Origin of the sequence: Colwellia sp. Bg11-28, assembly GCF_002836245.1 — a bacterium.
GTDB lineage: Bacteria > Pseudomonadota > Gammaproteobacteria > Enterobacterales > Alteromonadaceae > Colwellia > Colwellia psychrerythraea_A.
Window position 1 is genome coordinate 922742 of sequence record NZ_PJBA01000006.1, and the last position, 57671, is coordinate 980412.

A 57671-nucleotide genomic window follows, 5' to 3' on the forward strand; every position below is an offset into this window, starting at 1 on the left:
TGGCTGTGGCTGGCCAAGCTTTACCAAACCAATAATGTCAAAAAACATACAAGAACTGAGCGATAACAGCCATGGAATGGTTCGAACCGAAGTCCGTTCAAGCCATGGTGATAGTCATTTAGGGCATGTATTTAAAGATGGACCAACAAGTAAAGGTGGGTTACGTTACTGTATTAATTCAGCATCACTTCGTTTTATCCATCGTGATGAGATGGTCAGCAACGGCTATGGTGATTACATTGACCAAGTAGAGGATTTATCAATATGACAATTGAACGTACAATTTTGGCTGGCGGTTGCTTCTGGGGAATGCAAGATCTTATACGTAAACTTCCTGGAGTCACGTCAACCCGAGTGGGTTATACCGGTGGTGACGTTATCAATGCTACTTATCGTAATCATGGTAATCACGCAGAAGGCATAGAGATATCATTCAATACTGATGTGGTCAGTTTTCGCAGTATCCTTGAATTGTTTTTTCAGATCCATGATCCAACAACAAAAAATCAACAAGGGAACGACCTAGGGGCTTCATATCGTTCAGCGATTTATTACTGTTCAGCTGAGCAAAATACTATAGCGATGCAAACAATCATCGATGTTGATGCATCAGGCTTATGGCCTGGGCCTGTAGTTACGGAGTTAGTTCCTGTAGGAGACTTTTGGGAAGCCGAAATAGAACATCAAGATTATCTACAAAATACACCGAATGGTTATACTTGTCATTTCCCCAGAAGTGATTGGGTCTTACCTTCAGTTAAGTAAGTCAGTAAAGTGAATCACTAAAGGATCCTTCAATTATGGATAACATTATGCATAGTGAGGAGTTCAGCAAGATTGGTTTCGGCGGTGGTTGTCATTGGTGTACCGAAGGCATTTTCGAATCACTTATCGGTATTAAAGCGGTGAATCAAGGATGGATCGCTTCTATCGGCTGTGATGCTGAACTCTCTGAAGCAGTTGAAGTCTATTTCGATGAATCTATTATTTCTTTGCAGACGTTGATCGAAATTCATTTACATACTCATGCATCTACAGCCAATCACTCGATGCGACAAAAATATCGATCAGCTATATATACTTATAACGATGCGCAAAACCAAGACGCTAAAAGAGTTTTAGACTCCCTACAATGTGATTTTGATAAAAAAATCATCACACAGGTACTGCCATTTGATGCGTTTAAAAAGAATAAGGATGAATTGACCAATTACTTATACAGCTCACCCGATAAACCTTTTTGTAAAACTTACATTCATCCAAAATTAAGGATTCTGTTAGCGCGTTTCAAGCATCAGGTTAATGAGAGGAAGCTAGCTTTATGTATACCGAATAATGACTAGTCAATCAATTGACCACAAAATTTTAAATCGTTTTTTTAGCACTAATATTTATTAGTGCTAATGTTTCCTTGGTGCGCATTGCTGACTCTAGAGCTTGCTTCACTAACGGCAGTTCCAAGACTTAAAGCGGACGTGGGGAGTCATTATATCTATGCTACAAGATCCTAACGTTTTTCATATTGATGTAGTTCAGTACTTGGAACAACGGGTAATTAGTGCTTCATAAATATAAGAAGTTGATCTTGCAATATAACTCTATATTCATATTTTACAAAAACTTATAATAGGTTTTAAAATGTCGGCCCCTAAATTAATACTACGTGGAGCAGACCAACCTGTGATGCTATTTGGTTGATTGTTATGATCAATAAATGGCATTTCTAATACTAGGGCTAAACAACCAAAGGTATTGGTTACATACTGACTCGCCATACTTTGTTTACCGCTACAAGTAGTGCCACAGCAGCGACTCTGCTTCTTATGAAAATTATCGTAATCTACCTCAATTTGAAACTCTTTAGTTGCGGCCATAAAGTTTGATTTAAATTCATTGGCTTGAGCTGAAATGGTGGATGATCCTTTCGCAGGCATGATGAAATTATAAGGTATCTCTTCGTCGCCATGAATATCTAATAATAAATCAACACCTGTCTGAGCCATTTTTTCTTGCACATAATAAACTTCAGGGCATAAGGTTTTCGAAGGGTTGTGCCATTGTCTATTTAAATTTAAACCATGACCATTCGTTCTATGATTACCTTTAATGCAGCCATCAGGGTTCATATTTGGCACTATGTAAAAAACGGCCTTTTCTAATAGCCTACGCGAATTATTATCTTGTGATAGTAAATGATTAACTAACCCTTCTGTAAACCATTGTGCCATTGTTTCGCCCGGGTGTTGTCTTGCAATGATCCAAATTGCCTTTTTGCCTAGTTCAGGTTCGCCAATGGTTAATAAATCAATTGCGTTATTATCACGAGTACTGGCAAGTATTGTATGTTGGCATTGTTCAACCTTCTGTATTTGTTTAATAAATTTTTGTTGCCTTGCATAGTTATAGGGAGTGAAATAGGCGTAACTAATTTCATCTTTGGTTGGTGTGTAATTGATCACCAACTCCTTATTAATAAACTTAGTAGGTACTCTAAACCAATTTATTTGATCATAAGATGCCATCGCTTGATAATTTTCCCAAGCTCGAGAAAAACTACTGTCTCCAGCATTAAGTATTCGAATAGTATGGCGTAAACCTGCATGGGTATGGCAACGAAAGTGAAACCATTGCATGGTGTTGTCGTTATTATCAGTTTTCAGTTCTAACTGAATATTATTAATATCTTTAGTATCGATGATTACAATACTACCGCTGTCAAAGTTATGTGAAATTTTCATCATTTAGTTCTTTATTTCTTTAGTGGCTAAATTGCTTCTATAGCAAAACCAGTGATACAAGCGGTGGCGAAAACCACAAAGATAAAAGCAAACATTAGTGGCCAGTGAAACATGCGTTTCATCATAATCATTTCAGGTAAACTTGCTCCAGCGCCTGCTATAGTGAGTGAAATGACCGACCCCATGCTCATGCCTTTAGCAATTAAAGCTGTAGCAATCGGTACCATGGTTGATGCACGAACATATAGAAATACGCCAACGATTGCCGCGAGTGGAATTATTATTATCACGCTAAAGCCCTTTAAGTTTTCAAAAGCATCTTGTGGTACGTAACCGTGTAATAAGGCACCAACGCCAACGCCGATCATCATATAAGGGGCGAAGGATATAAACTGTTTAGTAGTATCTACGAGTAATTTATTCCAATGTTGTGAAGACGGTTGCACAGTACTTGGACTCTGATTTTTTGAACTATTACATTCCACACTGTCTTGTTTGTCATTATTCGACTTTTCATCACAACTGGATGTGAATAAGTCAGCTTTAATAAAACGTTCGAAATGAAATTTCTCTAAGAAATAACCGCTGACAATGGCTAACACAATAACGAAAACACTATAAACCAAGGTAACTTTGACCCCAAATGTTAGCCCAAAAAGGCCGACAATAAATGGGTTCAATAAAGGTGATGTGAATAAAAAAGCCATTATTGGGCCAAATGCCGCTCTAGCTTTTATTAATCCGATTGTCATTGGTAATGTAGAACAACTACAAAATGGCGTTAATGCACCAAGGCTAACTGCCACACCGTACCCTCGGTTACCGCTGAGTAATTGCTTGATTTTTTCAGGTGGTAGTTTGTCGTTTATGACGCTGACAACAAAGCTAATGATAATAAATAAAAGGGCTAATTCTGCGAAGGTTGTAATAAAAAACTCAAGTGCACTTTTCATTTCTGTAGACATAATTCAAATCTCTGCATTTCTAGAATAGTCGAAATATAGAGATTTAAATTATCCTTGTCAATATATTTCTGGTAATATCGAAATATAAAAAACGATTGAAATTAAATATGACCATTGAAGTAATAGCTAAAGCATTGAAAGAATTAGGACATCCAACCAGATTAACTATTTTTAAAAGATTAGTTCAGTCAGGGCAGCAAGGCATTGCGGTTGGCAGCCTACTGCAAGAGCTTGATGTTCCTGGTTCTACGTTGTCGCATCATATATCGAGCTTAGTATCAGCTGATCTAATTATACAAAGACGTGAAGGTCGCACTTTGTTTTGCGTTGTTAACTATGAAAAGCTGCAAGCCGTTATTGCTTTTTTTCAAGATGATTGCTGTATTGATGAACAATAAGATCATTTTGAAAGTTAAAAGCAAAACTCAAGCTCTCGTTTTTAGACATTAATAATGACTGCTTTGTCGATAAGTGACTCCTAGCCATTAAACCTGTAAAGTCTGCTTTCGTATCGTTGTTAACATTGAGCCTGTGACTTCTTCAGCTAGCCATAAGCTGACCTTAGCTTTTGAGTTAAAAACGGCAGATCAGGGATCCTAAAGTTATCGTTTTTATATAAAAACTCACATCCATTCACAATTGAGATTGTGCCGAGAATTTTTGCACGGAATTAGATCTAAAATCCCCAAAGCGGACATTGAATCATGTAAGTTTTAAATAAATTTAGAATATTAACTCTAATTCGCTTTCGCCCCCCAATAGAGATAGAAACTAACCGTCACTATTCCCAATTACGCTGTTGTCGCGCAAGCGTTTTCGTTCTTTGTGCTAGTTTTTTCCTTAACAGGTTTCTGGGGAGCTATATTGGGACAATCGGTCAACAAGGAGGCCGTTGAGCAAGGTTTCAGACATTCAATTAATATGCGCACTTAGAAAGCCAAACCTATTAGCTGAGAATAACTATACCTTTAGTCCACTATCGAAACATAAGTTTCTATTGCTACTATTTCTAATGCTTATTGCTTAATTGTGCAATGTTAAATTATAAGCGCTGATGTAGTATACAAAACTAATAAAGTCAAAGGTACTTCTGTCTATTTCACTTCATATATACTGATCATTTAATTAGCTCACTTAGTTTAATCAATTATTTTGATTGGCTTAAACAAATTATTGCGCTTGATTGTTTTTGTTCTGACCCTACAATTGCGCTATATTTTAGTCCTATACGCATAAAAAATGAAAAAACCATCCGAAAGAGATATTAATATATTAGTTCTTATATTTGTCTTTATTAGCTTATTAATCTCCAGTTTGGCCTCAGCGAATAAAGGCACAGATGAAATTAAGAATAAATTCATCTTTAAGCAAACCTCTCTATCATTTCAATCTTTTAAAAGTACCGTAAGTAGTAAATAATAATGAATTGGTTAGAAGAAAACATCGATTTTTCATCGTTAACAGATCTGTTTATTAATAATAAGTTAGTAATCACATCTATATTTATTATTATTATTTTTATAGTTAAATTCTCCATTGTAAAAATAATAAAAAGAAAATCAAAAGAGGACAAAAGAACACAAATAAATATGGTCAACAATATATTTACTATATTGATGATTATCACCATATTTAATATTTGGGCAGAAGAGATTCAAAAGTTTGCCTTTTCTATTGCTGCTTTTATCGTAGCTATTGTTTTAGCTACTAGAGAATTTATCCAATGTTTTATTGGATTTATTTACCTATTATCAAGTCGACCATTTCGTATTGGCGATTGGGTGCAAGTAGGGAATTACTACGGAGAGGTCCATTCAACAGATTGGGCAAAACTAACACTTTTAGAAGTAGACAAAGATGATTATCAATATACGGGGAAAACACTGTATTTGCCTAACAGCCAGCTGATTACTTCTGTCATAAAAAATCTAAACTTTATGAAACGATACGCGATTCATCATTTTACTATTGTGCGCGACAGTAGCGTAAATCCCTTTGATTTTATTGATGAACTGCAAGACAAAGCGCATGAATATTGTGACGATTTTAAAGATGTAGCTATTCGTTATAATCAACTTATAGAAAGTCGTTTAGACGTTAGTATTGCAGGCCCTGAGCCACATATTCAAGTCGCGACATCCGAACTTGGTGATACACAAGTATTTTTTACTATCTTTTGTCCAACAGAAAAGGCAATGGATATCGAACAAAAACTGACATCTTATTTTATGAAATTATGGTTTGAACGTAAGACTATCGATTCAAATTAAACTAACGTATCAAATGTTAGATTTACTTCTGACAGAATAGCATTCTTTTTTTGTAAAAGTGCAGTGTCTGGGGCACTTTTACCTACGATAGGTATAGTAAAACATGAATTTCAATCGTGTAGTAATCAAAGTTGGTAGTGCGTTGGTGTCGCCAGATAATAATGGTTGTAGTGGCAAGTATATCCAAGCCATCGCACGCTTTGTGACTAAATGTCGTCAAGAAAATAAAGAGGTTATCTTGGTGTCTTCAGGTAGCGTGGCCGCAGGGCGTCATCTAATTCAACATGGCTCGCCAATTCCTTCTATTCCAACCAAACAAGCAATGGCATCTGTAGGACAAATGAAAATGATGGCTAATTGGCAGCGTTTTTTTGATGTACCCTGTAGTCAATTGTTAATCACTCATGGTGACTTAAAAGATCGCGAGCGTTATATTAATATAAAAAATACGCTGCGTATTTTATTAGCCAACGGTATTATCCCAGTTGTTAATGAAAACGACACGGTTGCCACTGAAGAGTTGAAAGTGGGAGATAACGATAATCTAGCGGCTTTAGTAGCCCTTATTAGTGAAGCGGACTGCTTGATTATCTTAAGTGACATTGACGGTGTTTATGATAAAGACCCGAAAATAAACGATGACGCTGAAATGCTATGCGAAATTTCTGAAATTACCGATGCAATATATGCAATGGCAGGTACAACCAATAATCCCATTGCCACAGGTGGGATGAAAACCAAAATTCAAGCCGCAGAGAAAGCCGTGGAAAACGGTATTGAAACCTATATATTGAACGGTACTAACAGCCAAGTATTTGACAAAATATTATTGGGAGAAAATCCTGGTACACATTTTTTAGCCAATAAAGAAGTGAGTAGGGCTAAGAAACACTGGTTAAAACACATATTAAAAAGTCATGGACAACTATTACTTGATAACGGAGCAGTTAACGCGGTGAAAAATAATGGTGCTTCACTGTTACCTTCTGGCATTATATCGATAAACGGTGATTTTGTAGCAGGTGAGTCACTTGATATTATTGATGCAAATACCAAGGTCATCATTGCTAAAGGTATTTGCCAATATAACCATCAAGATTTATTCAGAATAAAAGGCGAAAACTCTGAAAAAATACAAAGTATTTTAGGCTTTTGCCCAAGTAAAGTGATTGTACATCGAGATGACATGGTCATTTTATAAAACGATGATTTACGTCTAAAACGCCTAAATTAGTTTAGTTCATAAGGAGGTCGGTAGCCACTTTATTATTTTCTATGGCTATTAATGTGCTCCTTTCAACCTTCACCCAGTGTGCTTTAATGTCTGAAAGCGGCTCAGAAGACACGATAATGTTATGTTCATTTTGACTATAAAATAGAGAAGGGGGCCTAACATCTACGTTTGATGAATAACGAGTAAATAAGCTCACCTTCCTATTTGTTAAAGCAAAATTCATAAAAGCATTGGTCTCGGCTTTGACTTGTTTTCTATAACCATTGATTCTGGATATTGTTGTTTTCATTGCTTGCTTTAATATTTCGAACGACGCCTTTTCATCAAAATTTATTTCATCTAGAAATATTGCAAAAGCACATTCTGAATCGGTATTTCCTTTAATAAAGTCAAACGCCTTATTTGATAAATCATTTAAAATTAAGCGTCTAAACTGGCTAAATTGATCAAGCCTGCCGTTATGCATCCATAAATAAGGGCCATATTGAAAAGGATGGCAATTGCTTTGGGAAACCGGCATGCCAATTGAGGCATCTCTTACATGAGCAAAAAAATGATGCGTGGGAATTTTACTCGCTATTTGACTTAAATTACGATTACTCCATGCTGGCTCAACGCTTACGAAAGTTCCAGGGATTGGGTCGCCATGCTCAGGATACCAACCGACACCAAAGCCATCTCCATTGAGGGGATTAACGCGCATTTTTGCTTTTTTACTTTGTTGTACTAATGAATTACTCGCATCAAAAATTAAAGTATTCATAAAGATACGTTCACCCGAGTAAGCGATAAATCTACACATAATCATTAAACCGTATTGTTGATAAGCGTTATAGAACCATCAAGATGCACATCTCTTTGCGGGAAGGCAATAATGATATTATTCTCTTCGAATAACTCATCTAATCGAAAACGAATATCACTTCTCGTTACTCGTAACCCGCCTTCAACATGTGAGTTTATCCAATAAGTGACTTCAAAAAACAGCGAGTTATCGCCAAAATTTTCAAAGGTAACAAGGGGCTTAGGCTCTTTTAAAATTTCATTTTGTTCTTCCGCAGCTTGCATAATAAGTGCAGCCACTTTTTTTGCTGGTGAGCCATAAGCGACACCAACATTAACCGATGTTCTTACTAAACGGTCAATTAGCGTCCAATTAACTACGGTATTTTCTAATAACTTACTATTGGGTATGAGTAAGTGGACACCATCAACTCGTCTAATTCTAGTTGAGCGTGTGTTGATTTCTTCAACAATGCCTTTTGCGTCTTCAACTTCCAAAAAGTCTCCTATTCTAATAGGTCGTTCCCACATCAAAATCCAACCGCTGATAAAATTATTAATAATGTTTTGAGCACCAAAGCCAAAACCTATAGCTATAGCTATAGCCCCAGATAAAAATGCAAAAGCAGCTATGGGGATGTTTATTAAATCAAGGATTGTTATAGCTATAATTGCAATAGCTATAACATAGAGAACTCGTTGTAATAAATGGATGATGTTGGGGTCAGTTTTTTTAGTGGTTAAACGGTTAGTTATGAAGTTTACCGTCCATTTAGTGACAAAAATGCCCACAACTAAAAACAGCGGAATCATTAGAAAATCACCTAAGGTAATAGGTTGATCAGAAATTGTGATTATCTCTAATGAGAAAAGCGCGTTAAACCGTTCAAAATCCATAACTAATCCTCATTTCAACCTTTTATTTTGATCCCAAAAATACTTGTGATGGATCAACCAAGAACCTTTCTCCAATTGCTTCGCGGCCAAACAACATTAAATAACTCATGTCAGAGCGATCGGTTAGCGTGATTTCAATAGCCCATGATTCATTTCCTAACTTAATCGTTGTTTCAATAACGTATCTTTCCTCTGAAGTTCCATTAGATGATTTTACTTTACGAATATCATTTATTGGTGCAGTACAAGTTACGATACGGTCAACATTATGTGCATCAGGATGAATATCAAAGGTTACCTGATGTACTCCCTCGGCTACAGATTTTTTAATATTATCTACGTGTAATGAGGACGTTTTTGCGCCAGTATCAACTCGAACTTCTAAATTATCGATACCAAGTTCAGGTAAAGCTATAGACTCTAGTCGGCCAATAATTATTTTATTGTTCATATTTAATAATCTTCTTTAATTCAAGTTTGAGTTCAAGCACTAATTATCATCATTTTCAGGTAACAATTGCTCTTGCACTGTTTCTATATGCTCAGCAATTTCTTCATCATTCTCACTAAAATAAGCAATATGAAACATTGCTTCCCCTTCTTGCACTAGTGGTATATTTTGTTTGCCAATTAATATACCTGATCGTGAAGCTTGAACGTAACCAATTACCTCTCCGTAAGGACTGCCAATTTCAGCTAACACTTGACCCTTAGTTATTTGGTCACCTAAATTGACGAGATTATGCACTATACCGCTCGCATTGGCTCTTTGCCATTGGCTACCATTAGCAATAAAGGGTGCTGTTTTTTTCTTTTTCACTGTGCTAATTTTTCTAGTCATGCCTAAATGCTGCAAAACATTCAAGATACCTCTCATACCAGCACGAATTGAAAACTCATCAAATCGTAGCGCTTCGCCTGCTTCGTACAATAATACTTTGGTCTGACTTTTTACCGCTGACTCTCTCAGTGAGCCATCAACCAAGTTAGAATTTAATATAACTGGTACACCAAAAACTTCAGCTAATTCCTTGGTTTCACTATCAGACATATCAGCTCTTATTTGCGGTAAATTAGAGCGATGAATAGCGCCAGTATGTAAATCAATGCCGTAATCACAATGTTTCACTATTTCATTTAAGAAAATATAGGCAACTCGTCCCGCCAAAGAGCCTTTTGCGGAGCCAGGAAAGCAGCGATTAAGATCACGGCGATCAGGCATATAACGGCTTTGATTTACTACCCCATAAACATTAACCATTGGTACGGCTATCACCGTGCCTTTGGTGATTTTAAATTTATTTTCATGAATTAATCGTCGAATAATTTCGATACCATTTAATTCATCACCATGCACCGCTGCACTAATAAAAATGGTAGGACCCTGTTTTTTAGCGCGAATTATATGCACGGGTAACGAAACATTGGCATCGGTATATAATTTAGCAACAGGCAATTCAATTTTTCGTTGTTCGCCAGGCATTATATCAAAATCGCCTATACTTAATTTATCCATGATTACTCCTGTATTACCCTTTTCCACGTGTTTTATTACTATGTGGTTTTGCATTTTTTTCTAAAAATTCAAATACCATTCCTGCCACATCTTTGCCCGTCGCTGTTTCAATGCCTTCTAGCCCTGGTGAGGAATTAACTTCCATAACCATTGGCCCATTTTGAGAACGTAGTAAATCTACACCACATAAGTTCAAACCCATGATTTTTGCTGCTTTAACAGCTGTTTCACGTTCTTCTTTCGATAGTTTAACTACTTCAGCAGAGCCTCCACGGTGAAGATTAGAGCGGAATTCACCTTCCGCACCTTGTCTTTTCATTGCCGCAACCACTTTACCTCCGACCACTAAGCAACGAATGTCAGCTCCGCCTGCTTCTTTAACAAATTCTTGTACTAAAATATTCGCTTTGAGGCCCATAAAAGCTTCAATAATAGACTCAGCAGCTTTAGCTGTATCAGCTAAAACTACACCGATACCTTGAGTGCCTTCTAATAATTTAATAACAACGGGCGCACCACCAACATTTTTAATTAAATCTTTAATATTATCTGGCTTACTTGCAAAACCCGTTCGAGGTAAACCGATGCCTTTACGAGACAATAATTGTAAAGAACGTAATTTGTCACGTGAACGACTAATTGCTACAGACTCGTTAATATTAAATGTGCCCATCATTTCAAATTGTCTTGCTACAGCGGTACCATAAAAGGTAACTGATGCGCCAATACGAGGAATAATCGCGTCATAATGTGGTAATTCCTCTCCATGGTAACGGACAGCAGATCGCGTACTAGTTATATCCATATAACAATGCAATGTATCAATAATATCAACTTGATGCCCCATAGCTTCACCTGCTTCTTTTAAACGTCTAGTTGAATATAAGTTTTTGTTTCTTGATAAAATAGCTACTTTCATAATAAATGCCTTCGTGTGATCACTTTATCTGTTTAAAGTGATGTAATAATTTTTCTGAAGTGTATAGTCAGATTTCATAATAATAAAACGCTATATTTTAATGTTATCAATCAAAAAAATTGATTGATCAACTTAGGAAATGAAATGAAGATAGAATTATTAAAAACATTTTTAGAAGTTAGTAGAACGTTGCACTTTAGGATAGCTTCAGAGAATTTATTTATCACTCAATCAGCGGTAAGTGCTCGGATTAAGCTTTTGGAAGATGATTTGGGCGTGTTGTTATTTGACCGTAGCCAGAAACATTTGAAATTAACGCCAGAAGGCAACAGATTAATCAAACATGCTAATGAACTACTCTTTATGTGGCTTAAAACCAAACAAGATGTGGGAATTGCAGATAGCGATGCCCATCAACTTGTTATAGGTTCAATGATGTCAATTTGGGATATTGTTTTACAAGATTGGTTAAAAAAAATTCATCGTAATATTGATGATGTGAGCCTGCTTACCAATACTTATTCACCATTAGAGTTAAGAAAGAGTTTACTTAGCCGTGTTATTGATATCGCTTTTTTATTTGAACCACCCTACGTAGAAGATTTAATCTCAGAAAAAGTAGCGACTGTTCCCTTGCATCTAGTCACTACAGATATAAATCTGACAAATGAAATATCGTCATTAAATAACCATATTATGGTGGATTATGGTGAATCAGTTAATGCACAGCACAAAAGAGAGTTCCAAGATTCACCATCAGCAAAACACTTTATGAGCCAACCTAGAATAGCTTTGAATTTTTTATTAGATGCTGGTGGAAGTGCGTATTTGCCACGACAAATGACATTTGAATTTATTGAACAGAATAAATTATTTGTTGTTGAAAATGCGCCTGTTTATTCAAGAGAAATTTTCGCATCATATTTAGCAAAAAGTCAAAAAGTCGATATTATTGAACAAACCCTAAACTTATTTCCCTATGTAACTATTTAAAGAAAAAACTCAAATTACACAACCTACTTCCAATTAAATAAGCTGAATAATTTGAGTCTATTACAACATGGTTAACTTACTTAGCCTTTATCCTCCTCTTTGGGTAAAACAGTGATAAGTTTATAATCGCCTTCTTCTAATTCATCATTAATACAAGTTAATAAAAATGAGTTCATGGCAGATTTTTCAACGCCATCATCTTGTGCATAGCCCTTACACAGTCTTAAAAGGCTCATGACATATTCTTTATCCGCTTCCATTTTTTCAGGTTCAGACTCTTCACTGTATGCTAAGTTTGAAGATAACGTTATAAATGCCAAAGTTAAAACTACAATTAATTTTTTCATTTTTTATTCCTATATATAAAATTTATTAAATATCCCAATAGTTGCTAAATGAATCGAGCTGTCTAGCAAGTGATTTTTTTTCGTTAATTAAATCCAATTTTTGTCTGACCATATATCTATTTTTAGAGGCTTTTCTGAGCGCTTTTTTATTACCAGCAACTTCAAAACCCTTAATATTTGAATCACCAAGAAAGTTGTTGTTAACGTCTATTTTAGTATCAGCATATGTGTCAAAACTCATTTCATTACCTCATAAAAATTAATAATTAATTTTCACCAGATAATGTGCCTAATTTAATTAATTGGAAAGTGAAATATTTTGGTTTTTGTAATCAAAAATTTTTATCAAACATTCTTTTGATATATTATTTCGAATCAGGCTGGAGAGGGAAACTAGGTATAACTATAGATAGATTTCAAATGAAAACACCTATACTAAGGAGTTTTCAGAAAAGAAATCTTATTAAAGTAACTAATTAAAACCATTTTTTCTTTTTGAAAAGCCAAATTTGAAAAACAACAACGGCAATTAAAATAATAATAAAAAGACCAAAAGCGTTGCTGTTTTCAGCACCAGGAATGCCGCCAACATTTATACCTAATAACCCAGTAAGAAAACCCAAGGGAAGAAATAAAGCGGCAACAACTGACAAAACAAACATACGATTATTCATTTGTTCAGCTAAGGTATTATTTAACTCTTCTTGACAAACAATTGCTCGGTCTTTTATTGAATCTAAATCTTCAATAAAGCGTGTTATTTGATCAGTTGCCTCTCTTAATTGAATTTTTTCTTCCGATGTAAATAATGTAATTTTATCACTCAGTAATTGCGCCATAGCTTCTCTTTGTGGAGATAAGTAACGCCTTAAAGATATAATTTGTCGACGAGTAGCTGAGAGCTCATTTCTTAGGCTGTGCGTACTAGAGATTAATATTTTTTCTTCGATATCAGATATGTTCTCTTCAATTTCATAAACCGTATTGCTCATTCTTGAAATCAAGCGTTCAGTTAATACCGATATAAATTCTGATGAAGTTTTCGGACCGCATCCATTGTCAAAGTCGGATGCAATATCTTTAGTAGACAGTAATGTTCTTCGTCTCGTACTAATCACTTTATTTTTAGTAACCCAAAGACGAATTGATACCATATCTTCAGGGTCACTATTAGGTGATAAATTAACACCTCTTAACGATATTAGAACACCATCATTGAGTGGTGTAGCCCTTGGTCGAGTTTCTTCATCTAGCAAAGCGTTGGAAACAACCGTGGGTAGTTGACTATGTTTTTCAAACCAAAGCTTTGTTGACGGTAATGTATAATCAAAATGAAGCCAATGTGGTTTGCATACATCAATATTTTCTAGTGATGTGATTTTATTTACTTGATCATCTTGTGTAAAATAATAACCATAAATAAACTCTGTTTGCCTCATACACACCTCAACAATAATTCAATAATATTCATTTAAAATAAACTTCTAAAGCAATAATAACGTGCCGCATCCAAGAAAAGCGATAAAACCAAAGATATCAGTGACCGTTGTTAGTATCACAGCCCCCGATAATGCGGGGTCTATATTTAATCGATTTAATACCCAAGGCACCCAAACACCAGAAAGAGAAGCGACAAGTATGTTACCTAAAATGGCAATACAAATAGTAACGGACAACATAGGGCTTTCAAACCAGTATAGAGTAATAAACCCTATTACCGTTGCCCATAATATACCGTTGATTGCGCCTACCTTAAGTTCTTTATTCACAATGGATTGTCTGTTTGCATCAGTGATTTGCCCTAATGCTAATCCTCTAATAATTAAAGTTAATGTTTGACTACCTGATATGCCGCCCATTGAGGCAACCACTGGCATCAGTACGGCTAATGCGACAACTTGCTGCAACGTAGCTTCGAATAAACCAATAAACCATGAGGCTAAAAAAGCGGTTATCAAATTAATACCTAACCAAATTGCTCGGTTTTTACTACTCAACCAAACACTTGCAAATAAATCTTCTTCTTCACTTAAACCTGCTGCTTGAATTATTTGATTATCTGTTTGTTGTTCTTTAAATTTAAAAGCAGAATGTAAATCCAAACGGCCAGTTAAACAGCCTTCATCATCAATTATAGGTAATGCAGCTTTTCCTGAAAGTATCACTTCATCAGCGGCTTCTCCTATATTTTTACTTGCATTAATAGCTAATATTTCGTGACAAATAACTTCCGCTAGTGGTTTACCATCATCCAAGAGTAATAATTGATTTATTGGTATTCCACCTAAGAGTTTCGATTGATAATCTATAATATAAATAATGTCAGTTAACATTGGCTGTTCTTGTGCACAAAGCTTCTTTGCTGCTGATACTTTTAATTTTTGTGATACTTTGATTTCATCAAAACTTTGCCAACGGCCCACTTCATCATCAGCGTAATCTTGTGATTTTTTGAAATGCTCTTTTTGTTTTGCTGTCATTTGAGTTACAGCATATTCAATAAAGCGTTCACTTAGACCTTCAGTAAGTTCAAGTAAACTATTAGCATCTAAACGATCAAATAAAGGAAAGCATGCATCATCATCCAAGGCATTTAATATCATTTGTCTAGATTCATTTTTCATTTCTAGAAAAATAAGTTGTTGGGAGTCACTGCTAAATATTTTCCATAAACTTAATCGTTGATCAAGAGGAAAAGCTTCTAACAAGATGGCTATATGCTCTGGCAGGAGATCCCTTTCGATTTCTAGCGCGATATCCAGTAAATGCAACTCATCATCAAACAGCTCATCAGCTTTTTCAATGTATTCAGTTAATAAGTCTAAAGACATAATTTTTCCTAAGAGGCGGGATTGATAAAATTTTTGGATTAACCCAAGTAAAATTTTGCGTTTTATCTATACTCCCATTTAACTATAGAATCATTACATTCACTATTAATTAAATTATAAACGTTATGGAAATGCCAAAACTGCTACCTTATGCAATAAAAACGCAACAATTTTCATTTGTATCTAAGTTATGGCGATTACTTGTTAGAAAGCGCCAATGGCAATTAATTGAAGACTGGCACTATACGTTACCCAACCAAAGAGTCATTATTATTCCGAAGGGGTTTGTTTTTGATGGTAGTTCATATCCTGCGATTGTTTGGCTTTTTTATTCTCCTACAGGATTATTATTAATTCCCGTTATTTTGCATGATTTTTGTTTTCAATATAACTACTTGTGGGCATTGCAAGATGATAGAGTTTTTAAGTTTAAGCAAGGAAGCGGTTTCTTTAAATGGTCGGCATTAATACGAAATGTGGGGATAGAAAGAAATGAATTACTGCTGATTGATTATTTTACGTGGCTGATGTGCATAGTGTTTGGTTGGGTTAATTGGTTAACATTTCAGCGCAAAGAAAAAGTACCACTGCTGCCTTCTAAGTTTAAAACCAAATAAAATTAACAGCAAAAATGTCCTCCTATTATTGATACTAGCACGATAACAAGAGGATATTCGCGTCGCAACAATAAAAGTTATATTTATTAATTGCTTAACCAGACAATCACATTTTTCTATGTACAAATATATAACACTCTATGTGTTATTACAGTTTAAGCCGCTCTCCCTCCGTTTAAATTATGAAAGGGCTTGTATACTGTTAACCTCCTATATTTTTGCCATAGCAACTCTATTCTGGTTTGTCCCTCACTCTGTTCCTTGCACATTTGAGAAAATTGTTTTTCTACTTCGTTAGTTGGCGTACACACCTCTTGCTCTAACATATGTAATCGCCTTCCAATATCAGTCAGTATTTCAGCTTCCGCTATAGTAAAATCCCCTGTCTTTCCAAAACCGTGAGGGAAATGAGTATCGTCATAAAATTTATTTTCAAAAATAAAACCGTGAACTAAGGGCATAGTCTTCTCTATTGACAGTGGATATATTTTGCCGGATTATGCGATTAACTAAAGACGCTGTAAAACAAAAAATAATTATCGTATCGATAAGTGAGAAAATATCATGGACATTGAATTGATTAAAACTTTCTTGGAAGTTAAGGATTGTCGCCACTTCGGCAAAGCGGCTGAAAATCTATACCTAACTCAAGCTGCAATCAGTACTAGAATCAGACAATTAGAAAGATACTTTGGTGTGACATTATTTCAAAGATCAAGAAATAACATACAACTTACCTTAGCTGGAGAAAGGCTAGTCCCGCACGCAGAAAACATGCTCAACACGTTAAGAATGGCTAAGCAAGATGTCGCTTTAGCTTCTGAACAGGTTGCACAAATTTCTATTGCCGGGACTCCTAATACTTGGGATGTATATATCCACGATGCAATATCAAAGATATATATTGATCAACCGCACATCAGTTTGGTTGCTGAAATATTATCACGTGAGCAATTAACCCGACAATTACTTGAACGTACATTAGATGTCGCTATTTTATTCGACCCCCCGAAAGTGGAAGAATTGAAAATAGAATCATTACATATGTTCAAATTAATTCCTGTTACAACTTTTCAAAATCAAATAACGTCACCCGCAGAAGTTAAGCGCTATATCATGATTGATTGGGGAACGAGTTTTATCAACTGGCATGCAAAAGAAGTCACAGGTATATCGATACCTGCGATTAGAACAAGTACTGCCAGAATTGCGTTAGATCTCATGCTGCAATGTGGTGGTAGTGCATATTTACCAGACATGCTGGCTAAACCTTTCATAGAGCAAGGAAAGTTTTTCGAAATTAATAGTTTGCCAACTTTTGAACGAGAACTTTTTAGTGCGTTCCATAAAGAAAATGAAAATGAAGAGCGACTTATTGAAATTAGAAACTTACTTAGAAAGGAAGAGCCCGAAGCGCCAGCTATTATGATATCCAGATAATATATTCCCCTAATTTTATTGCCATGGCAGTAAAATTCACGCTAACCTTATTTTATAAGTAAAAAACTTTTATCGTTATCTTAAAAATTTTTTACTTTTCTTAATCACTAAAAACATAGATTATCCGCTTTTAATCTACTTACCTTTTTGGTGACATAACAATGACTCTTAATCCTGATTATGACTTACCTTCTTCCTCAGATGTAGACTTTGAAGATGATGACCCTAAAGGCGAACTTGATAATAATGTCGCTGATTTTGATTTAAACACTGCCCCTTCAGAGGGGAAAAGTTCAAAGCATCTCAATAAGCGAAATTTCCTAGCAAAGAAAAAAATTGAACAATTAGAAGAAGAACGACGACTTAGAAAACTCGACGAAGATTATTATGATGATTGGGATTAACTCAACGTCCTCTAATTACAACCAAAATTATATGTAAGGTTTCGTGATTTATTTTTAGGTAATATTTAATTATCACTTATCTACTTGTGACATGAATCTTATAATCAAAAGGCAAATTAAATGAATATTCTTTTTTTAATGTACTCATGGGATAAAATTGAGCCCGAAACAGATTCAACGTTACGGCTCATTCATGAATGCGTATCTAGAGGACATACTGTCGCTATTGCCACGCCGCATAACTTGACGATGAGGGATTCTGTTTCAAGCGCTTTTTGCCAAGTATTTAAAAAAGGCTCAACCACGCCTGCCAATGTAATGTCATTTTATAAAAAAGCAGAGTTTAAAAAATCGCAGTTACCCTTAGCTGGCTTTGATACTATTATTATGCGTGCTAACCCCCCACAAGATCCTATCACGTTGAACTTTCTGGATTCGGTTCGTGAAGATGTGTTTATCATGAATGACATTGATGGATTACGTATAGCGAATACTAAGCTTTATACCGCATCGTTTGATGATCCAACAAATCATTTTATCCCAGTTACCCATGTGTCCAAGACCCCTGAATACCTTGTTGACGTATTGCGTGAATCAGAGACTGGAAAGATGATAATGAAGCCCCTAGATGGATACGGAGGTCAAGGGGTTATTCTCGTTGAAAAACATGCTCAAAAAAGTTTTCATTCTTTATTAGAGTTTTATATTAATAGTGGCAAAGGCGGCAATTACGTTATTTTGCAAGAGTACGTTGAAGGCGCTGATGATGGTGATGTACGTATTTTAATGTTAAACGGTGAGCCAATTGGTGCAATGAAACGTGTTCCCGCTACAAATGAAGTGCGTTCAAATGTTCATGCTGGAGGAACGGTAGTAAAACACACGTTAACTAAGAATGAAAAAGCACTATGTAAGCATATCGGCCCGAAATTAGTCCGTGATGGTTTATATTTTGTCGGTATCGATGTTATTAACGAAAAATTGATTGAAGTTAATGTGCAAAGCCCAGGCGGCATTATGCGTATAAATAAATTGAATAACGTGAAACTACAAAAGAAAGTTATCGATTTTGTTGAAAGTGTTGTTAATGCAAAAGAAGCATTAGCCCAACGTAAAAATGAATTTAGAAAGGCGATAGATGATGCTCACGTTATCTGAAAAAGAGTGTATAGCACTGATAAAAAAAGGTGAATCCTTTCAAGCGGAAGTTGAATCTGGCGCTTTCACTATAAAAATTGACGAATATGCACCTATTATTTGTGCTGCGATTCATAACGGTCATAACCTTAGAGCTGATTTAGATAAAACGTTTTTACTATCAGACGCAGAGCGCTTTCATGAAGAAGCACCTTATACAGATGAGCTAATATCCTCATTTCCTATTCAGCTTATTGGCAATGATTCACGATTTGAATATGATTTAAATCGTGCAAAAACGCTATCTACCCATTTTAAAACAGCGGGAGATAAGCAAGTTTGGGCTAAGCCATTAAGTAAAACTCAACGTGCCAAAAGTCACAACAAACATCAGTCTTTTTATAATGTGTTAAAAGCGATTATTGAAGTTATTGAACATAAATTTGGTAATGCAATTGTTTTTGATACATACACCTACAACCATAAAGCGCTTGAGAGTATAAATCCTACGTTTAATATTGGCTCTGGACAAATAGATATTGAACGTTGGGGGAGTGTACTTGCTCAATTTGAAAAGCAATTAAATGGCATTACTTTACCTAACCTTGAAGTGCGCGCTGCAACAAATGAAGTTTTTCATGGCCGGGGATTTTTAATAACGCATATTAATGCGCATTTCGATAATACGTTGGTAATTCCTACTGAAGTCAAAAAAATATTCATGGATGAAGTTACTGGTGATGTTTATCCATTAGTGTTAGAAGAGCTCAAGGCGGGCTTTAAAAGTGCGATTAGCGAAACAGCGGCATTTTTTGTTCGTCGTTACGGTAAGAAGAAGAAAACAAAAAAACACGACCTCCTTACGTCAAAAATTAGCCCTGAAGTGCTTAGCATTGATAAAAAACTCTATTCATTATGTAAAACTGTAGAGACGTTAAACTTTATTAATCCTATCAATATAATTGCGCAGCGTAATAAATTTTTAAACAAAAATAGTTATATATCACCAAGTTTTAATTACAAACAACTTGATATTAACCCTTATAAATTTAGAGAGCAGTTGTACAAATTACCTGTTGATAGCATTGATGATGCGGATATTCAGCAGTTATATCGACATGTGATTGATAATTTAGCCAATAAAATAGATTTGCTGGCAACTATTGGTACTGATGACTTTGTATATAATTCGCTTAAGTATTACGGAGAACCTAATAGTACCGATATTGCTAATGCGCGGTTTATACTTCACTTAAATAGCAATCACAATAATCACATCAATAAAATGTTAAATGCTGATGAAGCTATACATTATTTTAAAGAACAAGCACAGAACTGGGGCCTTAATTGCCGCATTGAAAAGTCGTCAAAACTAGTAGCTAAAGCAATGGTTAATAATGAAAAAGCATTATTGCTGATTAATAAATCTGCTGTATTTACTGAAAAAGAAATACATGCCTATGCGTATCATGAGCTTGGCATACATATGTTAACGACCATTAATGCAAAACAGCACCCACTGAAGGTATTTAGTCTAGGCTTAACAGGAAATACTCATACTCAAGAAGGTATTGCACTTTATAGCGAGTACTGCTCAGGAAGTTTAACTATTCAGCGTTTACAAACAATCGCGTTACGCGTAATTGCTGTTCAGTATATGTTGCAACATGGTGATTTTGTCAAAACATATCATGCATTAATGAATGAGTTTGATCTTGAAAAGGACTTCGCATTTACATTAACTACACGTGTCTACAGAGGTGGTGGGTTTACTAAAGATTATCTTTATCTTAAGGGGTTTCGCGATATCATCAACTTAGTAAAAGTTGACTCAATTGATAACCTTTTAGTGGGTAAAACTGGGCTATTAGATTTAGAGATAACCAATGAAATTGTTGCTCGAGGCATGATTAGTAAACCTATTCCTTTATTTGATTTAACCTATAAACCTTCAGGTGACGCGGTATTAGATTTTATTATTGATTCAATCAAATAAATTTACATCTGTTTGTGCCTAGATGTAGACCTAAGCACTACTCTAAGTACACATAAACACTATCTCACTTTGTGCCCCGAAGCTCCATAGAATTTAATACCTAAAATCATATTAATCTAATGTCCGCTTTGGTATTTTCAAATCAAATTAGAATTTTTGACTTTATAGATTCCTGATGAAATTTAGAACAATTCTATTATCTAACGCAGGGATGATTTTCATCGGTTCAAATGTCGCTAGATAAGCCAAGGCTAAGGTCTTCTTTCGTATCTTTGTTAACATTGGCTAGTGAGAATTAGATACTTCTCTAGCTAGCCATGTCCTTTGCATGCCTAAATTGCAAAACTTCAAACATGCGGCACTTTTTTGAAGATCCATGTGATTACCCTGATAGTATGGAGTGTCCCGTTTGCAAAGGTGTAGCGTTTAATTTCGGAAGACACTTTAAACCACCTAAAAAGTCAGATAACGCTCAATGGAAAAAAATTGAATATCTTGTAGAACATGGGTTTGTTTTCCAAACTATTTACGAGCAAAGAGAAGACTCTGGCTACTATAAAGTAAGTTACCCAAAAACATTAGCTGAGGCTAAAGACTTTGTAGTAAAGTATAAACACAAGGCTGTGCAAACCGCCTTATAACAAGCTAATTAATAAGGACAAAAAACAGTTGGCTGTTTTCGTTCCTCAACATTTTAGCCAACAATTTTTGGCCCATTATTAGGGCGTTATCGATACAAATTCTAATCCGAATCAACGCTACAGGTTAAATGCTAATGTCTCGAATGTGGCAGCTACTGCCCTTAGCAATCATTCCAAGAACCTTTTGATTATTAAAATTCATCAAAGATCACCCCATGTCAAAAATGTGCGCTTAGCTGACACTACTAATTAATCTTTTTCCCTATATTTTCTAATGAATAAATCATGTGTGTTACTGAGAAGTCTCAGTAATACACATCGACCAGTACGATTTTCTCTTTAAGTATATGAAAATAAGGTAATTAACGTATTATTTTTATCAGGTTATTACTGAGACGTCTCAGTAATAACCTGATCTGCCTATAAAAAATACCTATAACAATGTAATAAGACTTTGAAATTAAAGAATATTGAGTTACTTTATTCAACAATCAAGTAGATGGGAGTTACTGAGACGTCTACATAATAAGCTGTTAGTGCAACTAGGATTTTACCTCATGGAAAGAGTTTCATCGAAAGAAAAAATGGCTATTACCGCTTGTCTCGTTGTAGTAATTCTGATGCTAAGCACTCGGGTTTACAGTTTTGCCTTTGAGCAAGCCTCTCTATCTGATTTACTTGGCACAATAGGGGCAAGCCTAATATTCTTGGGGTTAGCTTTGACCCCTAAATTATTTTTTACTCCAGTTAAACAAGTTTTTTCTAAATCTTATATCGTTCCTGCATTAATTAGCCAAAGGCTTCATCAAGTACTTGTGCTTTCTGGATGTTTCCTAAGTGTTGCATCACTGTTTTCGCGCATGTTGCACTAACAAGAACATTAAACGGAAAATTTACAGTTGGCTGTTTTTCGTTCCTCAAAATTTTAGCCAACTATAATTTTCCGCTTATGTAAGCGTTATCGATACAAAATCTAATCTAAGCGCATCAATTCAAGTTCATGCATAATGTCGGCTTTGTGGCAATAGTGACGGTTAGCTCTATCTCGCTGTGGGGCACTTAGCGCCATAGATTTTATGGCAAGTTTATGCTTTAGAGACATTAACCACTTGCCGATACATATCCTAATGCGTATTACCCTAAATTCTAAGTAACCCGCGATAGAAGTCCATATATTTACTGCTTTCTCACTCATCCAGTTTTACCTTTGTTTGTCAAAGTGTTATTGACACTGTCATTAACATGGCTGCACAGTAACACTCAATATTAATATGATATGATTTCGATTAGCTCTTTGAAAAGTGATTTTTGAAGGAATATTAACTATATTTATACAAGAATTAACCATAGTAAATAAGAGCTAGGAGGAAATATGAACTCATTTGACGTAGCAATAAAATTCTTCGAAGCATGTGAAGCTCCACTCGGATGGGAAGGGTGCAAGCAGTATGTACAAGAAGGTGCCTTATTCTCAGCTCAAAGCGAACCACTTGCCGAAATCAACTCTGTCCATGCGTACTGTGATTGGATGCACGGATTTGGTACGGTTATATCTCCTGAAGGTTCGTATGAACTACATTCATCAAGCTACAATGAAAGTTCAAATACAGCAATATTCTTCGCTACGTATCATGGTAAGCATACTGGTGAAGGTGGACCTGTGCCACCAACGAACAAAGAAACTCATACACATTATGTCTACATTATAAAAATGGGCGACGATTCGAAAGTCTTAGAAATGACTAAAGTTTGGAATGCTCCTTGGGCAATGAAAGAGCTTGGATGGATGTAGCGTGTTCATAGCAGATAACATACAGGTCACAAAGGAAACAGAGTGAACGGCCAGCTTTCTGCTACTACTATCAAAGACGTTAGGCTGTTTTTTGGCATAGTGACAGCTTCATTTATCAATTTATGCCTCTAAACTCAGTAGGAGAAAAATTATGAAGAATCAAAACGTGTTGATTATTATCATATCTATCTGTTTAAGTTCATCATTTTATGTTGGCGCAAATCAAGGTGGGGGAAAGCACTTGGTTCTCAATTTAGTTGGCTCTGGAGACATGTATGAGAGCTTAGTTCCTGACATTGATGGTGACAATCTTGATGATCCGGCAATCTGTTTCGATGTCGAATTGGTTAACCTGAAAAATCAACAAGTCATTGGAACAGCCACAGACTGTCTATCCAATATAACACCAATTGGTAGTGGCCTCGCTTTAGTTGGCACAAGTTATTTCTATATGCCAAATGGAACTCTAATTACTCGTGGCAGTACGACAGTACAACCTGTATTACATCCGACAGTGACACCTGACGGGCAAAACATTACTCACATTACAGGAGCATCTATCGGTGGAAATTCCATTATTGGTAGTACAGGCCGGTTCAAAAATGCGACTGGTACTGCGCGCTTGTCAGGTATGGTGGACATGACGAACTTTACTGGAACTGTCGGTGATCCAATCGTGTTCGACTGTCTATTTATCATTGATCTAGATTGAACAGCATATGCAAAACTGGTGACACAATATTAGGTTTACTTAATGCTTAACCAGAGATTCAACATAGACTGCCAAACTCTTTACTTTTCTGTATAGATCGTTTCGAGTTTGGCAACCCGTTAAACTTAGCGTTGTGTTAAGGAGCAAAATAGACACTGCATTATGACGCTATTGCGGGGTGAGTTTATCCGTCGCTTTTTACTGTATGTTTCACCCAATGGTTTTCACCGTGTTCGGCACTATGGCTTGATTGGTAAAGGGTATAATTCTTATCAAGAATAATTATCGAGGTAATTTAACAACAAAGATGCTTAAGCGGTTAATCTCCGTTGGTCCTCGTATTCATCAAAGGGAAAAATAAAGCTACTGCCTTCCCCTTTGTCGATGACTGGCTGTTTTTCTAATGCCTGTTTGATTACTCCAAGCTCATTTGAATCGACCAACATTAAATACTTACCGATTGCTAAATCTTCATTGAATCGGAAAATCTTATAATTAACATGGAGTAAACCAACGAGTGCACCAATAATACTACTTATCATCAATGAGCCAAATAAGGTGAGTGCTACCGCCGCTTGTTTGGTCAGTTCACTTACATCCCAAAAGGGCATATTAACGACCAGAATAGCGCAACCGGTTATCCCCATAGCTATCCCCAACAATGCGCCGTGCTCTAAACCACGCACTAGATCTGATTTTTCTATAATGCTTCCCTCATGCAAGTTATGTTGTTTAATACCTTTTCTATCATTACAGATCACATGAATATTATTTTCATTGATATGTAGTTGATCATGTAATATGGATGCCGCCTTATCTACATCCTCCAAAGACTCTGCTAGAAAGTACTCGCGTCTCATGTCATATCTCCTATTCCACTCAAAGAACTCGCTTAGACTACTTTTTTCTACCTGTAAACAGCGTGATTTTTAATTTACACAAATAAGCGTAGTACTCACTTATCGAGAAAACGAGTGATTTACATTCTTAATGTGGTTTTCTTTGTAACGCTATATAAACAAATACATAACTTGACACAAAATTCACTCTATAATTTGATATCCAGCTAGCTATATCTCGTTCTGGGGGCGAATGTGTGGTCCGCCTCAATATTGCAAGTATAATATCGATAACGTAGTTGGTTTGCGCTAATGTATTCGGTGTCTTTTTGGGTTACCAATATATTAGCGCCAGCTCCACGATGAGATCCGCGCTAGATTGTCCTCAAAAGCACCATAGCATACTTAAAAAGTTGCTGTTCCGCCCCACAGGTTTTCAATCCAGTGGTCTAACCGTTGTGTCATCTTTATCATCATTTGCAAATCAGGCTTGCACCGTGAACGAATAACTCACGTAAGCCTTTATTCCCTCGTTTGCTTATACCGAGTAATGTTAGCTTTCCTCCCGTTGAAAACTGACGAGACACTAAGTCAATCCAGGCGGCTAAGTGCTTTCCATTCTTGAAATCAGCAACATTACCAGACAATATGAACTATTCTTTGTTAAGGTCGAAGTTATTCGAAATTAATTCATAATTTCAAAATAGCTAAACAGTTTATTTAATACTACGCTTTAAGGTGAAATTGATATCAGATATCTTTTTTAAACGGAGCAATTTATCATGAAAAGAGTTGTACCCGCTAAAATCCATCGGAAAATAAATATCGCTATATCTCATATTCATGAAGATCATGATTTGTTGTTTACTTATATTGAAAAGTTAAGATATATAGCCCTACATCCTGAAAGTCATTTGCATGTCATCAATATCCTAGAAAGATTTATTAGCCAATTCTTAGAACATGTGATTAAGGAGGAGCAGTTATTACGTCAATATCTCCCTGTCCAGATAGTAGATCAACATATAGAGCAGCACCAAAGTGAGCTTGCGCTTTTAGATGAAAACTTAGCTCGATTGAAAAAAGAATTATCACTACATAATATTCAACATGTAGTAACACAATTAAACCGAGAATTTGAAAAGCATACTAATCAATACGATACTGCAATTTTAAAAAAATTACAGTTACTAAAAGATTAGAAACACCTTAGTTGGATTAGTCAGCATTAGATCTTACAAATTTAAAGTTAGGGTATAACCTAAACTAAAATTTTTTTGAATTATGTCAGAATTTATAGAACAGGCGGCTCCTCCAAGTTGCCGTTTATAAATTAAACGCCACCGTCTATAAAGAGCTTACAGGAGGCACTAACCACCAATCCTGATTATGACCCCCTGGACTGGCGAGTTAGCCGCCACAGCGGTCGTTCACATAATCGCTTTGGCATGACTTCAAAGTGCTAGAAGCAGCTAATCGCTAACGTTCTAATTAACCTGCACTGCCACTTCAGCTGTCCGTTTTTAATGATTGTTAGGCGTCCTAACCATTCTGAGATTATTTCCTGATGCTCCCATGCTCATCATTTTGATTTTAGATAACTCATCGTTTTCTTCTCACAATGCTAACCGTAATAATAGCTGAAAGAAAAAGTGCAAACGCTGATGGCTCGGGTATTGGATTAGGGTTAGGATCTGGAACCATGAATGCTCCCGACCCCACAACGTTAGCTGCAAAAGAGCCACCAAAGGTATCGTCAGGTAAGAAGGTGTCAATTCTATTAGCATCGTTTAACATGTCATCCAAATTACTGTATGTCACATAAGCAGATGAGATGCTGGTTTCTTCCTCTACGTTGAAAAGACTCCAAAATAGATTACCATCTGAACCCGACCCCACAACGTTAGCTGCAAAAGAACCACCAAAGGTATCGTCAGGTAAGAAGGTGTCAATTCTATTAGCATCGTTTAACATGTCATCCAAATTACTGTATGTCACATAAGCAGATGAGATGCTGGTTTCTTCCTCAACGTTGAAAAGGCTCCAAAATAGATTACCATCTGAACCCGACCCTACAACGTTAGCTGCAAAAGAACCACCAAAGGTATCGTCAGGTAAGAAGGTGTCAATTCTATTAGCATCGTTTAACATGTCATCCAAATTACTGTATGTCACATAAGCAGATGAGATGCTGGTTTCTTCCTCTACGTTGAAAAGACTCCAAAATAGATTACCATCTGAACCCGACCCCACAACGTTAGCTGCAAAAGAACCACCAAAGGTATCGTCAGGTAAGAAGGTGTCAATTCTATTAGCATCGTTTAACATGTCATCCAAATTACTGTATGTCACATAAGCAGATGAGATGCTGGTTTCTTCCTCAACGTTGAAAAGGCTCCAGTACATTACCCCTGCACTTGCATAATTAACCAAACTACTTGCAAACAAAATGACACCTACCATAGCAATTCTTAATATCTTGAATTTCATATAATGTCCCTTTTTTCTCACTTATTTTGAATTATGAACGTAACGTCTAATAACTACATTCCATAGTTGACGGTATACAGGATGCATCAATCAGACCGAAAGCATAAAGTGCCGATTAATTAATCGGTTGTGTTTTTATTATGAGTAAGTGATTATTTTTATGTAAAATAATATGACACTTTTATTGACGAATTTATTTGAAATAGATAACAAAAAACTATAATTTGTGATTCTTCTAATCTGGACTAGAAAGCTATGAGTACATTAAAAATCTGAATTGTCGGCTTTCGTATCAAAGTTGCCATTAGGTAGGATGATTTTGGTTACTAAAAAGCGACCGCTTCACGCCCTGAGTCTTTCAGTCAACTATTTTTAACAATAATAGTGGCGACTCTCTATCTCTGAGTGACTTCAGATATTTCGTTTCACTATAGTTCGTTCTCGACTTCCAGCAACGAAATAAAATCCGGATCCACTTAAACGCTAATGACCTTACCGCCGACTGATGAGAATTCCCCTTCCTTCTTTGTTGGGTGTAATACAAACCTGCCCAATAAGATGAATGAACGGTTTTAGCTGACCATTCTATAAATGATTGTCGAAGGAATGTTGAGCATTGCCAGCGCCAATGTACCCATGATTTTTGTCCGCTTCTGACGGTTACAGGAGCGACGCCAGCGTACATTTGTACTTCTGATGCAGTCGTAAACCGATCTCTATTTTCACCAAAGGCGACGAGTAACCGTGGTGCCATGCAAGGGCCTGCACTCGGTAAAGATTCAAAGAACTCTGCATCTGGTTGTTCATGAAATAACTTGTCTATCTCGATGTCGAACATGCCAATAGCTCTAACTGTTGTTATTATTTGATCTGAAATTGATATTGCTAGAAGCTGATGTGAATCAATTATAGCGGTATCTTCGGTGATGTATTGAGCATGATTAATGATCTCAATCCGCTTTTCAATTAGTGGCACTGAGCGCCCACCAGCAGCTAAAAAGAACTTTCTTATGGTATCCGCTCTTGCTCTTTTCAACTTTTGCAAACTAGGCCAGCGATGAATAAAATTGCAAAACATTTCCGAATCTCGATGGCTAAACATCTCTAATAATTGAGGAAAGTATTGTTTAAGGACGTATATCAATCGATTCCCAAAACGTCTTCTATCCTCAACTAATCGGCGTCGTTGCTCCACCAGGTACATGAGCTTCCGTATTGGTGTACTTTGTAAAGCAAGGGGTTTGATTTTTTTAGGGTAATTAATCATTAAATCCAAAGCTAACTCAGCATCTGTTGGATCATCTTTAGCTTTGCTCGGTGTAAATGCTTCACGATATTTAGCTAGCAGCAAGGGATTGATAGGGAAGATTGTGATGAAGTTGTATTTTTGCAAAGCATACACAATCGGTCCTTTTGTCAGCTCAATAGATATGGCCAGTTGCCCTCCAAATCGTTGATGTAAAGACTGTACCCAGTCATCTATTTTTTCTGGTGAGTGAGTTAAAACTCCAAATTCACGGGTCGATTGATTGACACCTTGAATACAAAAGTCGTGTTTTTTATCTGCCCAATCAATACCTATATGAGCAGTAAATTCAGTAGTGAACGTAGTCATATTACCTCCTAAACATTAAGGCGTTCAGTCAGTATGCTCAGCTCTTCGAAAGCAATATAGCCAGTAATGAATGGTACAAGCCCTGAGTATTCGTTATTGAGCTTAAGCGTACCTAAAACATCGAAAGCAAAGGAGTAAACATTTAATGTTATGTGGCAATTATTCGTATGAAATAGGCACTTACCTGAACAGATTAAGTATGGTCTTTATCAGGAGTTAAAGACTATATTGTGGCATTAGTTGACCGTTCCAACTGCTCGATTGGACTTAAATATCCATTTATCCTGACCTAAAGATACTAATGGAGCACCATTGGAACCCTTAATAAAAAATAAAGAGAAAAAGGGCCCCAAATCAAATTCCCACTTCATAGCTAATTCCGATAATTTCATATCTCGTTGCAAGTCTCTTTATAGAGATTAATTAGATACTAAAACTGATGTTTTATTACTGAGTTTATGTTCCCTTGGCGCACATTGAAGACATTAGCCTTCTTTTATAATTCAGATTAAATCGAGTATAACTTCTATGGTACTTTCGCCCCGAAGCGAAGTAGAAAAGTAAAATAACACAATGAAGGAATATAAATTAAGTCCAAACGCCTCTAATTAGTTGGCCAAATCAACTAGTGCTTTATCGCTTTTAACAACAACAGCTCCAGTTGCAAACATTGCGGTAGCCATAACCAAAGCGTCAACGCCATTATATAAGCAATATTAACATCATAAAAAAAGCCGATTAAACTCAGCACATAAATAACCATTCTGTTACCGTTCAGTAAATCAAAATGCTTTTTCATAATCATCACCTTGTTCTAACCTGTAAAAGTTAATTCCTATTACTATGTTGCAAGCATTTATTACGCCATTTCATATCATTAAATAAACAATTCATATTTACAGTAAGACTACAGCGAAACTAAATAAACGTCTCAACGAAGTGAAGTGATGTTTATATTATTTATCAATATGTCGCCATCTCTTTAAAAATAAAAGACTTACTTATAGTCGCTTTGCCGTTTAACTGATGGCTCAGATACTGCATCTTGCCGTTTTGAATCAGCGTACCCGTTGACGTGTTGTGGAGTAAAAAAACATAGATAGAAAAAATAATAATGAAAATACTTTATTTGCATGCATGGTGAGACACCTGTAACACATTTACTAACAGTAGCCCGTTAAATATATAGGCTTCGTGAGGAAGGCTATATGGGGCTGAGGCTGGCATAGAAAGTGCAATTGTCTATATGCACTTAAAAACTTAAGTGCTTAACATGTACATTTCGTATGCAATGGAGAACATAATAATGAATAAAACAAAAATTCTACTCGCTCTACTATTAACCTTTACATTTCAACTCGCTCAAGCTGGCAATGGTATGCCTGGCATGCGCGGAACACAACATTTAGGTTTTACGGTACCAAATGTTAAAGAAGCAACGGCTTTCTTTGCAGACGTTATAGGCTGTGAATCTTTTTATTCGATAGGCCCTTTTGGACCATTCGACAATAACTGGATGACTGATAATTTAAATGTAAACAAAAAAGCAGTTATTAACACTGCGCATCTAATGCGTTGTGGAAATGGTCCTGCGTTAGAAATTTTTGAATACACGTCACCAGATCAAAGAAAAACACTGCCTCGTAATAGTGATATTGGTGGTCATCACCTTGCTTTTTATGTTGATGATATGACCGCAGCTGTAAAATTCCTTGAAGCTAAAGGTATTGAAGTGCTAGGTAAACCTCATACATTTACCGATACAGGAATGGCTGGTTTGACATGGGTTTATTTCATGGCTCCTTGGGGCATGCAACTAGAAATTGTTAGCTATCCATTAGGTCAGGGATATGAGAAAGAAATGGGAAGCAGAATGTGGGATCCGCGCTACTAATACAAACATAGTAATAGCGCTACCCTTTGTTCGGTAATGCTATTAATCCAAAGGGATAAGCATAGCACTACCTCAAACTAGGTAGTGCTATTAATTAAAAGAGATAAAACCTGTGAAAAAAATACTTGCTCTCATACTAATAATTTACAGTTCGTCTGTGTTCTCTCATTTCTCACACTTTGAGCCAAGAATCATACATTTATACCAAGATAATCAAGACACAATCATTCTCATGAGAATGCCACTGCCACTTATTCTTTTAGATGAAAATTGGAAAGGAATTGATAGCAAGCAAAATATCCCTTATACAAATAAAGTTAACAACTCAGGTTATTTGATTGACCCAGAGAAGATCACAAAAAATTTAGATGACTTTAAAAAAAGTATTACACCGGGTTATACAATTAAAAAAAATGGTGTTGTACAAAATTATCACATTGAATCAATCAACATATTTAATAGTGATGATCGCAAACCATTTAGCAGTTTAAAAACCGCTGAAGAAAATTTTACTAGTGATGTAACAATAAGACCCAGCGCCACAAAACTATTCGATGCGGGCATTGATATTAAATTACGCATATCTAATACCTCAGTAATAAACGATGATATCTCGATAAGTAGCATACTTGGAGATAAGTTTAATGCAATTAATAAACTTGCAAACATTATCAATCTCCATAGAGACAATGCTAATGAATCTGTAACGACAACCTTAGGTATTCTTGATTATTCATCAACTCATCTGCCTAGCATGACACAACAATTAATTAACGGCTTTAGCGATGGATTTATTCATATTTTAATAGGGTTAGATCATGTTTTATTTGTGTTACTTCTTTTTTACAGTGCAGCTAGTTTTTTAAAGCTTTTATCACTTGCAACTGCCTTTACTTTTGGCCATTCATTCAGTTTATTCTTTGGTGACAACATAGCCATAGCATCGCCAATATTCATACCAGGTATAGAACTATTAATTGCACTCACCATTGCTTTCACAGCAATAGCATTATTGTTGAAAAAAGCGCAGCATCTAGGAACCACTCCCCTTTTAGTTATTGGTGTTATTCATGGTTTTGGTTTTTCATTTGTATTCAACGAACTTGAAAAGGAAGGCGCTCAAACAAGCATAACTAATCTACTATCTTTCAATTTTGGTATTGAAGCTGGGCAATTATTTATCTATGCACTGGCCTTCACGATGACAATACTTATTAAAAAACAGACAGTACTCGTTAAAAAATTACCTTACTATGTATCTGTATGTGCACTGGTAATATCAGCATATTGGGTCGTTACGCGTTCAATGCCCTTATTTGACTACATAGTAATCTGATTTATAGAAATAAGGCGAGTGGGATTCAATATTTATTTGAATTAATGGTCGTTCTATCCCATTCCTCTTTAAAGACGAAAGTAGTGATTACTCTCGGGGGATAAGTAAATATTTATTAACGATTACATACTATGGTGAACATTTAAACTAAACCTAATAGCTTAATGAGTAAACTTATACAATGTAAGAGGCCAATAGGCTTATGTTATTCTAAGAGGTTATTCCAGATTTAGCCCTCATATTTAATCTACTTTATTATCTACAACAACCATATCTCATACTCCCCCCTCTTAAGTTAATGACTTGATGATATAGATAACTATATTTCACTTAAAAAAACAGATTAAATCATGGTAAAGCAGGCTGAAAAAATAGCGTATTGGCTCGCCGACTACCACCTTTACCGCTGAATGTTTTTCTCACCCAATTTTTATAGTATAACTTTGAAAACATTATTTTTCGTGTATTCATTGGCTTGAGACACTCGTCTCAAGCTTAAAGTCAAATCAATGGAAATATCTAAAGAAATCACATAAGTCACTGTAAATGTTGTTAATTTAATGCTTGGCATATCTATTGCTCTAGTACTCATATCTTTAAACAGAGGGTGCAACAATGAAAGATAATAAAAGCTCTATCTCACGTCGTAAATTTTTAGGCAGCGTCGGCTGCGGTGTCGCTGGAACCGTCGTAGCAACGACTATGATTGGATGCGCAAAGGCTTCAGAAAGTGAAGCCAGCTCGATTAGCATGCCTGACTCAGGTCATATCAGCCAAACGATGTTAAAACTGGCGAAAGACATCTACCCCCACGAAATGCTTGAGAACAAATACTATCAAAAGATTGTAGATGATCTTGCTAAGCAAGAAAAAAAGTTGATCGGTGAAGGCATCGCAATGCTTGACCAATTAAGTATTGAGAAACTCGGACAACCTTTCCTGAACGTAGGTTATGAACCAGATCGCATCAGAGTTTTACGTTCTATCGAAGACAATCCATTTTTTATAAAAGTTAGAACAGCACTAATGTTCGGCATTTATGACAACAAAGATCTGTTTCATCTCTTTGGCTATCAAGGTTCGTCGTGGGAAAAGGGTGGATACATTGACCGAGGGTTAAACGAACTTGATTGGCTTAACGATTAACCTGATTAACTTAACCATTAATAAAAATGGTATCAAATAAACTTGGGGAAAAAATTATGACAAATATAGCAAAATTCGATCTAGACGATGATGATCTAGTAGTTATTATTGGTTCGGGCGCTGGTGGTGGCACTGTCGCTAATGAGCTCGCGCAAAAAGGTGTTCGCTCGGTAGTATTAGAAGCGGGTAAACGCTTCACACTTGAAGACTTAAAAAACAGTGAATGGGAAATGTTCATGAAGCTGTCGTGGTTGGATAAACGGATTTCAGCCGGTGGTTGGCATCATGCTAAAAACCATTCAGGCTTACCCGCTTGGATTGTTAAAGGTGTTGGCGGTTCATCAATTCATTGGGCTGGCGTATCGCTGCGTTTCAAGCCGCATGAATTTAAAATGAAATCTACCAATGGCGTCATAGAGGGAGCTAACGTTGCTGACTGGCCAATTTCATATGATGATATTGCACCTTATTACGAAAAAGCCGAAGATAAAATGGGAGTTACCGGCACTAAAGCAACGGGAACCCCAGATTTGCCTGAAAACAGCCACACAAAATTGCACAGAGTTGCAGCAGAACGTACAGGAATGACCTTTGCTAATGCGCCCATGGCGATAAACTCAGTAGCTAGAGACGGACGTCCGGCGTGTCAACAAATTGGTTTTTGTATGCAAGGATGTCGAATTGGTGCTAAGTGGTCAACGATGTATACAGAGATCCCAAAGGCTGAAGCGACGGGCTTATGTGAAATTAGACCCAATTCAATGGTGCTAAAAATAGAGCATGATGAAGATGGTCGAGCAAGTGGGGTACATTATGTCGATGAAAATGGTAATAAAAAACTCCAAAAAGCACGGATTGTTTGTGTTGCTGGGAATTCAATAGAATCACCTCGTCTTCTACTCAATTCAGCCTCTAAAAAATTCCCAGATGGCTTAGCAAATTCGTCAGGGCAGGTTGGTCGTAATTACATGGGACACGTAACTGGAGGCGTTTACGGTGTATTTCCAAAACCAGTCAATATGCATCGTGGTACGTCTGTCCCCAGTTTAATAACAAGTGAACAACGTAATGATCCAGATCGTGGTTTTGTTGCGGGTTATTCATTAGAAGTTTTATCTCTAGGCTTAGGTTTTTTATCGGCCTTTTTAAAACCCGGTACTAGTGGCTGGGGTAGAGAGGTATCTGAAGCATTAGAGAATTACCAAAATATGGCAGGTGTCTGGATTTGTGGTGAAGATCTACCCGTAGAGACTAATCGCATCACTTTACACCCTACTGAAAAAGATCAAAATGGACTACCCGTCCCCGTTATAACAAAAACAGATCATAACAATGATTTAGTGATGCGTAATCACGCCTACGCCCAAACGGCTAAGCTATACAAATCAGTCGGTGCAACTAAATTACATAACCTGCCTGCTTATCCAAATAGCCACAATATGGGCACAAACCGTATGAGTGAAAAAGCTAGTGACGGCGTGGTAAACAAATGGGGGCAGTCACATGATGTCCCTAATTTATTTATTTCAGACGGAAGTCAATTTGTAACAAGCGCTGCTGTTAATCCTACCCTAACTATTGTTGCTTTGGCTATTCGACAGGCCGAACATATCGCAAAGTTAGTCAAAACGAATGCACTGTAGTTAAAATTTTTCGTGGTGTTTTTGCACCGTAATTTATGTATTTTCCCATGCATTTAGGTTTAAAAGACAAGAACACCACATTTTTATTTTAGGAGAAAAAAATGTTACCCACAGAATCACAGCGTATCTGGATGTATCGCAATATGTTGATTAGCCGTTATATGGAAGAACGTATTGAAAGTATTTATATGGAGGGTAAGAAGCCTGTTTTTAATATGGCCAATGGTCCTATTCCCGGAGAGATGCACCTTTCAAATGGTCAAGAGCCATGTGCCGTTGGCGTATGCGCTCATTTAAAGGCTGAAGATGTCGTTACCGCAACCCATCGACCTCATCATATTGCAGTCGCCAAAGGAGTTGATCTTAATAAGATGATGGCCGAAATATTTGGTAAAAAAACAGGATTAAGTGGTGGGCGAGGTGGTCATATGCACTTATTTGATAACGATGTTAATTTCGCTTGTTCGGGCATTATCGCACAAGGTATGGGACCAGCAGTTGGCGCAGCTTTATCTCGAAAATTACAAAAAAAATCGGGCATCGCTATTTCTTATATTGGTGAAGGTGCGGCAAATCAGGGCGCTTTTCATGAAACGCTTAATTTAGCTTCAGTGTGGAAATTACCTGTTATTTTTATTATCGAAGACAATGATTGGGGCATATCAGTTGCGAAATCAACGTCGACGGCAGTTGAAAAAAATAGTATTCGTGCTGCCTCATATGACATGCCAGGTATTCATATTGAAGATAATTGCCCCGACAAAATATTCAGTGCCACTAAAGAAGCGATTGAGCGAGCACGACGTGGTGAAGGTCCAAGCTTAATTGAAATAAAAACATCCCGTTTGGCAGGACATTTCATGGGCGATGCTGAAGATTATCGTCCAAAGGGCGAGAAAGACAAACTCGTCAAAGAAGATCCTATTCCTACTTATCGTCAAAAGTTAATTGATGCAAAAGTTATCACGCTAGATGATGATTTAGTACTTGTTGAAGAAACACAACAAATAGTTGAACAAGCTATTACCTTCGCCCGTGACAGTGAATATCCACAACCAGAAGAAGCCATGCTGCATGTGTTCGCTTAATAATAATTATCTACAGGAGACTTAATATGTCTGCAACTAAAAAACTAACTATTGCGCGTGCTATGGCAGAATCGCTAGCTCAAGAAATGCGCGCGGATCCCAAAGTCTTCATCATGGGCGAAGATATTGCGCAACTTGGTGGAGTATTTGGAAATACTCGAGGCTTGTATGATGAATTTGGTGGGGAACGGGTTCGTGATACACCGATTTCAGAAACCGCCTTTATCGGTGCTGGAGTCGGCGCTGCAATGGATGGCATGCGCCCAGTAGTTGAATTAATGTTTGTTGATTTTTTTGGTGTTTGCTTTGATGCCATATACAACATGATGGCAAAAAACATCTATTTCTCAGGCGGTAATTCACACGTCCCAATGGTGATAATGGCTTCCACTGGTGCAGGTTATAGTGATGGTGGGCAACACTCCCAGTGTCTTTATGGTACTTTTGCCCATTTACCCGGTATGAAGGTTGTTGCACCCAGTAATGCTTATGATGCAAAAGGCTTAATGACAGCTGCGATTCGTGACAACAGTCCTGTTATTTATTTGTTCCACAAAGGATTACAAGGTATGGGTTGGCTAGGAAATGAGCCCGCGGCAATTAATCAGGTGCCTGAAGAGAACTATGAATTAGAAATTGGTAAAGCAAGAACGGTCGTTGAAGGCGCAGATATCAGCATTGTGAGTCTTGGGATCGGGGTGCATCATGCATTAAAAGCAGCACAAGAACTAGAGAAACAAAATATCAGTATTGAAGTTGTCGATCTTTGTTCATTGGTGCCGTTAGACCGAGAACATATTATCGCATCCGTTAAAAAGACGGGACGACTATTGGTTGTTGATGAGGATTATCATAGTTTTGGTGTTAGTGGAGAAATTATAGCTTCAGTGACTGAACATGATCATAAGATGCTTAAAACACCACCATGTCGTATCACTTTCCCAGACATTCCGATCCCGTTTAGTAGACCAATGGAACAATGGGCGCTGCCGTCCACCGAAAAAATAATTAATGTATGTTTAAACATGATGGAGAGTAAATAAATGACTCAGTCAATAATAGTGCCTATGGATTTATGGGAAGAAGATGAAGAAGCTGTTATTACCGCTTGGCTTGTAGATAACGACAGTGAAGTGTCTACAGGACAGTTAGTGGCAGAAGTGATGGTCGAGAAGATTCAGTACGAAATCAATTCAACCTGTGACGGTATAATATCCATTATCAGTGAAGAAGACGATGTCGTGAATAAAGGAAGCGTAATAGCAGAGGTATCTTAAATGGAACAATCTATCAATGATTCAACCTACACTGTGCCATTGCGTGGTGTTAGGGGAGCAATCGCAAAAAAAATGCAGCAAAGCTTACAGACTAGCGCGCAGCTTACTTTACATGCAGAAGCCAATATTTCGCCTTTACTGCATTTAAAACGACAATTATCGGAACAAGGAGAAAATGTATCAATACAAGATTTGTTGCATTATGTGGTGATTGAAACACTTATAAAACATATGGATCTGAACGCTAAAGTTGAAGATAACAACATTGTTTATTATCGTGATATCAATTTGTCTTTTGCGCTAAGTTTGGATCAAAATATCTTGGTGACACCAACTATTTTTTCAGCTCAAAATTTAACCGTAAGTGAATTACAACAAGCTCGACATAACGCCACTAAAAAAGCCAAACAAAATGAACTTAAACCAAATGATTATATGGGGGGAACGATTACAGTCACGAATTTAGGATTAACCAGAGTTAAACACTTTACGCCCATTTTAAACGCCCCTCAAATCGCAATCTTAGGCTTAGGTGCGACCAGCGAATGTGTAAAACCTAATGCTAAAGGTGAGTTTGAAGCGGTTAAAATGATGGGACTCTCTTTAACGATAGATCATCGAGCAATAGATGGTTCGCCGGCCGCTAATTTTTTATCGGATATCTGTACTCATATAGAGGAGATTATCCTTGCCTAATCCGATGGCGTTAATGTCGATATCTGCAACTCAAGCGCTAGAGTGGGAAAAACAGGCTTTAGCTAAAGTGCTTATCGATCAAACGCCTCGTTTTCTTATTTGGGAGCCAGTAGAAAATGTAATGGTGCTCCCAGCATCAAATAAGTGGCTAGCCACACCACAATTAACTACTCATATGGCAAAACTTGGTTGGCAAATAGAACAACGAAAAACCGGTGGTTCACCGGTTCCTCAAGCGCCAGGCGTGTTTAATCTAAGCATGGTCTACCCATGGCCTAATGAAGTAGAATTTTCAACGACGAAAAGCTATCAATTATTGATCGATATTTTGGAACTATGGTTATCCAATTATGGGGTCAGTGCTGAAACAGGTGAGGTCAAGGGCGCTTATTGTAATGGCGCTTTTAATTTATCTATAAATAATAAAAAATTTATTGGAACTGCGCAGAAAATGCGCAGAACGAGTGCTGTTAATAGTAATAGAAAAGTTGGTGTTTTAGCCCATGCCTTTATTCTAATCAACCCCAAAATTACCAACTTAGTCGATGCCGTAAATCAATGTTACCGGCAATCTGGTCATTCTGAGGTTTTTAGTCGAGAGGCTATGACATCACTAACAGAGCACAACGGAGATGCTAACGTGAATTATAACAAGCTGGCAAACGACCTTCATCAGTCTGCACAATCTGTGATTGATAATTACCTGGCTATTATATGAACTGTTATAGGTATATAGTAAGGATAAGCTAAATAACAAAGACAAGGATGCGTAATATATTAAGGAAATAAAATGAGAACTTCCATCATTGATGAACATCTATCTAATGTTTATAGATCAATTGAGAGTAATGAGTTAGATTCAGAAAAAAACTTAGTCACTAGTTCATGGAAACGCTGTATTCAAACCTTTAAGCTTGACCCTTTGGGCCGACATGGTTCACGCGTTCTTACCCAGTCTGAATTGCAAAATCATACCTCCCCTATGGAAGAATTTATCATTACGGCAAGAGAGGGGATGGAAAATTTATACTCACAAGTAGAAGCATTAGATTATGTTGTTTTACTTTGTGATAAAAACGCTGTTACGGTTGATTTTATTGGTAATAATCGCTTAACCAAAGACTTAAGAAACGCAGGGTTATATTTGGGTGCTGACTGGAATGAACGTCATGCTGGAACCTGCGCAGTCGGTACAATTATCAACGAGCTTGTTCCGCTAACTATTCACCAACAAGATCATTTTGATATAGTAAATACAACGTTAACTTGCTCTGCCTCGCCTATTTTAGATCATAATGGTCAGCTATTGGCTGTACTTGATGTCTCAGCGCTTTCTTCACCAAAAGAAAAAGCGAGTCAACACTTGTTGCTTAAATTGGTACAGATGCATGCTGGACTTATTGAGGCCGCTAATTTTTTAAATTATTATAGCAATTCGACAATTTTAAAATTCGATATAAACATTAGTTCGCTGAATACTTATTGTCCAAATTTAATTGCGTTGGATAGTAACAATGTTGTGATTGGCGCTAATCAGAATGCTCGAAAAATTATTGCGAGAGAACTTGGCATTAATGACATCAGATCACAGTTACTCACTGGATTTGATATCACCTCATTATTTCAATTAGAAGCAGGTCTTAATAACTCTTCTGCACAGTTTATTATCAAATCAAAAAATACGGGCATTTCATTTTTTTGCTATTTCCAAGCACCACGTACTAAAATCAGAAATATGGTGTTAAACCAATCTAGCTCAATTAAACAAGACAACACTAAGCCGATTGCCGCAGAAATTGACAAAATTGCGGGATCCGACCCCATGATGCAGAAAGTAAAATTACTGCTAAATAAATTTTCTCCCACTGATATCAATATGTTGATCCAAGGTGAAACAGGGACTGGCAAAGAAGTCTTGGCTAATGCTATTCACCTGTGTAGTAATCGTCGCAAAGGACCGTTTATAGCCGTTAATTGTGCGGCTCTGCCTGATTCTTTGATCGAAAGTGAGCTGTTTGGTTATAAAGCGGGAAGTTTTACCGGTGCGAGCAGTAAAGGTAAAACTGGACTAATTCTCGCAGCAAATAAAGGAACGTTATTCTTAGACGAAATCGGAGATATGCCCGCTACCCTGCAAACTCGATTATTAAGAGTATTGGCAGAAAAAGTAGTGACTCCCGTAGGTTCTGATCAAGCAATTGCAGTAGACTTTCGTCTTATTAGCGCTACTCATCAAGATATCTCACCACAAATTGACTCGGAGCAGTCTACCTTCAGAGCCGATTTATATCATCGTCTAAATGGTGCAACAATTAATTTACCCGCATTACGTGATCGTCAAGATCTGCACTATTTAGTATCGTGTCTTGTTGGTAGTGAATCGAAAATTGGTTTATCGAAAGAGGCAATGCAAATACTCGCGGAATATTCTTGGCCAGGTAATATCCGTGAATTAAAAAATGTCATCAGTTACGCCAGTACTCTGTGCGATGATAATACCATCACACCTGAACATTTACCTGAATATGTATTTGATTGTACCCCCTTTATTTTCAACGAAAATGAGGGCACACACATACAACATGCCGAAATTTTGCCTGAACAAGGACAAAAGATATTAGACACCCTGAGACACAATAATTGGAATGCAACTGAAACGGCGAAACAGTTAGAAATTGGTAGAGCAACACTTTATCGAAAAATGAAAAAGTACAGTATTGTTTCTCCCAATAATTCAGATGTAGATAGTACATTCTAGTTCATGTTGCTTTTTCACTATTCACAGCAGACTAATTAATATTAGGTCTGGTTAAGCAATGAGCTGTAAAAAGCTAGGTGCTGATAGCCGGACAGATATAATGGTATGGAAAAAATTCACTTGCTAAAACCCTATTTAATAAAGGAGGAATCTAAATTAAATAGCACTTTTCAAGACACTCAAAAATTTAAAACACAATAATTAGTATTTGTAGGAAACAGATAACCTAATTGCTCTTGGTTCAAGTACGTGATAATGAATATCATTAACACCTTCTTTGGCATTTTCAGTATTTAAGCGAGACGGATAATAGTAATCAATATCATGGTCATTACTATCAAATAAATTTAAAACATCTATTTTTAGCATCCAATTATTATGTTTATACCCCCCCCTAAAGTTAACTACTATACTTGGGTCTGAAGTTATTGAACCATCTTCAACCAATGGGCGTTCGCCAAAGTAACGCATCCTCAAATTACCAAATAAACCACTGTCATAAGCTACGCTAATACCCGCTTGAAAAACATGCTCGATAGCACCAGGTATATCATTACTTTCAATACTGTATTCATTAAATTTAGCATCGGAAAATGCATATTCAATATCAGCCACCCAAGCTTTCGAGAGTCGATAGTAAGCCGTTACTTCTAGCCCTTTGCGCTCAGAGCTGCTACTAGCTTCAGTACTTCCAGCATCACCAATAAATAATAACTCACTGTCTAATTTTAAATTCCAAAGTGCGATAGAGGTGTTTAAACGTTCATTGATAAAACCTCTAACTCCAATTTCATAACCTAATGAAGGTACTAATGGATCTACGCTATCAATTGGATCACCATTTAGTGGATCTACTTCAATGGTTGTACCGCGAGCATCATTAGAATGAAACCCTTCGCCAATTGACAAGTAAGTTTCCCATTCATCGTTTAAGGTGTAAATGATACTACCTTTCACTGAGAATAAATCAGCATTTTCAGTGCCGTTATTATCAATTAAATCAATGTCATGGTTGTTTTTATAGATGAGTGTATTAACGTCAAAGTCGAAATGGTCGTACCGAAGTCCAAATACCATACGAATATTAGTGCTCCACTCAAGTTGATTTTGCCAGTATAATCCTGTACTAATTTCATCGACTTTATCGCTACGTATTGCGCCTAAACGTTGCCTTTCTTTTGAATGATATAAACCTACTTCTTCAATATCATCATAACGAATATCAAAACCAAAGAGATTGTGCACCGGTCGGCCGATAAAGGTATTTTGTGTTTGATAACTGAGTTTTACGCCGTAAATGATACGTTTGTCAAGTTGCTCAAACTGATCCCCATTTATTTCATCTTCTAAAAAATAAGTAAAGTTAGACCAAATATTCATATCGTATTTGATGGCATAGGCCGAGACAGTAAAATCATCATTATGCCATATTCCACTGAGACTATATCTACTTGAGTCCCCCCCAAGACTTTTATCTAAAGAGCCTAACTCAGCTATAATGCCATCTTGCACTGCTCGCATGGGAATTTGATCGGCGCTGTTCCAGCTATTATCATAACCCATCAAGGTAATACTCAATTGCCCTTCATTTAAGTTTCTAGCATGTTTTAATAATAAGTTAGTTTTATTTAAATCTTCATTTACACTGGTCCAAGGGCCATCATTTTTATTTAATTCAAATGCATACAACCAAGCTCCTCCCGCGGCATTGAAGCTATCTAGATTTACTAAACGTGAATATGAATTTTCACCCAAAGTAAGTTCAACAAAGCCTTGTTCTGTTTTATTAAGGGTTAGCATTTCTGCACTGCCAGCACCACTGAAATCACCTACATCAGCAGAATAAGTACCTTTATGATAATTAATACGGCTTATACTTTCAGGAATAATAAAATTCAGATCGGTATATCCTTGGCCGTGACCATGAGTGCGCATATTAATGGGCATGCTATCAATAAAAGTGGAGAAGTCTGTCCCATGGTCAAGGTTGAAGCCGCGTAAAAAATACTGGTTGGCCTTACCGGTACCACTATGTTGGGTAACAACCATACCGGGTATAAGTTCAAGTATCTCGCCGGTTCTTAGTAACGGCCTTATTGCTATTTCTCCTTGTCCTACTACCCCTTGAGAAGCTGAAATTGCTTCACCTAGTAAACTTGTATTTTTTCCTGTAATCGTTATTTTTTCGATGTCTATAGGGGAATTGAACGCTTGGTTCTCTTGGGATAATACTGATATAGAAACTAATAGTAGGCAACCGCCAAACTGGACTTCCATGATTTATCCTTTAAATGTAAATACGGTAGAGTGATTACAACTATTTGGCGTATAAACCTTTGCATCTTGGTTTCGAGTTTGCCTATTTGAAGTGAACCTGACGCCACAACTAAGAAACTAGGTCGTAACGCCAATATACCCGTTCCACTTGAAGATGCAGGATTCAGCTGGATTTATAAACGCCTTTAGGCAAGGTATTGATTGAAGAGAATGGTTATTCCCTTATCGAAATCAATTACGCAGCATAAATCGTTTATAAACCAGCCCTTTGGGGGGAAGTCTGAGCAAACCATACTCGTCGTTACATTTGTTTTTAAGGGAGTGACCCTTAATAAAAAAATGTGCCTTGATTATGATTCGCTCAGCTTTCCTGAAACGAGCATCTTCAAGTGGAGCGGGTATATAGGTTTATTTTTTGTAACCGGATCTCAGACTAGCGAGTCTATTGACGAAGTTAAAAGAATAAAATCATACCAGTACTGATAGTATTAGACTCTGCATCACTAAACCCAGTTTGAGAGGTGGTATGAGCGGTAAATTCCAATGTGAAATTTAAACCTTTTGATATTTCTCTAAAATAAGAAAGTGATATGGCTTCATTTTCTGCCCCATCAATTTCATCATTTTCCGTTACTCCGTATTGTGCAGCCAGTGTATTTGCACCAAATTTATAACTGATATTGGCCATATAACCCTGAGTTTCAACAGCATTACCTTCAGCATCGACTCCACCAATAAACATAATACCATCACCTAGCCCATCACCCATGAAGCCCGATGCGTTTACAGTAAAGTCGCCCACCACCAACTTTCCGCCTAACTCAAAGCCTTTTGCTGTCAGATCTCTTCCTCCACCTGATATTTCTGCTTCTTGGGTTACAAATGAAGCCCAAAGTTTGCTGCCGCCGTCAATGTCATAGGTCACTGAACCTTGTATCATAGGAGTGTCAGTTCTATTATAAACTGGACGATTATCAACGCCAAAATTTGCTTGTATAGCTACAGGCTGAAATATACCAACGCTCGCTTGTAATCCATCCATAACAGGGGTTGAATAAGTTATTTGTGGCATGAAAGACAGAAAGGTAACACCTGTCCCTACCGCGCCAAATGTTACATTTAGCGCTCCGGCTGAATCTGCGTGTGTACCGACACCTAGAAGGGCCGTATCAGAAAAGGCAGCATTATATTGAAATAGCCCTGAATTTCGCCCTACCAATACGGTACCAAAATCAGATGTTACACTTAAATAGAGATTTCGCATATCGCCAATTTGGGCACCGCCTGCGATACGGTTACCAAAATCTGACTTTCCAGATATACCCGGTGATAATCCGAAGTGTGCCTTAATATCAAGACCAGAATCTGTAGTGGTTGTTGCTATAAAGTTGAGCCAACCTGGTAAAAAACCACTTTGTATTGATGCTGTATCTTCTTGTTCTACGGCATATGCACATGCCGACCATGTACTCCATTGAGATGCATCGTCTGCTACTTCACAATCAGTACTAGTGTAATACCCTCCGGCGATGCCATTGATATCCATAGTCCAGCCACCTTCGCTAAAGCTAATAGCTTGTGCAGTGCTTGATAACATAGCTATCGTTAAAGCAGAGTATTTTGTGATGTTCAGTAATTTATTTTTCATGTAAACCCCTAGTAAGTTAATTAGTTTTTAACGCGTTATATTTTTTATTGCGTCATCGGGGATATAGCGTATTTCGTGCCAATTCAAATTGAACAACAATAAACAAAAACAAGTAAAAATAAAAATTAACTTTAATTTCAAAGGATTACATTACTAATAATGTATTTTTATATACAAATAAAAATACATTTTGGCTAAATTTTTAATGAGTTTATGGTTTAAATAGGTATTAATAACCTGAGAGTGATACACCTGGATCTATGTGAAAAACAGAGGTGAATATGAACTGTATAATTTAACTAATGGGATGAATTTAGCGGCTTATAATTCCAGTCGAATCTCACCTTGAGGGAGCTTGGGTATACTCATCCCCTAGATATTGTCCAAGAACTTCATCTTGTTTTAAACACCACCAATACTTCAACCCTTTATATCTCTTTATCGCGATGGAACACTTGTCTCACTGTTCTACTAATGGATTAATGCTTTGACTATTCTATCGTATATCCTCTGAGGTCAATGAATATAATAGATCACGAGTACAGACTCATGAAGTTGCTGTATTCATAGCTGGTATCGTCGTTAATAACGTTAAAGTTAGACCAACAGCCATAACAAAACACTAACCACTTGATAAAACTACACAATAATATTATTTAATAGGGTTTTTTGGCAACTGGTGCATTTCTTGCTCTAACCTTATCGTGGGTTTATTTTAAATATAGGATTTTTTATGGGTGGTATCAGTATTTGGCAATTAGTGATGATTGCAGTGATTGTCGTTTTATTATTTGGCACGAAAAAATTAAAAAATTTAGGGGCTGACTTAGGTTCATCTATTAAAGGTTTTAAAAAAGCAATAACCGATGTCGATGACGAAGATAAAACCGAATCAAAAAATGATGTGTTAGCAGACACCTCAAACACTGAAGCAAGAGTTGAAGTCGATGTAAAAGAAAAAGATAAAGCATAACTGATGTTTGATATAGGTTTTTTTGAGCTCTTGTTAGTTTCAATCATTGGCTTAGTTGTTCTAGGACCAGAGCGCCTCCCCGTGGCAGTACGTACTATTCGCGGTTGGATCAGCGACATCAAAAGTTTCAGTAATAGCGTGAAAACGGAATTAACGGGGGAGTTAAATATTAAAGAACTTAATGATAATTTTAAAAAAGTGGAAGGGCTTAATTTACAAAACTTGTCACCGGAAGTTACCGAGTCTTTGAACATGTTAAAAGACGAGGCTGAGTCTGTTTATCATCCTAACAAAAAAGAAAATAATAATTAATGAGTTCTTCAACTAACCAACACCTATTATTCGACCATTTAATTGAATTAAGATCTAGGTTACTTAAAGCTGTCTTGTCTGTTTTAGTATTTTTTTGTTCGATGATCTACTTTGCTAATGATATTTATGCGTATGTTTCCTTGCCTTTATTGGCCGTTATGCCTGAGAGTGGGCAAATGATTGCAACAGGTGTTGCTTCATCATTTTTTGCTCCTTTTAAATTGACTATCGTTTTAGCTATCTTCATCAGTATGCCTTACATATTATTTCAAATATGGTCGTTTATCGCACCGGGCTTATATCGCAATGAAAAAAAATTAATGGGCCCCTTAATGCTTGGGAGTAGCTTTCTTTTTTATGGCGGTATTTCTTTTGCGTATTACGTGGTCTTTCCGATTGTTTTTGCATTTTTTACTTCTGTTGCACCCGAAGGAGTAAATATTGCTACTGACATTAGTAGCTATCTTGATTTTGTTTTAAAGCTGTTTGTTGCCTTTGGCATCGTATTTGAAATCCCTATTGTGATTATCTTATTATGTTGGACAGGTTTTACGACTCCGAAGAGCTTACGAGAAAAAAGACCCTATGTTGCTGTTGGATCTTTTGTTATTGCGATGTTATTAACACCGCCAGATATCATTTCTCAAACCTTATTAGCGATACCTATGCTTTTGCTATTTGAGTTTGGCGTTTTTATTTCCTCAATTTATTATACGAAAAGTGACGATGAACACGCCGAGGAAGAAAACAATGAATAATAAAGTCATTAAACCTATATTTATTGCCACAATAATTGTGGGCATAATTTCACTGATAAGTTTTATTAGCCAGCAAATATTTAATTCAATAATAATTACCACTGCCGCCTCTGGCGCCGCCGTTTTTATAAGTGTGGCTTCTCTTACTTATAAACTAGCCACTTCGACAACGCTGCTTAATCTCTCCTATATAAATGCCAACGAAGAACATAGCAACCTTGCAAATGTTGGTGAGAAAATAGGAAGTAAAGCGAGTGAGCTTGCTATTAACTCCGCCGAGGTCAGCTTTTTTTTAGAGCAACTTAGCAGTGCCATTGTAAAATCAAGTGAAGATGTTGACCGGCTTGCTACGGCTGCTGAGCAAATGTCTGTCAATAGCAAACAAATCAATGATAATGCTGCTATTGCCTCAGAGCAATCAAACCAAGCAATGCTAGCCAGTTCATCAAGCCATCAGCAATTAATGAACAATATAAGAATAGTTAACCAGTTAAGCATGGCAGTAAATAATGCCTCAGTTAAAATACAATCTCTAGAAAAAAAAGCACTAGAAATTCAAAGTATTACTGATGTTATTGATGCTATTTCTTCACAAACAAATTTACTGGCACTCAATGCTGCCATTGAAGCCGCACGCGCTGGAGAGCAAGGTAGAGGTTTTGCTGTTGTTGCTGATGAGGTAAGAACTTTAGCAGCAAAAACGGCAGATGCTACCAGTCAGATTGGCGACATGTTAAAACAAATGGGCGATGAAACTAGTGAAACCACAGCGGTTATGTCAGATATTGTCCAACAAACGAACAGTGTAGTCACCACAATGACAGATTTGTCATTGTCATTTGAACAGATAGACCAACTGATGTCAGACTCTTCAGGCGCAAGCGATCAAATAAGTCATGCACTTCAAGAGCAAGACCTAGCGGCTGCTGAAATATCAACCTCGGTGGTCAACTTACATGATTTTCTAATCGACAAAAGCAATGAAACTCATCAAGCATCAATTCAAGCTTCAAGTTTATCAACCAGTACTGAATCAATATTTGTCCAGCTATCAGCGTTTGACAGTAAAACCCTAATTACGTCAATGTGTAATCAAGCACAACTTGCCGCAGATAAAGTGGGTAAGTTATTTGAAAAGAGTATTATTGATAAAAGCATTACAATGCAGCAGCTATTCGACTTTAATTATCAAACAATTGGCAATACGGAACCAGCAAAATTCTCGACTAGTTTTGACAGGTTTACTGATAGAGTATTACCGAGAATTCAAGATCCATTATTGCAAGAATTCAACGATATGATCTATGCTGGTGCTGTTGACATCAATGGATACTTCCCAACACATAACAAGTGTTTTTCTAAACCTCTAACTGGTAACCCTACATTGGATGTAGCCAATAATCGCACTAAACGCATGTTTAATGATGCCACAGGCATTCGTTGTGCTAAAAACATAGATAGCTTTTTATTACAAACTTACAAACGCGATACTGGTGAGATAATGCACGATGTTTCCGCACCAATTTTCATTCAAGGTAAACATTGGGGGGGCTTTAGAATTGGTTTTAAAGCTTAAAGCTTAAAGCTGAAAATTAGCAGTAGTGCTATAGATCTTGGATAGCGTTTTTGCTGCTTGGCTTTTTTTAGCCATTTCCCTAAAAAGATATTTTCACTGACAGATCGATAAGTAACTTTGCCGATATGTTGCTCTGAGGTTAGTGCGATCAAACCACCTAAAATCAAATTATAGAGATCGGTTGATTTATTAAATTGTAGTTCTTTCATTGATTTCGGTTTTTCTGGCTATTGATTAATGAGATAAACCTCACTTAAGCGAATATCAAGCCAATGTTCACGTTTAACTAACCAACTGATAAATATATAAATATTAATTTTTTCAAAAAGAGTATGCAATCTAGTGAGTACAATTCTTCTCATGTTTATTTTTTAATGGGTAGATTTACTCCTACCTTTACGGAGCACGCCTTTGTCTGCCGACCATACGTTTTAACAAACAATGGAATATCAGGTATTGAATTAGATGGTGGTTCGTATGTATTGCAGGCTTATGAAGCGTGATTTTTATACTAGCGGATCAAGAATGGTTTGATAAAACGAGGAGACTAGATGATTACATCGAAGTTAAATAATCACAATTTTAGCAGTTGTCCTCAAGGAATGAACGATAGTTGTCATTCACTCCTTGAGGGCTTTAGCTAGTTAGCTTTATAACTCGCTTCACAAGTATTTCTCTATCGGTAATAATTGTAATAAACTTGATTTGACTCGTTCGCCTAGAACTGTTTCTGGTTCGCTATTCCAGGATTTTTCACCGGAATACCAACGGACTTTTCCTTCATATAGATTCAGACGCCAACTGTTACCTTCGTTCATCGCCTGCTCAATATCGTCAGCAAGCATTTCAGCTACTCGCTTATTGTCAATCACTAGAATGGACTCTGTATTGAGGTAGGTTGAGCGTAAATTGAAGTTAAAAGAGCCGATACTAGTCACTCGCCTGTCATAAACAGCCGATTTTGCATGAAGACCGTAGGCCGCTGTTGGTGCACATTTAGATAAGTCTCTAGTCGACTCTTCACACAGAGTAGTCTCGGGTTTCAATTCGTACAACTGTATACCGTGGTCAAGCATATCTTCACGTCTACCTGCGTAACCCGAATGATTAGTAACTAGGTCATTAGAGGCCATTGAATTGGTCAATGCTTTTATCTGCACTCCATTGCTAGTTAACATCTGTAGTGCTTTTAGTTGGCGATCATCAAAGATTAGATAGGCGGATTCTAATAAGATCTCTTGGTCTGATTGGTGAGCTAACTCGGCCAATAATTTAGCAGTAGCTTTGGGTTCACTAGTATTGTCTACATCGACAGGAACAGGTCGATCAGAAATAAACCGTGCTTGCACCCAAGTCATCTCGTCCATCACATCCTTTAAAAAGCTCTTAGCACTCTTATTTCCTGCTGGCAAAGCGGGGTAGTGTTTGTAATGAGGAGCCGGCACTTTATCTAGTACCGCTAGATCTGATGAGACTTTATCAGCCAACAAATTAATAGGGTAAGACCAACCACTGTTCCAGTAATTGACAAAGCTAGCTTGGATATCAGTTACCACGGTGCCCATAACGAGTACATCACGGTCACGAAAATTTATTTCATCGGAAAGATCAAAATATTCGTCGCCAATATTACGGCCCCCTACAATAGACAGAACGCCGTCGACGGTGAATGATTTATTGTGCATACGGCGATTTAGACGAGAAAAATCACTGAGTAAATTTAGCCACTTTACTACCCCGCGACGACTGGGAATAGGGTTAAATATTCGGATTTCTATTTGAGGATGAAGATCTAGTGCTGCTAGAAAACTCTCCCGTTCGCTTAGGTTGAAATCATCCAGCATTACGCGTACTTTAACACCGCGATCGGCAGCCGCTATCAAGCGGTTTGCCAAGTAGAGTCCCGAAGCATCTGCATTCCAAATGTAATACTGGACATCGATACTATGCTCAGCTGTTTCAATTAGAGCCAACCGCTGAGCCAATGCATCCCAGCCATTGTCCTGCAACAGAATGGCGCTCTCTTCTTGTGTCGACTGCTCAGGCTGAAAAGAGTCAGTTAATGTAGACAATGTGCTCGTTAATTGTGGCGCTAGTGGCTCAACCGGATGCTTGATCTCCTCGGGGAGTGAGGCACAACCAGAGAGAGTGGCGATTAAAATGATGATTACATGAAGACGTTGGAGCGCAGGCATTCTTTACATTTCCTTGTTAACGTTGAAAAACAAATTGTGATTCAATCAACTGATTATCTTATTCAACTTCATTGTAGCTAGAACGAGCTATAGACTTACCAGTCTACTCTCTAAAACTAAAGCATATGAAGTGCGTATGAAGGATAATAACACTTTGTTATTTAAACAACTATTTCGTTACCTTGGTTCTCAAACTATTTTAATTATTTAAACGATATTTTCTTTGGCTACATTGGCGTCGTCGAGTCAGAATGGCAATATTAGTGCCTTAGTGCCTTAGTGCCTAGTGAATAGGGTCTAAAAAATATTTTATTTGGTACTTTGAAGTAAGTAGCTTAATAAAATTTTACTTCGATTTTGACCTTAATTATGACCTAAGTAATCGTTGTAAACAGATTAAAACTTCCCATTATCATTTTTCCATTCCGTACGAGGTGGGATTGGTTCAATAGTATCCCAATGTTCAACAATTTTTCCCTTTTCGATACGATATAAATCATAGAATGAACAGTGCTTTTCATCCATTAGCCCTTCACTTACACTTAAAACAAAGTTTCCTTCAGCTAAGATTCGATGAATTTTAGAATATGTTATTTTGTATTTTTGCTTCGATGTGGCGCTTAGCGTTGAGCGCAAAGCAGATATACCATCAGCAAGTAATGGACTGTGTTGGATAAAATTATCATCACATACAAAATCTATTAATAGATCCAATTTTCGTTTAATTAAAATCTCATTTGCAAATAAAGAAACTCTGCTCCGATTAAACTCAGTGAGATCATGATCTTCTGTTATTAGATAGCCATCCAACATGCTTCTACCGGAAGCATTAACCTTTTGCATGAGTTGCATATTATCCCAATGCTCTACAGCGAAACCATCCTCAAAGCGGAATACTTCAAATGCTACTTTTAAAGTAGAAAAATGATACTCCATATGTGCAAAGACAAAATCTTTATCTTCAAATACTCGGATCATATTTACGCGTGGCCCAGTCTTTGCTATTTGTTTAAATAGCTCTGCTAACCCAATGTTTCCTTCTTTTGTATGCGGATTATGCTGGATGTACTTCTGTTCATTTACCACTAATGCAGCATCTGGATCGCCAGTCTCTATGCCGTTAAGCAGCTTTCTAATTTTGTTTTTATTCGACAGCATTAGTGGACCTCAATAATATGTATATATACTTAATCATAACTAAAAATGGCCATAACTAGACTCTTGATGAGAAATAATGTCAGTTTTGGTATCAAAGTAATCGTTTAATAGCATCACAATTGACTGACCACATTGCAAAGTATTTAATAGCAGCAGTCACCTATACAACCCCACTCTGTATGAATATCAGCACTACAAGTGGCTTTTATCTAATTACTTTACTACTATTTTTAGACGTTGAAATAAAAATAAGAGCACTTCGTACTCCTATCCATATTCCATTAAGTTGTTGGCGGTTGTCATGGATAAACAATCATAAGTAAGGAAGCCACCATGACTAAAAAACTAAAAGCACTATCATTTTACTTTTCGCTGTTCATCTTCCTGATGACCTGTGTATCTGTGTCAGTCAATGCAGAAGAAAAAAAGTTAGAAAAAATAATCACCACTATGTGGGTCTTTTATCCTAAAGCAGGGCAGTCAGCTGATTTTGAAAAAGCGTTTAAAAAACATATCGAATACCGTAAGTCAATGGATGACCCACGTAAATGGTCAGTATATCAGGCCGACATGGGTAAAAAAATGAATGCTTATTTAGTGCGTTCATGTTGTGAATCTTGGTCAGATCTTGATGAGTATCGCCAATGGAATATCAAATCAAAGGCCTCTGAAAACTGGCGTGAAAATGTGAGTCAATATGTTGCCCATTACCAACGAGATCGTTCTGAAGCTGATTTTGAAAATAGTCATTGGCCGGCAGATGTAAAATATAAGTATGTTGGTGTTAATACTTACCACCTCAAATTAGGCCATAGCGCAGCGCGAGAAAAAGACAAAAAAGCCCTTAGTGATGCCGCTAAAAGTGAAAATTGGCCATATAATTGGTTTTGGGATGAGAATATCAACGGAAAAATGGAAATGAATCTGGCTATTCCGTATATGAGTTACGGGGATATGGCACCGCCAGAAATTAAATTTAGTGAAATGTTAGCTAAACATTTAGATAACAAGGGAAAGGCTAAAGAATTACTAACCAGTTGGTCATCGCACTTTAAATCCATTTCTTATAACATTTACGTATTACGTGAAGATTTGTCGATGTAAGTTATTCAGCGACTATCAGCTCTCCAAAAAATGGCAACATCAGCTTGCCATTTTTTCTTAATTTTAGCGGTTAAGAAGACCGTTTCTTTGTTTCCTATTCTATATCTGTAAATATTCTGTGTATACCATGATTCTGAACGGTCAATCAAAGCCCTTAAGTGGGCTAGTGTCACCTCCGTTAACATCTAATGAATAAATTGCATAAGAGATTAAAATAATGAATAAGATACTATTACCATTAGTATGTGCCGTATTTACAGCCAATGCGGGCGATTTCACAACACAGTTCTATGCCGTATCGTATCACCCTACTAGTAGCGAAAAAATGAATAAAAAACACAAGTTGCTCGGTTTTGAGTACATTAAAGATAACATTGGGTACAGTCTTAGCACATTTGAGAATTCATATAACAAACAATCAGTGATGTATACTCAATCTGTTTATATCGAGAATTATGATCAAAATTATAAGGTTTTTTTATTGGCAGGTGTCGCTACGGGTTATCAAGATACCGGAGGTATTTGTATCCTGGAGCTAGGGGATCTCTGTAGTGTTTTTGGAGTAGGTGTAATTTTAACTATTTACGATACACGACCTAGAATTACTTTATTAGGTGAAGCGCTAGTATTCAGCTTAGAGTATAAGTGGTAATAAAATCATTCTTAATAGGTTTGAAATCTATTCAGCACATACGCATGTACTTCGAGGTAGTGCGTGTCAATATCCGTAATGTTATTCACCAATAAATACAGGAAAACTTTAGCCATTTAAAGTGGGGCTATTGATATGAAACTATCCCTAAACATGTCACTGTCGTGGCATCACTCATGAAGGTAAACACAAGGAATTGGTTCATCATTGAATAACCGTATTATTCAATGGCGGGTAGTGGCTGCATGTTTTTACAAATATCAATAATGATAGTTCTTAACCAACGGTGAGACTTTACGTGTTCCATACTCCAGTGCCAATTCATGTAAGCTATCATTTGTTTAGTTTTAAAAGGTGGGTTAAACCAAATGTAGTCATTTACATTATGCATAGACTGTAAAACAGTGCCTGGCATGATACAAATTAAATCAGTAGCACTCACAATTTCTAAAATGTTTTCGATACTGGTACTGGTATATTTTATCTCTCGGTTGTAGCTAAAATCTTGCAAGGCTAAACTCAATGGGTAAACATTGCCTTTTCTTGGGGCTAATACCGCATGTTTTTCTGCCAAGTATTCAGAGAGTAATAAATTAGTTTTATTGTTAAGGTTAGGGTGTCCTTTCCTTGCGATAATAAAGAGCTGGTCGTTGAACAATTCTTGGTGATGACAGCCTATTTCGTCAATAGTTAAATAATCAAGATGCAGGTCGTACTCTTTATCCCTTAATGATTTCTCGGCATCAACTAACATCTCTGTGCTCACGGTAAGTGATATATTCGGAGCTACATGCGCTAAGCGTTGGCTTAGTTTAGTTAAAAAGTCATTGTTACCAACACCTAATATGTTGATATGAAAATTTAGATTGGCTGTTTCTGGTAAAAAATCACCGGTATCAGGCAAGGTTGATGACACATCAGCGAGTATTTTATTGATGATAGGATATATTTCATCAGCTTTAAGTGTCGGCATCATTTTCCCCGACTTACGTTCAAATAATGGGTCATTGTAGAGCGACCTTAATCTTTTGAGTGCTTGTGAAACCGCAGGCTGGGTCATCCCCAAATTCTCAGCAGCATGGCTAATGTTTTTTTCATGCATTAACGCCGTAAATATTGACAGTAGATTTAAATCTACGTTCCTTAAATACCTAGCCATCGCAGTTATTCCTTTCTTTTAGGTCAATGTTACCTCTCAATTACAAACTACTATAAGTGATACTTATAGTTCTGTCATTTTGTTTTATTTCTAAATATAAGCATCTTTATTTAAGCTCGCCTCATATTCATTCTTTATCAGATTTGAAGGTTTAACCAAAGGAATACTTATGACAATTAATACTAAATTTACGCAGTTTGCCATTGCATTAGGGATGTTGACTGCATCTGCAACGGCACTAGCAACAACTGATACAAGCAAACCTAATATTTTGGCAATTTGGGGCGATGATATTGGTATATATAATATCAGTGCTTATAACCATGGCATGATGGGTTATCAAACACCTAATATCGACAGGATTGCAAATGAAGGTGCATTATTCACCGATCAATACGCGCAACAAAGCTGTACGGCAGGTCGCTCAGCGTTCATTTTAGGGCAAGAACCTTTTCGTACCGGTTTGTTAACTATCGGTATGCCAGGTTCTACTCATGGCATTCCTGATTGGGCCCCTACGATAGGTGATGTTGCTAAAGATAACGGCTACATGACCGCACAATTTGGTAAGAACCATTTAGGTGACCAAGACAAACATTTACCGACTAAACATGGTTTTGATGAGTTTTTCGGTAACCTTTATCACTTAAATGCTGAAGAAGAGCCGGAAACCTATTACTACCCGAAAGATCCAAGATTTAAGAAAAAGTTTGGTCCTCGCGGTGTTTTACATACCTTTGCTGATGGTCGTATGGAAGATACTGGCGCATTAACAAGAAAGCGCATGGAAACGGCTGATGAAGAGTTTTTAGGTGCCACGTTAAAGTTTATCGACAAAGCTCATAAGGCGGATAAACCTTTCTTTATTTGGTACAACAGTACACGAATGCATGTTCACACACGCTTACAAGAAAAATGGCAAGGTAAGTCAGGCATCAGCATTTATGCAGATGGTATGTTAGAGCACGATGAGCACGTAGGGGTTTTATTAGACAAACTTGATGATTTGAAAATTGCTGACAATACCATTGTTATTTACACCACTGATAATGGTGCAGAAACATTTACTTGGCCTGACGGTGGTAATACTCCATTCCATGGCGAAAAGGGTACAACTTATGAAGGTGGTATGCGTGTACCTCAGTTAGTTAGATGGCCCGGTACTATCAAACCCGGTAGCAAAATGAACTCAATGATGTCTCATATCGATTGGATGCCAACATTAGCTGCAGCGATGGGTAACGATACGTTAGTTGCTGATCTTAAAAAAGGTGGTGAAATAAATAACAAAAAATGGCGAGTACATTTAGATGGTTTTAATTTCAAACCTTACTTTGCTGGTGAAGTTGACAAAGGGCCACGTGAAACGATTATGTACTTTAGCCAATCAGGTCAATTAAATGCGATACGTTGGAATGATTGGAAAGCAAGTTTTGCACTGGTTAAAGGGGATATGGCAAGTGGCACACGTGAAGTACCAGCGTGGCCACAACTAGTAAACTTACGTGCAGACCCTTTTGAAAAAGGACCGATTGAATCGTCTATGTATGTTCGTTGGATGGTTGATAACATGTGGGCATTTGTACCTGTAAGCGGCAAGGTAAAAGAGTTCTTAGGCTCATTAGAAGGTTACCCAATGCAAGTCGGTCAGAGTTTTGGTGCTGCCGATATAAACTACACAACATTGCAAATGAAAGCATTTGTTAAAAAAGTATCAACAGAGATTAAAGCGAAATAGAAAATTGTTATATTGAAACACTAAAAGTCCACTTTGAATCAATTTTAAAGTGGACTTTTTTATTCCTCACTTTGGATAGTCAGTACTAACAAAGTTGTCATCTCCAGTTAGGTTTTTTGTTCAATAGCTTCAAAAACTAAGTAAGGCATTGTGGAATATCAATGGTACTTATAGTGCTATTGCTTTTATTCATTTTTAACCATGAATAAACACGACTATCATGCACCAGTAAAGTGATTAGCAAACATATTTTTGAAGGGTTTTACAATGAATATCATCGTAAATAATGTATTAACAGTTTGTCTTATCACCTGTCTTCCCATTGACAGCGTCGCCGATGAATGGAGCTTTCAATTAGAGCCCTATGTCATGGTAACCAGTATCGATGGAGATGCAAGTCTTGGTCGTTTGGATGGGGTAGGAGTTGATGTCGATTTTGACACTATTCTAAATAATTTAGACAGTGCAGCTATGGCTCACTTTGAAGCTCACCATGATTCCGGTTGGGGTATGTCTTTAGATTACGGCTATATGGACTTGAGTGGCAAAAAAACAAATAAAAATGGCAGTGTAGTCACTGCAGGAGTACGCCAAGGAGTTCTTGAAGGATTAGGTATGTATCGAACTCAATTATCTACGGGCACTTTAGATTATTTTGCCGGTGTTCGGTGGTGGGACAATGATATTAGCACGGGTATTGCTTTGTCTCAGTTACCAGGAAATGATCTCAACCGTGATGTTAATGCTGGTTGGGTTGATGCTGTTGTTGGTGTTAGGTGGTTAGCTGATATTAATGAGCAGTGGACGTTTCTTGCACAAGCCGACATTGGTGGTTATGAAGCTAATTTTACTTCATCAATACAAACGGGCGTGCAATACGAAATTAGTGAGCTGATGACCTTAGATATGAAATATAAAGCCACTTGGGTGGATTATGACGAAGGGCATCAAGGGCAAGTGGATTACTTTCAATATGACACCGTCACACACGGTCTTATTATAGGGCTAATTTTCAAGTTCTAATTTGACTGTGAATGTAAGTATTGAAGTGAATTTTAGCGAAAGTTTTAAATAACGTTGTGAGTTCTTTTTATCAAATTTAAAGGC

General features: G+C 36.9%; 58 protein-coding genes and 2 pseudogenes (1 of these 60 cut by a window edge). 36 read left to right on the forward strand and 24 right to left on the reverse strand.

Annotation, left to right across the window (positions count from 1 at the left end):
- The 3 genes in view from msrB to CXF79_RS11040 are tightly spaced (at most 35 nt apart) and all read left to right on the forward strand, a layout consistent with a single transcriptional unit that may run on beyond the window.
- A protein-coding gene (gene msrB / locus CXF79_RS11030) for a peptide-methionine (R)-S-oxide reductase MsrB (RefSeq protein ID WP_101154945.1) crosses the window boundary here: on the forward strand, window positions 1-268 show its 3' portion. The gene continues 185 nt to the left of window position 1, outside the view; the window shows 268 of its 453 coding nt (coding positions 186-453); the start codon falls outside the window, past its left edge; it ends in the stop codon at window positions 266-268.
- Window positions 265-765, forward strand: coding sequence for a peptide-methionine (S)-S-oxide reductase MsrA (msrA, locus tag CXF79_RS11035; protein ID WP_101154946.1), 501 nt, complete (start codon window positions 265-267; stop codon window positions 763-765). Before msrB ends, msrA begins: the two co-directional genes overlap by 4 nt.
- A gap of 35 nt (window positions 766-800) precedes the next feature.
- The gene (locus CXF79_RS11040) at window positions 801-1343 is read left to right on the forward strand and encodes a peptide-methionine (S)-S-oxide reductase (RefSeq protein ID WP_101154947.1); all 543 of its coding nucleotides are present in this window, start codon (window positions 801-803) and stop codon (window positions 1341-1343) included.
- 261 nt (window positions 1344-1604) lie between these two features.
- Here CXF79_RS11040 and CXF79_RS11045 read toward each other — a convergent pair whose 3' ends face one another.
- A complete protein-coding gene (locus CXF79_RS11045; protein ID WP_101154948.1) occupies window positions 1605-2741 on the reverse strand; it encodes a M14 family metallopeptidase in 1137 nt (378 codons plus the stop codon).
- A 23-nt stretch (window positions 2742-2764) separates the two neighbouring features.
- Entirely contained in the window at window positions 2765-3703 is a 939-nt protein-coding gene (locus CXF79_RS11050) for a permease (protein ID WP_101154949.1), read from the reverse strand.
- Between the two features lie 107 nt (window positions 3704-3810).
- Between CXF79_RS11050 and CXF79_RS11055 the strand changes: the two genes are divergently transcribed.
- The 3 genes from CXF79_RS11055 (at window position 3811) to proB (ending at window position 7174) form a co-directional block, all read left to right on the forward strand.
- Window positions 3811-4101: an ArsR/SmtB family transcription factor gene (locus CXF79_RS11055; protein ID WP_101154950.1), complete on the forward strand. Its 291-nt coding sequence runs from the start codon at window positions 3811-3813 to the stop codon at window positions 4099-4101.
- Between the two features lie 1023 nt (window positions 4102-5124).
- A complete protein-coding gene (locus tag CXF79_RS11065; RefSeq protein ID WP_101154952.1) occupies window positions 5125-5973 on the forward strand; it encodes a mechanosensitive ion channel family protein in 849 nt (282 codons plus the stop codon).
- Between the two features lie 103 nt (window positions 5974-6076).
- Window positions 6077-7174 (forward strand): glutamate 5-kinase, encoded by a 1098-nt coding sequence (proB, locus tag CXF79_RS11070; RefSeq protein ID WP_101154953.1) that lies wholly within the window; start codon window positions 6077-6079, stop codon window positions 7172-7174.
- Between the two features lie 34 nt (window positions 7175-7208).
- Here proB and CXF79_RS11075 read toward each other — a convergent pair whose 3' ends face one another.
- The 5 genes from CXF79_RS11075 to rimK are packed head-to-tail and all read right to left on the reverse strand — an operon-like array spanning window position 7209 to window position 11322.
- A complete protein-coding gene (locus CXF79_RS11075; protein WP_232769149.1) occupies window positions 7209-7970 on the reverse strand; it encodes a class II glutamine amidotransferase in 762 nt (253 codons plus the stop codon).
- Between the two features lie 44 nt (window positions 7971-8014).
- Entirely contained in the window at window positions 8015-8887 is an 873-nt protein-coding gene (locus tag CXF79_RS11080) for a mechanosensitive ion channel family protein (RefSeq protein ID WP_101154954.1), read from the reverse strand.
- 22 nt (window positions 8888-8909) lie between these two features.
- Window positions 8910-9338: an ATP-dependent zinc protease family protein gene (locus CXF79_RS11085; RefSeq protein WP_101154955.1), complete on the reverse strand. Its 429-nt coding sequence runs from the start codon at window positions 9336-9338 to the stop codon at window positions 8910-8912.
- 39 nt (window positions 9339-9377) lie between these two features.
- Window positions 9378-10403, reverse strand: a complete 1026-nt coding sequence (locus tag CXF79_RS11090; protein ID WP_101154956.1) for a succinylglutamate desuccinylase/aspartoacylase family protein — start codon at window positions 10401-10403, stop codon at window positions 9378-9380.
- A 13-nt stretch (window positions 10404-10416) separates the two neighbouring features.
- Window positions 10417-11322 (reverse strand): 30S ribosomal protein S6--L-glutamate ligase, encoded by a 906-nt coding sequence (gene rimK / locus CXF79_RS11095; protein WP_101154957.1) that lies wholly within the window; start codon window positions 11320-11322, stop codon window positions 10417-10419.
- 144 nt (window positions 11323-11466) lie between these two features.
- Here rimK and CXF79_RS11100 point away from each other — a divergent pair, with 144 nt between their 5' ends.
- Entirely contained in the window at window positions 11467-12315 is an 849-nt protein-coding gene (locus CXF79_RS11100) for a LysR family transcriptional regulator (protein WP_101154958.1), read from the forward strand.
- A gap of 80 nt (window positions 12316-12395) precedes the next feature.
- On the opposite strand, the gene CXF79_RS11105 is transcribed toward CXF79_RS11100, so the two are convergent.
- The 4 genes from CXF79_RS11105 to CXF79_RS11120 all read right to left on the reverse strand — a co-directional run bounded on the left by CXF79_RS11105 (window position 12396) and on the right by CXF79_RS11120 (window position 15493).
- Complete coding sequence (locus CXF79_RS11105) at window positions 12396-12662, reverse strand: hypothetical protein (protein WP_101154959.1); 267 nt, start codon at window positions 12660-12662, stop codon at window positions 12396-12398.
- A gap of 25 nt (window positions 12663-12687) precedes the next feature.
- Window positions 12688-12903 carry a hypothetical protein gene (locus tag CXF79_RS11110; RefSeq protein WP_101154960.1) on the reverse strand — a complete coding sequence of 72 codons (216 nt, stop codon included), beginning with the start codon at window positions 12901-12903 and terminating at the stop codon, window positions 12688-12690.
- Between the two features lie 235 nt (window positions 12904-13138).
- Window positions 13139-14101, reverse strand: a complete 963-nt coding sequence (locus CXF79_RS11115; protein WP_101154961.1) for a zinc transporter ZntB — start codon at window positions 14099-14101, stop codon at window positions 13139-13141.
- A 45-nt stretch (window positions 14102-14146) separates the two neighbouring features.
- Window positions 14147-15493: a magnesium transporter gene (locus CXF79_RS11120; RefSeq protein WP_101154962.1), complete on the reverse strand. Its 1347-nt coding sequence runs from the start codon at window positions 15491-15493 to the stop codon at window positions 14147-14149.
- A 131-nt stretch (window positions 15494-15624) separates the two neighbouring features.
- Here CXF79_RS11120 and CXF79_RS11125 point away from each other — a divergent pair, with 131 nt between their 5' ends.
- Window positions 15625-16110, forward strand: coding sequence for a DUF1353 domain-containing protein (locus CXF79_RS11125; RefSeq protein ID WP_157825870.1), 486 nt, complete (start codon window positions 15625-15627; stop codon window positions 16108-16110).
- 155 nt (window positions 16111-16265) lie between these two features.
- Here CXF79_RS11125 and maoP read toward each other — a convergent pair whose 3' ends face one another.
- A complete protein-coding gene (maoP, locus tag CXF79_RS11130; RefSeq protein WP_101154964.1) occupies window positions 16266-16571 on the reverse strand; it encodes a DUF413 domain-containing protein in 306 nt (101 codons plus the stop codon).
- Window positions 16572-16674: 103 nt separating this feature from the next.
- Here maoP and CXF79_RS11135 point away from each other — a divergent pair, with 103 nt between their 5' ends.
- From CXF79_RS11135 to CXF79_RS11160, 6 genes are all read left to right on the forward strand, one after another.
- Window positions 16675-17550, forward strand: coding sequence for a LysR family transcriptional regulator (locus CXF79_RS11135; RefSeq protein ID WP_101154965.1), 876 nt, complete (start codon window positions 16675-16677; stop codon window positions 17548-17550).
- Window positions 17551-17711: 161 nt separating this feature from the next.
- A complete protein-coding gene (locus CXF79_RS11140; protein ID WP_101154966.1) occupies window positions 17712-17954 on the forward strand; it encodes a hypothetical protein in 243 nt (80 codons plus the stop codon).
- 120 nt (window positions 17955-18074) lie between these two features.
- On the forward strand, window positions 18075-19112 hold the full coding sequence (gshB, locus tag CXF79_RS11145; protein WP_101154967.1) for a glutathione synthase: 1038 nt from the start codon (window positions 18075-18077) through the stop codon (window positions 19110-19112).
- On the forward strand, window positions 19093-21087 hold the full coding sequence (locus CXF79_RS11150; RefSeq protein ID WP_232769150.1) for a flavohemoglobin expression-modulating QEGLA motif protein: 1995 nt from the start codon (window positions 19093-19095) through the stop codon (window positions 21085-21087). The genes gshB and CXF79_RS11150 overlap by 20 nt, the downstream gene beginning before the upstream one ends.
- A 353-nt stretch (window positions 21088-21440) precedes the next feature.
- Window positions 21441-21728: a hypothetical protein gene (locus CXF79_RS11155; RefSeq protein WP_101154969.1), complete on the forward strand. Its 288-nt coding sequence runs from the start codon at window positions 21441-21443 to the stop codon at window positions 21726-21728.
- Window positions 21729-22285: 557 nt separating this feature from the next.
- On the forward strand, window positions 22286-22600 hold the full coding sequence (locus tag CXF79_RS11160; RefSeq protein ID WP_101154970.1) for a hypothetical protein: 315 nt from the start codon (window positions 22286-22288) through the stop codon (window positions 22598-22600).
- A gap of 101 nt (window positions 22601-22701) precedes the next feature.
- Here the strand turns inward: CXF79_RS11160 and CXF79_RS11165 are convergent, their stop codons facing one another.
- Window positions 22702-22923 carry a hypothetical protein gene (locus tag CXF79_RS11165; RefSeq protein ID WP_101154971.1) on the reverse strand — a complete coding sequence of 74 codons (222 nt, stop codon included), beginning with the start codon at window positions 22921-22923 and terminating at the stop codon, window positions 22702-22704.
- 177 nt (window positions 22924-23100) lie between these two features.
- Here CXF79_RS11165 and CXF79_RS11170 point away from each other — a divergent pair, with 177 nt between their 5' ends.
- From CXF79_RS11170 to CXF79_RS11180, 3 genes and pseudogenes are all read left to right on the forward strand, one after another.
- Window positions 23101-23520: a hypothetical protein gene (locus tag CXF79_RS11170; protein ID WP_011042887.1), complete on the forward strand. Its 420-nt coding sequence runs from the start codon at window positions 23101-23103 to the stop codon at window positions 23518-23520.
- Window positions 23521-23671: 151 nt separating this feature from the next.
- Window positions 23672-24232: a hypothetical protein gene (locus tag CXF79_RS11175; protein WP_011042888.1), complete on the forward strand. Its 561-nt coding sequence runs from the start codon at window positions 23672-23674 to the stop codon at window positions 24230-24232.
- Window positions 24233-24367: 135 nt separating this feature from the next.
- Window positions 24368-24493: pseudogene (locus CXF79_RS11180) on the forward strand (transposase); the annotation flags it as partial.
- 50 nt (window positions 24494-24543) lie between these two features.
- Here CXF79_RS11180 and CXF79_RS11185 read toward each other — a convergent pair.
- Window positions 24544-25092: a hypothetical protein gene (locus CXF79_RS11185; protein ID WP_011042890.1), complete on the reverse strand. Its 549-nt coding sequence runs from the start codon at window positions 25090-25092 to the stop codon at window positions 24544-24546.
- A 461-nt stretch (window positions 25093-25553) separates the two neighbouring features.
- A pseudogene (locus CXF79_RS11190) lies at window positions 25554-25700 on the reverse strand (transposase); the annotation flags it as partial.
- A gap of 153 nt (window positions 25701-25853) precedes the next feature.
- On the opposite strand from CXF79_RS11190, the gene CXF79_RS11195 reads away from it, so the two are divergent.
- A complete protein-coding gene (locus CXF79_RS11195; RefSeq protein WP_011042891.1) occupies window positions 25854-26273 on the forward strand; it encodes a hypothetical protein in 420 nt (139 codons plus the stop codon).
- 400 nt (window positions 26274-26673) lie between these two features.
- On the opposite strand, the gene CXF79_RS11200 is transcribed toward CXF79_RS11195, so the two are convergent.
- From CXF79_RS11200 to CXF79_RS11210, 3 genes are all read right to left on the reverse strand, one after another.
- Window positions 26674-27561 carry a PEP-CTERM sorting domain-containing protein gene (locus tag CXF79_RS11200; RefSeq protein ID WP_157825871.1) on the reverse strand — a complete coding sequence of 296 codons (888 nt, stop codon included), beginning with the start codon at window positions 27559-27561 and terminating at the stop codon, window positions 26674-26676.
- Between the two features lie 358 nt (window positions 27562-27919).
- Window positions 27920-29176, reverse strand: a complete 1257-nt coding sequence (locus CXF79_RS11205; RefSeq protein ID WP_101153835.1) for an IS110 family transposase — start codon at window positions 29174-29176, stop codon at window positions 27920-27922.
- 625 nt (window positions 29177-29801) lie between these two features.
- A complete protein-coding gene (locus tag CXF79_RS11210; protein ID WP_011043845.1) occupies window positions 29802-29975 on the reverse strand; it encodes a hypothetical protein in 174 nt (57 codons plus the stop codon).
- A gap of 507 nt (window positions 29976-30482) precedes the next feature.
- Here CXF79_RS11210 and CXF79_RS11215 point away from each other — a divergent pair.
- The 10 genes from CXF79_RS11215 (at window position 30483) to CXF79_RS11260 (ending at window position 41014) form a co-directional block, all read left to right on the forward strand.
- Window positions 30483-31070, forward strand: a complete 588-nt coding sequence (locus CXF79_RS11215) for a VOC family protein (protein WP_041737030.1) — start codon at window positions 30483-30485, stop codon at window positions 31068-31070.
- Window positions 31071-31182: 112 nt separating this feature from the next.
- Window positions 31183-32406, forward strand: coding sequence for a HupE/UreJ family protein (locus CXF79_RS11220; protein WP_157825872.1), 1224 nt, complete (start codon window positions 31183-31185; stop codon window positions 32404-32406).
- A gap of 615 nt (window positions 32407-33021) precedes the next feature.
- Window positions 33022-33552, forward strand: coding sequence for a transcriptional initiation protein Tat (locus tag CXF79_RS11225; RefSeq protein ID WP_011043841.1), 531 nt, complete (start codon window positions 33022-33024; stop codon window positions 33550-33552).
- Between the two features lie 56 nt (window positions 33553-33608).
- On the forward strand, window positions 33609-35195 hold the full coding sequence (locus CXF79_RS11230) for a GMC family oxidoreductase (protein ID WP_101154975.1): 1587 nt from the start codon (window positions 33609-33611) through the stop codon (window positions 35193-35195).
- A gap of 101 nt (window positions 35196-35296) precedes the next feature.
- The gene (locus CXF79_RS11235; RefSeq protein ID WP_011043839.1) at window positions 35297-36283 is read left to right on the forward strand and encodes a thiamine pyrophosphate-dependent dehydrogenase E1 component subunit alpha; all 987 of its coding nucleotides are present in this window, start codon (window positions 35297-35299) and stop codon (window positions 36281-36283) included.
- A gap of 26 nt (window positions 36284-36309) precedes the next feature.
- Window positions 36310-37326, forward strand: coding sequence for an alpha-ketoacid dehydrogenase subunit beta (locus CXF79_RS11240; protein WP_011043838.1), 1017 nt, complete (start codon window positions 36310-36312; stop codon window positions 37324-37326).
- Window positions 37327-37560 carry a biotin/lipoyl-containing protein gene (locus tag CXF79_RS11245; RefSeq protein WP_041737028.1) on the forward strand — a complete coding sequence of 78 codons (234 nt, stop codon included), beginning with the start codon at window positions 37327-37329 and terminating at the stop codon, window positions 37558-37560.
- A complete protein-coding gene (locus CXF79_RS11250; protein WP_041737026.1) occupies window positions 37561-38256 on the forward strand; it encodes a 2-oxo acid dehydrogenase subunit E2 in 696 nt (231 codons plus the stop codon). It abuts the gene before it with no gap.
- Window positions 38249-38974, forward strand: coding sequence for a lipoyl protein ligase domain-containing protein (locus tag CXF79_RS11255; protein ID WP_101154976.1), 726 nt, complete (start codon window positions 38249-38251; stop codon window positions 38972-38974). The genes CXF79_RS11250 and CXF79_RS11255 overlap by 8 nt, the downstream gene beginning before the upstream one ends.
- A 72-nt stretch (window positions 38975-39046) precedes the next feature.
- Window positions 39047-41014: a sigma-54-dependent Fis family transcriptional regulator gene (locus CXF79_RS11260; RefSeq protein WP_101154977.1), complete on the forward strand. Its 1968-nt coding sequence runs from the start codon at window positions 39047-39049 to the stop codon at window positions 41012-41014.
- A 201-nt stretch (window positions 41015-41215) separates the two neighbouring features.
- Here CXF79_RS11260 and CXF79_RS11265 read toward each other — a convergent pair whose 3' ends face one another.
- Together CXF79_RS11265 and CXF79_RS11270 are read right to left on the reverse strand one after the other, a co-directional pair.
- Window positions 41216-43291, reverse strand: a complete 2076-nt coding sequence (locus CXF79_RS11265) for a TonB-dependent receptor (protein WP_101154978.1) — start codon at window positions 43289-43291, stop codon at window positions 41216-41218.
- A 454-nt stretch (window positions 43292-43745) separates the two neighbouring features.
- Window positions 43746-44939, reverse strand: coding sequence for a porin (locus CXF79_RS11270; RefSeq protein ID WP_101154979.1), 1194 nt, complete (start codon window positions 44937-44939; stop codon window positions 43746-43748).
- 733 nt (window positions 44940-45672) lie between these two features.
- Between CXF79_RS11270 and tatA the strand changes: the two genes are divergently transcribed.
- Genes tatA through CXF79_RS11290 form a run of 4 tightly spaced genes read left to right on the forward strand, consistent with a single transcriptional unit; the run spans window position 45673 to window position 48558 of the window.
- Window positions 45673-45912, forward strand: coding sequence for a twin-arginine translocase TatA/TatE family subunit (gene tatA, locus CXF79_RS11275; RefSeq protein ID WP_101154980.1), 240 nt, complete (start codon window positions 45673-45675; stop codon window positions 45910-45912).
- A 3-nt stretch (window positions 45913-45915) separates the two neighbouring features.
- Entirely contained in the window at window positions 45916-46224 is a 309-nt protein-coding gene (tatB, locus tag CXF79_RS11280) for a Sec-independent protein translocase protein TatB (RefSeq protein ID WP_101154981.1), read from the forward strand.
- On the forward strand, window positions 46224-46982 hold the full coding sequence (gene tatC, locus CXF79_RS11285) for a twin-arginine translocase subunit TatC (protein WP_101154982.1): 759 nt from the start codon (window positions 46224-46226) through the stop codon (window positions 46980-46982). Before tatB ends, tatC begins: the two co-directional genes overlap by 1 nt.
- The gene (locus CXF79_RS11290; protein WP_101154983.1) at window positions 46975-48558 is read left to right on the forward strand and encodes a methyl-accepting chemotaxis protein; all 1584 of its coding nucleotides are present in this window, start codon (window positions 46975-46977) and stop codon (window positions 48556-48558) included. The genes tatC and CXF79_RS11290 overlap by 8 nt, the downstream gene beginning before the upstream one ends.
- On the opposite strand, the gene CXF79_RS11295 is transcribed toward CXF79_RS11290, so the two are convergent.
- From CXF79_RS11295 to CXF79_RS11305, 3 genes are all read right to left on the reverse strand, one after another.
- A complete protein-coding gene (locus CXF79_RS11295; RefSeq protein ID WP_101154984.1) occupies window positions 48555-48767 on the reverse strand; it encodes a DUF2913 family protein in 213 nt (70 codons plus the stop codon). The genes CXF79_RS11290 and CXF79_RS11295 overlap by 4 nt on opposite strands.
- Before the next feature lie 453 nt (window positions 48768-49220).
- Complete coding sequence (locus CXF79_RS11300) at window positions 49221-50753, reverse strand: phospholipase D family protein (RefSeq protein WP_101154985.1); 1533 nt, start codon at window positions 50751-50753, stop codon at window positions 49221-49223.
- 396 nt (window positions 50754-51149) lie between these two features.
- The gene (locus CXF79_RS11305) at window positions 51150-51911 is read right to left on the reverse strand and encodes a nuclear transport factor 2 family protein (RefSeq protein WP_101154986.1); all 762 of its coding nucleotides are present in this window, start codon (window positions 51909-51911) and stop codon (window positions 51150-51152) included.
- A gap of 333 nt (window positions 51912-52244) precedes the next feature.
- Between CXF79_RS11305 and CXF79_RS11310 the strand changes: the two genes are divergently transcribed.
- A complete protein-coding gene (locus CXF79_RS11310; protein WP_011043824.1) occupies window positions 52245-53015 on the forward strand; it encodes a hypothetical protein in 771 nt (256 codons plus the stop codon).
- Between the two features lie 217 nt (window positions 53016-53232).
- Window positions 53233-53667, forward strand: coding sequence for a hypothetical protein (locus tag CXF79_RS11315; protein WP_101154987.1), 435 nt, complete (start codon window positions 53233-53235; stop codon window positions 53665-53667).
- Between the two features lie 220 nt (window positions 53668-53887).
- Here CXF79_RS11315 and CXF79_RS11320 read toward each other — a convergent pair whose 3' ends face one another.
- A complete protein-coding gene (locus CXF79_RS11320) occupies window positions 53888-54826 on the reverse strand; it encodes a LysR family transcriptional regulator (protein ID WP_101154988.1) in 939 nt (312 codons plus the stop codon).
- A 169-nt stretch (window positions 54827-54995) separates the two neighbouring features.
- On the opposite strand from CXF79_RS11320, the gene CXF79_RS11325 reads away from it, so the two are divergent.
- Entirely contained in the window at window positions 54996-56564 is a 1569-nt protein-coding gene (locus CXF79_RS11325) for an arylsulfatase (protein ID WP_011043820.1), read from the forward strand.
- 267 nt (window positions 56565-56831) lie between these two features.
- Window positions 56832-57587 (forward strand): hypothetical protein, encoded by a 756-nt coding sequence (locus tag CXF79_RS23520; RefSeq protein ID WP_101154989.1) that lies wholly within the window; start codon window positions 56832-56834, stop codon window positions 57585-57587.
- Window positions 57588-57671 lie beyond the last annotated feature (84 nt).

Excerpts from the sequence above, each read along its gene's own strand:
- msrA (WP_101154946.1), top strand. The coding sequence starts at position 265 with ATGACAATTGAACGTACAATTTTGGCTGGCGGTTGCTTCTGGGGAATG.
- CXF79_RS11040 (WP_101154947.1), top strand. The coding sequence starts at position 801 with ATGGATAACATTATGCATAGTGAGGAGTTCAGCAAGATTGGTTTCGGC.
- CXF79_RS11045 (WP_101154948.1), bottom strand. The coding sequence starts at position 2,741 with ATGATGAAAATTTCACATAACTTTGACAGCGGTAGTATTGTAATCATC.
- CXF79_RS11050 (WP_101154949.1), bottom strand. The coding sequence starts at position 3,703 with ATGTCTACAGAAATGAAAAGTGCACTTGAGTTTTTTATTACAACCTTC.
- CXF79_RS11055 (WP_101154950.1), top strand. The coding sequence starts at position 3,811 with ATGACCATTGAAGTAATAGCTAAAGCATTGAAAGAATTAGGACATCCA.
- CXF79_RS11065 (WP_101154952.1), top strand. The coding sequence starts at position 5,125 with ATGAATTGGTTAGAAGAAAACATCGATTTTTCATCGTTAACAGATCTG.
- proB (WP_101154953.1), top strand. The coding sequence starts at position 6,077 with ATGAATTTCAATCGTGTAGTAATCAAAGTTGGTAGTGCGTTGGTGTCG.
- CXF79_RS11075 (WP_232769149.1), bottom strand. The coding sequence starts at position 7,970 with ATGAATACTTTAATTTTTGATGCGAGTAATTCATTAGTACAACAAAGT.
- CXF79_RS11080 (WP_101154954.1), bottom strand. The coding sequence starts at position 8,887 with ATGGATTTTGAACGGTTTAACGCGCTTTTCTCATTAGAGATAATCACA.
- CXF79_RS11085 (WP_101154955.1), bottom strand. The coding sequence starts at position 9,338 with ATGAACAATAAAATAATTATTGGCCGACTAGAGTCTATAGCTTTACCT.
- CXF79_RS11090 (WP_101154956.1), bottom strand. The coding sequence starts at position 10,403 with ATGGATAAATTAAGTATAGGCGATTTTGATATAATGCCTGGCGAACAA.
- rimK (WP_101154957.1), bottom strand. The coding sequence starts at position 11,322 with ATGAAAGTAGCTATTTTATCAAGAAACAAAAACTTATATTCAACTAGA.
- CXF79_RS11100 (WP_101154958.1), top strand. The coding sequence starts at position 11,467 with ATGAAGATAGAATTATTAAAAACATTTTTAGAAGTTAGTAGAACGTTG.
- CXF79_RS11105 (WP_101154959.1), bottom strand. The coding sequence starts at position 12,662 with ATGAAAAAATTAATTGTAGTTTTAACTTTGGCATTTATAACGTTATCT.
- CXF79_RS11110 (WP_101154960.1), bottom strand. The coding sequence starts at position 12,903 with ATGAGTTTTGACACATATGCTGATACTAAAATAGACGTTAACAACAAC.
- CXF79_RS11115 (WP_101154961.1), bottom strand. The coding sequence starts at position 14,101 with ATGAGGCAAACAGAGTTTATTTATGGTTATTATTTTACACAAGATGAT.
- CXF79_RS11120 (WP_101154962.1), bottom strand. The coding sequence starts at position 15,493 with ATGTCTTTAGACTTATTAACTGAATACATTGAAAAAGCTGATGAGCTG.
- CXF79_RS11125 (WP_157825870.1), top strand. The coding sequence starts at position 15,625 with ATGCCAAAACTGCTACCTTATGCAATAAAAACGCAACAATTTTCATTT.
- maoP (WP_101154964.1), bottom strand. The coding sequence starts at position 16,571 with ATGCCCTTAGTTCACGGTTTTATTTTTGAAAATAAATTTTATGACGAT.
- CXF79_RS11135 (WP_101154965.1), top strand. The coding sequence starts at position 16,675 with ATGGACATTGAATTGATTAAAACTTTCTTGGAAGTTAAGGATTGTCGC.
- CXF79_RS11140 (WP_101154966.1), top strand. The coding sequence starts at position 17,712 with ATGACTCTTAATCCTGATTATGACTTACCTTCTTCCTCAGATGTAGAC.
- gshB (WP_101154967.1), top strand. The coding sequence starts at position 18,075 with ATGAATATTCTTTTTTTAATGTACTCATGGGATAAAATTGAGCCCGAA.
- CXF79_RS11150 (WP_232769150.1), top strand. The coding sequence starts at position 19,093 with ATGATGCTCACGTTATCTGAAAAAGAGTGTATAGCACTGATAAAAAAA.
- CXF79_RS11155 (WP_101154969.1), top strand. The coding sequence starts at position 21,441 with ATGCGGCACTTTTTTGAAGATCCATGTGATTACCCTGATAGTATGGAG.
- CXF79_RS11160 (WP_101154970.1), top strand. The coding sequence starts at position 22,286 with ATGGAAAGAGTTTCATCGAAAGAAAAAATGGCTATTACCGCTTGTCTC.
- CXF79_RS11165 (WP_101154971.1), bottom strand. The coding sequence starts at position 22,923 with ATGAGTGAGAAAGCAGTAAATATATGGACTTCTATCGCGGGTTACTTA.
- CXF79_RS11170 (WP_011042887.1), top strand. The coding sequence starts at position 23,101 with ATGAACTCATTTGACGTAGCAATAAAATTCTTCGAAGCATGTGAAGCT.
- CXF79_RS11175 (WP_011042888.1), top strand. The coding sequence starts at position 23,672 with ATGAAGAATCAAAACGTGTTGATTATTATCATATCTATCTGTTTAAGT.
- CXF79_RS11185 (WP_011042890.1), bottom strand. The coding sequence starts at position 25,092 with ATGAGACGCGAGTACTTTCTAGCAGAGTCTTTGGAGGATGTAGATAAG.
- CXF79_RS11195 (WP_011042891.1), top strand. The coding sequence starts at position 25,854 with ATGAAAAGAGTTGTACCCGCTAAAATCCATCGGAAAATAAATATCGCT.
- CXF79_RS11200 (WP_157825871.1), bottom strand. The coding sequence starts at position 27,561 with ATGAAATTCAAGATATTAAGAATTGCTATGGTAGGTGTCATTTTGTTT.
- CXF79_RS11205 (WP_101153835.1), bottom strand. The coding sequence starts at position 29,176 with ATGACTACGTTCACTACTGAATTTACTGCTCATATAGGTATTGATTGG.
- CXF79_RS11210 (WP_011043845.1), bottom strand. The coding sequence starts at position 29,975 with ATGAAAAAGCATTTTGATTTACTGAACGGTAACAGAATGGTTATTTAT.
- CXF79_RS11215 (WP_041737030.1), top strand. The coding sequence starts at position 30,483 with ATGAATAAAACAAAAATTCTACTCGCTCTACTATTAACCTTTACATTT.
- CXF79_RS11225 (WP_011043841.1), top strand. The coding sequence starts at position 33,022 with ATGAAAGATAATAAAAGCTCTATCTCACGTCGTAAATTTTTAGGCAGC.
- CXF79_RS11230 (WP_101154975.1), top strand. The coding sequence starts at position 33,609 with ATGACAAATATAGCAAAATTCGATCTAGACGATGATGATCTAGTAGTT.
- CXF79_RS11235 (WP_011043839.1), top strand. The coding sequence starts at position 35,297 with ATGTTACCCACAGAATCACAGCGTATCTGGATGTATCGCAATATGTTG.
- CXF79_RS11240 (WP_011043838.1), top strand. The coding sequence starts at position 36,310 with ATGTCTGCAACTAAAAAACTAACTATTGCGCGTGCTATGGCAGAATCG.
- CXF79_RS11245 (WP_041737028.1), top strand. The coding sequence starts at position 37,327 with ATGACTCAGTCAATAATAGTGCCTATGGATTTATGGGAAGAAGATGAA.
- CXF79_RS11250 (WP_041737026.1), top strand. The coding sequence starts at position 37,561 with ATGGAACAATCTATCAATGATTCAACCTACACTGTGCCATTGCGTGGT.
- CXF79_RS11260 (WP_101154977.1), top strand. The coding sequence starts at position 39,047 with ATGAGAACTTCCATCATTGATGAACATCTATCTAATGTTTATAGATCA.
- CXF79_RS11265 (WP_101154978.1), bottom strand. The coding sequence starts at position 43,291 with ATGGAAGTCCAGTTTGGCGGTTGCCTACTATTAGTTTCTATATCAGTA.
- CXF79_RS11270 (WP_101154979.1), bottom strand. The coding sequence starts at position 44,939 with ATGAAAAATAAATTACTGAACATCACAAAATACTCTGCTTTAACGATA.
- tatA (WP_101154980.1), top strand. The coding sequence starts at position 45,673 with ATGGGTGGTATCAGTATTTGGCAATTAGTGATGATTGCAGTGATTGTC.
- tatB (WP_101154981.1), top strand. The coding sequence starts at position 45,916 with ATGTTTGATATAGGTTTTTTTGAGCTCTTGTTAGTTTCAATCATTGGC.
- tatC (WP_101154982.1), top strand. The coding sequence starts at position 46,224 with ATGAGTTCTTCAACTAACCAACACCTATTATTCGACCATTTAATTGAA.
- CXF79_RS11290 (WP_101154983.1), top strand. The coding sequence starts at position 46,975 with ATGAATAATAAAGTCATTAAACCTATATTTATTGCCACAATAATTGTG.
- CXF79_RS11295 (WP_101154984.1), bottom strand. The coding sequence starts at position 48,767 with ATGAAAGAACTACAATTTAATAAATCAACCGATCTCTATAATTTGATT.
- CXF79_RS11300 (WP_101154985.1), bottom strand. The coding sequence starts at position 50,753 with ATGCCTGCGCTCCAACGTCTTCATGTAATCATCATTTTAATCGCCACT.
- CXF79_RS11305 (WP_101154986.1), bottom strand. The coding sequence starts at position 51,911 with ATGCTGTCGAATAAAAACAAAATTAGAAAGCTGCTTAACGGCATAGAG.
- CXF79_RS11310 (WP_011043824.1), top strand. The coding sequence starts at position 52,245 with ATGACTAAAAAACTAAAAGCACTATCATTTTACTTTTCGCTGTTCATC.
- CXF79_RS11315 (WP_101154987.1), top strand. The coding sequence starts at position 53,233 with ATGAATAAGATACTATTACCATTAGTATGTGCCGTATTTACAGCCAAT.
- CXF79_RS11320 (WP_101154988.1), bottom strand. The coding sequence starts at position 54,826 with ATGGCTAGGTATTTAAGGAACGTAGATTTAAATCTACTGTCAATATTT.
- CXF79_RS11325 (WP_011043820.1), top strand. The coding sequence starts at position 54,996 with ATGACAATTAATACTAAATTTACGCAGTTTGCCATTGCATTAGGGATG.
- CXF79_RS23520 (WP_101154989.1), top strand. The coding sequence starts at position 56,832 with ATGAATATCATCGTAAATAATGTATTAACAGTTTGTCTTATCACCTGT.